At 70.7% G+C, this 57,671-nt stretch carries 47 protein-coding genes (1 of these 47 running past the window's edge); 19 read left to right on the top strand and 28 right to left on the bottom strand.

Features of this window, described 5'->3' with window-relative positions:
- From ABT147_RS38250 to ABT147_RS38205, 10 genes are all read right to left on the bottom strand, one after another.
- Positions 1–454, bottom strand: the 5' portion of a protein-coding gene (locus ABT147_RS38250) for a PQQ-dependent sugar dehydrogenase (protein WP_502983236.1). The gene continues 1,991 nt to the left of window position 1, outside the view; 454 of the gene's 2,445 nt are visible here — the first part of the coding sequence; its start codon is at positions 452–454; the stop codon falls past the left edge of the window.
- A gap of 156 nt (positions 455–610) precedes the next feature.
- A complete protein-coding gene (locus tag ABT147_RS38245; RefSeq protein ID WP_351415145.1) occupies positions 611–1,615 on the bottom strand; it encodes a sugar phosphate isomerase/epimerase family protein in 1,005 nt (334 codons plus the stop codon).
- Positions 1,616–1,628: 13 nt separating this feature from the next.
- Entirely contained in the window at positions 1,629–2,915 is a 1,287-nt protein-coding gene (locus ABT147_RS38240) for a Gfo/Idh/MocA family protein (RefSeq protein WP_351415142.1), read from the bottom strand.
- A gap of 131 nt (positions 2,916–3,046) precedes the next feature.
- Complete coding sequence (locus ABT147_RS38235; protein ID WP_351415140.1) at positions 3,047–4,084, bottom strand: substrate-binding domain-containing protein; 1,038 nt, start codon at positions 4,082–4,084, stop codon at positions 3,047–3,049.
- A 56-nt stretch (positions 4,085–4,140) separates the two neighbouring features.
- On the bottom strand, positions 4,141–5,157 hold the full coding sequence (locus ABT147_RS38230) for an ABC transporter permease (RefSeq protein ID WP_351415138.1): 1,017 nt from the start codon (positions 5,155–5,157) through the stop codon (positions 4,141–4,143).
- On the bottom strand, positions 5,154–6,800 hold the full coding sequence (locus ABT147_RS38225) for a sugar ABC transporter ATP-binding protein (protein ID WP_351415136.1): 1,647 nt from the start codon (positions 6,798–6,800) through the stop codon (positions 5,154–5,156). The genes ABT147_RS38230 and ABT147_RS38225 overlap by 4 nt, the downstream gene beginning before the upstream one ends.
- Before the next feature lie 202 nt (positions 6,801–7,002).
- Positions 7,003–8,184 carry an ROK family transcriptional regulator gene (locus ABT147_RS38220; protein ID WP_351415134.1) on the bottom strand — a complete coding sequence of 394 codons (1,182 nt, stop codon included), beginning with the start codon at positions 8,182–8,184 and terminating at the stop codon, positions 7,003–7,005.
- 183 nt (positions 8,185–8,367) lie between these two features.
- Positions 8,368–9,042 carry a GntR family transcriptional regulator gene (locus ABT147_RS38215; RefSeq protein WP_351415132.1) on the bottom strand — a complete coding sequence of 225 codons (675 nt, stop codon included), beginning with the start codon at positions 9,040–9,042 and terminating at the stop codon, positions 8,368–8,370.
- Positions 9,043–9,213: 171 nt separating this feature from the next.
- On the bottom strand, positions 9,214–10,152 hold the full coding sequence (locus tag ABT147_RS38210) for a beta-ketoacyl-ACP synthase III (protein ID WP_351415130.1): 939 nt from the start codon (positions 10,150–10,152) through the stop codon (positions 9,214–9,216).
- A 211-nt stretch (positions 10,153–10,363) separates the two neighbouring features.
- Positions 10,364–11,365 carry a glycosyltransferase family 2 protein gene (locus tag ABT147_RS38205; protein ID WP_351415128.1) on the bottom strand — a complete coding sequence of 334 codons (1,002 nt, stop codon included), beginning with the start codon at positions 11,363–11,365 and terminating at the stop codon, positions 10,364–10,366.
- 94 nt (positions 11,366–11,459) lie between these two features.
- Here ABT147_RS38205 and ABT147_RS38200 point away from each other — a divergent pair, with 94 nt between their 5' ends.
- Together ABT147_RS38200 and ABT147_RS38195 are read left to right on the top strand one after the other, a co-directional pair.
- A complete protein-coding gene (locus tag ABT147_RS38200) occupies positions 11,460–11,930 on the top strand; it encodes a GtrA family protein (protein WP_351415125.1) in 471 nt (156 codons plus the stop codon).
- Between the two features lie 37 nt (positions 11,931–11,967).
- On the top strand, positions 11,968–13,419 hold the full coding sequence (locus ABT147_RS38195; RefSeq protein WP_351415123.1) for a hypothetical protein: 1,452 nt from the start codon (positions 11,968–11,970) through the stop codon (positions 13,417–13,419).
- Positions 13,420–13,611: 192 nt separating this feature from the next.
- On the opposite strand, the gene ABT147_RS47460 is transcribed toward ABT147_RS38195, so the two are convergent.
- Both ABT147_RS47460 and ABT147_RS38190 read right to left on the bottom strand, forming a co-directional pair.
- Entirely contained in the window at positions 13,612–13,749 is a 138-nt protein-coding gene (locus tag ABT147_RS47460; RefSeq protein ID WP_502983235.1) for an MFS transporter small subunit, read from the bottom strand.
- Positions 13,715–15,049, bottom strand: a complete 1,335-nt coding sequence (locus tag ABT147_RS38190) for an OFA family MFS transporter (protein ID WP_351415121.1) — start codon at positions 15,047–15,049, stop codon at positions 13,715–13,717. The genes ABT147_RS47460 and ABT147_RS38190 overlap by 35 nt, the downstream gene beginning before the upstream one ends.
- A gap of 275 nt (positions 15,050–15,324) precedes the next feature.
- Here ABT147_RS38190 and ABT147_RS38185 point away from each other — a divergent pair, with 275 nt between their 5' ends.
- The 7 genes from ABT147_RS38185 (at position 15,325) to ABT147_RS38155 (ending at position 25,467) form a co-directional block, all read left to right on the top strand.
- Entirely contained in the window at positions 15,325–16,296 is a 972-nt protein-coding gene (locus ABT147_RS38185; RefSeq protein WP_351415119.1) for a 2-dehydropantoate 2-reductase, read from the top strand.
- A complete protein-coding gene (locus ABT147_RS38180; protein WP_502983234.1) occupies positions 16,293–18,230 on the top strand; it encodes a molybdopterin oxidoreductase family protein in 1,938 nt (645 codons plus the stop codon). Before ABT147_RS38185 ends, ABT147_RS38180 begins: the two co-directional genes overlap by 4 nt.
- Before the next feature lie 8 nt (positions 18,231–18,238).
- Positions 18,239–20,062: an NADH-ubiquinone oxidoreductase-F iron-sulfur binding region domain-containing protein gene (locus tag ABT147_RS38175; protein ID WP_351415117.1), complete on the top strand. Its 1,824-nt coding sequence runs from the start codon at positions 18,239–18,241 to the stop codon at positions 20,060–20,062.
- Between the two features lie 46 nt (positions 20,063–20,108).
- Positions 20,109–20,969, top strand: coding sequence for a 2Fe-2S iron-sulfur cluster-binding protein (locus ABT147_RS38170; RefSeq protein ID WP_351415114.1), 861 nt, complete (start codon positions 20,109–20,111; stop codon positions 20,967–20,969).
- 8 nt (positions 20,970–20,977) lie between these two features.
- Complete coding sequence (gene fdhD / locus ABT147_RS38165) at positions 20,978–21,853, top strand: formate dehydrogenase accessory sulfurtransferase FdhD (RefSeq protein ID WP_351415112.1); 876 nt, start codon at positions 20,978–20,980, stop codon at positions 21,851–21,853.
- 457 nt (positions 21,854–22,310) lie between these two features.
- The gene (locus ABT147_RS38160; protein WP_351415109.1) at positions 22,311–24,218 is read left to right on the top strand and encodes an exo-alpha-sialidase; all 1,908 of its coding nucleotides are present in this window, start codon (positions 22,311–22,313) and stop codon (positions 24,216–24,218) included.
- Between the two features lie 10 nt (positions 24,219–24,228).
- Positions 24,229–25,467: a DUF5005 domain-containing protein gene (locus tag ABT147_RS38155; RefSeq protein ID WP_351415107.1), complete on the top strand. Its 1,239-nt coding sequence runs from the start codon at positions 24,229–24,231 to the stop codon at positions 25,465–25,467.
- Here the strand turns inward: ABT147_RS38155 and ABT147_RS38150 are convergent.
- Complete coding sequence (locus ABT147_RS38150) at positions 25,406–26,449, bottom strand: bile acid:sodium symporter family protein (protein WP_351415104.1); 1,044 nt, start codon at positions 26,447–26,449, stop codon at positions 25,406–25,408. The genes ABT147_RS38155 and ABT147_RS38150 overlap by 62 nt on opposite strands.
- A gap of 141 nt (positions 26,450–26,590) precedes the next feature.
- Between ABT147_RS38150 and ABT147_RS38145 the strand changes: the two genes are divergently transcribed.
- Together ABT147_RS38145 and ABT147_RS38140 are read left to right on the top strand one after the other, a co-directional pair.
- On the top strand, positions 26,591–27,466 hold the full coding sequence (locus ABT147_RS38145; protein WP_351415102.1) for a LysR substrate-binding domain-containing protein: 876 nt from the start codon (positions 26,591–26,593) through the stop codon (positions 27,464–27,466).
- 304 nt (positions 27,467–27,770) lie between these two features.
- Positions 27,771–29,597: an AMP-dependent synthetase/ligase gene (locus ABT147_RS38140; protein ID WP_351415099.1), complete on the top strand. Its 1,827-nt coding sequence runs from the start codon at positions 27,771–27,773 to the stop codon at positions 29,595–29,597.
- A 31-nt stretch (positions 29,598–29,628) separates the two neighbouring features.
- On the opposite strand, the gene ABT147_RS38135 is transcribed toward ABT147_RS38140, so the two are convergent.
- Positions 29,629–30,411: a Tat pathway signal sequence domain protein gene (locus ABT147_RS38135; RefSeq protein ID WP_351415097.1), complete on the bottom strand. Its 783-nt coding sequence runs from the start codon at positions 30,409–30,411 to the stop codon at positions 29,629–29,631.
- A gap of 243 nt (positions 30,412–30,654) precedes the next feature.
- Between ABT147_RS38135 and ABT147_RS38130 the strand changes: the two genes are divergently transcribed.
- The gene (locus tag ABT147_RS38130) at positions 30,655–31,491 is read left to right on the top strand and encodes an aldo/keto reductase (protein WP_351415095.1); all 837 of its coding nucleotides are present in this window, start codon (positions 30,655–30,657) and stop codon (positions 31,489–31,491) included.
- 124 nt (positions 31,492–31,615) lie between these two features.
- Here the strand turns inward: ABT147_RS38130 and ABT147_RS38125 are convergent, their stop codons facing one another.
- The 4 genes from ABT147_RS38125 to ABT147_RS38110 form a co-directional block, all read right to left on the bottom strand.
- Entirely contained in the window at positions 31,616–32,317 is a 702-nt protein-coding gene (locus ABT147_RS38125) for an SDR family oxidoreductase (protein WP_351415093.1), read from the bottom strand.
- Positions 32,318–32,456: 139 nt separating this feature from the next.
- The gene (locus ABT147_RS38120) at positions 32,457–33,401 is read right to left on the bottom strand and encodes a class I SAM-dependent methyltransferase (protein WP_351415091.1); all 945 of its coding nucleotides are present in this window, start codon (positions 33,399–33,401) and stop codon (positions 32,457–32,459) included.
- 115 nt (positions 33,402–33,516) lie between these two features.
- Positions 33,517–34,116: a dihydrofolate reductase family protein gene (locus tag ABT147_RS38115; protein WP_351415088.1), complete on the bottom strand. Its 600-nt coding sequence runs from the start codon at positions 34,114–34,116 to the stop codon at positions 33,517–33,519.
- Between the two features lie 176 nt (positions 34,117–34,292).
- Positions 34,293–35,999 (bottom strand): glycoside hydrolase family 6 protein, encoded by a 1,707-nt coding sequence (locus ABT147_RS38110; RefSeq protein ID WP_351415085.1) that lies wholly within the window; start codon positions 35,997–35,999, stop codon positions 34,293–34,295.
- A 378-nt stretch (positions 36,000–36,377) separates the two neighbouring features.
- On the opposite strand from ABT147_RS38110, the gene ABT147_RS38105 reads away from it, so the two are divergent.
- The 3 genes from ABT147_RS38105 to ABT147_RS38095 all read left to right on the top strand — a co-directional run bounded on the left by ABT147_RS38105 (position 36,378) and on the right by ABT147_RS38095 (position 43,234).
- Positions 36,378–39,293: a glycoside hydrolase family 48 protein gene (locus tag ABT147_RS38105; RefSeq protein WP_351415083.1), complete on the top strand. Its 2,916-nt coding sequence runs from the start codon at positions 36,378–36,380 to the stop codon at positions 39,291–39,293.
- A gap of 168 nt (positions 39,294–39,461) precedes the next feature.
- Positions 39,462–42,131 carry a cellulose binding domain-containing protein gene (locus ABT147_RS38100; RefSeq protein ID WP_351415081.1) on the top strand — a complete coding sequence of 890 codons (2,670 nt, stop codon included), beginning with the start codon at positions 39,462–39,464 and terminating at the stop codon, positions 42,129–42,131.
- Between the two features lie 185 nt (positions 42,132–42,316).
- The gene (locus tag ABT147_RS38095) at positions 42,317–43,234 is read left to right on the top strand and encodes an endonuclease/exonuclease/phosphatase family protein (RefSeq protein ID WP_351415078.1); all 918 of its coding nucleotides are present in this window, start codon (positions 42,317–42,319) and stop codon (positions 43,232–43,234) included.
- A 73-nt stretch (positions 43,235–43,307) separates the two neighbouring features.
- On the opposite strand, the gene ABT147_RS38090 is transcribed toward ABT147_RS38095, so the two are convergent.
- Both ABT147_RS38090 and ABT147_RS38085 read right to left on the bottom strand, forming a co-directional pair.
- The gene (locus tag ABT147_RS38090) at positions 43,308–45,173 is read right to left on the bottom strand and encodes a rhamnogalacturonan lyase (RefSeq protein ID WP_351415076.1); all 1,866 of its coding nucleotides are present in this window, start codon (positions 45,171–45,173) and stop codon (positions 43,308–43,310) included.
- A 41-nt stretch (positions 45,174–45,214) separates the two neighbouring features.
- Positions 45,215–46,225, bottom strand: a complete 1,011-nt coding sequence (locus ABT147_RS38085; RefSeq protein ID WP_351415073.1) for a helix-turn-helix transcriptional regulator — start codon at positions 46,223–46,225, stop codon at positions 45,215–45,217.
- A gap of 39 nt (positions 46,226–46,264) precedes the next feature.
- Here ABT147_RS38085 and ABT147_RS38080 point away from each other — a divergent pair, with 39 nt between their 5' ends.
- Both ABT147_RS38080 and ABT147_RS38075 read left to right on the top strand, forming a co-directional pair.
- Positions 46,265–46,756, top strand: a complete 492-nt coding sequence (locus ABT147_RS38080) for a hypothetical protein (protein WP_351415071.1) — start codon at positions 46,265–46,267, stop codon at positions 46,754–46,756.
- Positions 46,753–47,244 carry a hypothetical protein gene (locus tag ABT147_RS38075; RefSeq protein ID WP_351415068.1) on the top strand — a complete coding sequence of 164 codons (492 nt, stop codon included), beginning with the start codon at positions 46,753–46,755 and terminating at the stop codon, positions 47,242–47,244. The genes ABT147_RS38080 and ABT147_RS38075 overlap by 4 nt, the downstream gene beginning before the upstream one ends.
- On the opposite strand, the gene ABT147_RS38070 is transcribed toward ABT147_RS38075, so the two are convergent.
- From ABT147_RS38070 to ABT147_RS38060, 3 genes are all read right to left on the bottom strand, one after another.
- Positions 47,198–47,956, bottom strand: a complete 759-nt coding sequence (locus ABT147_RS38070; RefSeq protein ID WP_351415066.1) for a class I SAM-dependent methyltransferase — start codon at positions 47,954–47,956, stop codon at positions 47,198–47,200. The genes ABT147_RS38075 and ABT147_RS38070 overlap by 47 nt on opposite strands.
- Before the next feature lie 5 nt (positions 47,957–47,961).
- Complete coding sequence (locus ABT147_RS38065) at positions 47,962–48,267, bottom strand: 4a-hydroxytetrahydrobiopterin dehydratase (RefSeq protein ID WP_351415064.1); 306 nt, start codon at positions 48,265–48,267, stop codon at positions 47,962–47,964.
- Between the two features lie 125 nt (positions 48,268–48,392).
- Entirely contained in the window at positions 48,393–49,460 is a 1,068-nt protein-coding gene (locus ABT147_RS38060) for an ADP-ribosylglycohydrolase family protein (protein WP_351415062.1), read from the bottom strand.
- Positions 49,461–49,496: 36 nt separating this feature from the next.
- Between ABT147_RS38060 and ABT147_RS38055 the strand changes: the two genes are divergently transcribed.
- The gene (locus ABT147_RS38055; RefSeq protein ID WP_351415060.1) at positions 49,497–50,342 is read left to right on the top strand and encodes a helix-turn-helix domain-containing protein; all 846 of its coding nucleotides are present in this window, start codon (positions 49,497–49,499) and stop codon (positions 50,340–50,342) included.
- A 7-nt stretch (positions 50,343–50,349) separates the two neighbouring features.
- Here the strand turns inward: ABT147_RS38055 and ABT147_RS38050 are convergent, their stop codons facing one another.
- The gene (locus ABT147_RS38050; RefSeq protein WP_351415164.1) at positions 50,350–50,766 is read right to left on the bottom strand and encodes a hypothetical protein; all 417 of its coding nucleotides are present in this window, start codon (positions 50,764–50,766) and stop codon (positions 50,350–50,352) included.
- 302 nt (positions 50,767–51,068) lie between these two features.
- Here ABT147_RS38050 and ABT147_RS38045 point away from each other — a divergent pair, with 302 nt between their 5' ends.
- Positions 51,069–51,932, top strand: a complete 864-nt coding sequence (locus tag ABT147_RS38045; RefSeq protein WP_351415058.1) for a Sco1979 family transcriptional regulator — start codon at positions 51,069–51,071, stop codon at positions 51,930–51,932.
- 156 nt (positions 51,933–52,088) lie between these two features.
- Here ABT147_RS38045 and dnaK read toward each other — a convergent pair whose 3' ends face one another.
- The 4 genes from dnaK to ABT147_RS38025 form a co-directional block, all read right to left on the bottom strand.
- Positions 52,089–53,948, bottom strand: coding sequence for a molecular chaperone DnaK (dnaK, locus tag ABT147_RS38040; RefSeq protein WP_351415055.1), 1,860 nt, complete (start codon positions 53,946–53,948; stop codon positions 52,089–52,091).
- 93 nt (positions 53,949–54,041) lie between these two features.
- Entirely contained in the window at positions 54,042–54,470 is a 429-nt protein-coding gene (locus ABT147_RS38035; protein WP_351415053.1) for an OsmC family protein, read from the bottom strand.
- A 90-nt stretch (positions 54,471–54,560) separates the two neighbouring features.
- Entirely contained in the window at positions 54,561–56,399 is a 1,839-nt protein-coding gene (locus ABT147_RS38030) for a vWA domain-containing protein (protein ID WP_351415051.1), read from the bottom strand.
- Positions 56,396–57,457 (bottom strand): ATP-binding protein, encoded by a 1,062-nt coding sequence (locus ABT147_RS38025; RefSeq protein ID WP_351415049.1) that lies wholly within the window; start codon positions 57,455–57,457, stop codon positions 56,396–56,398. Before ABT147_RS38025 ends, ABT147_RS38030 begins: the two co-directional genes overlap by 4 nt.
- Positions 57,458–57,671 lie beyond the last annotated feature (214 nt).

Below are 57,671 nucleotides of genomic sequence, written 5' to 3'. Positions count from 1 at the left end.
GGGAGAGCCGGTTGACGCCGTCGAAGGGCGCGAAGTCGGCGGCCGTTCCGGTCTCGGGGGCGTCACCGGCCGGGGTGTTCAGCGGGGGCGCGTAGTACAGGTAGATGAAGCGGTTGCCGGCGAAGCCCGGGTCGACGCCGATGCCCTGGAGGCCCTCCTCGTCGTGGCTGTACACGTCGAGCTTGCCCGCGAGCCTGGTGTTGCCCGCCGCGTCGGTGAGGCGCAGTTCGCCGTCGCGCGAGGTGTGCAGGACCGAGCGGTCCGGGAGGACGGCGAGCGACATCGGCTCGCCGACCTCCGGCTCGCCCTTGGCGAGGGTGACCTGCTGGAAGTCCTCGGCGGCAGCGGCGGCGGCCTTCGGTTCGGCATCGGCCGCGCCGGCAGCGGGCGCGGTGAGGGAGAGCGACGCGCCCGCGAGCAGCAGGCCGCTCAGCAGCGCGATCGGTCCACGCACTCTGCGGCGTCTGAAGGGGCTGGTGGGGTGTCTGTTGTCGTCGTACGGGTGCACGAAATGCCTCCAGAGAGGGGCTGGTCGTACGGGGGTGTACGGGTGTGTGCGGTACGCCGGGGTGCGCCGTCACCCCGGAAGACACAAGGGGGCCGTAGGGCCCTAGTCGTTGCCGCCGAACGCCGCGTCGAACGAGGCCGACGGCGGGTCGAAGTCGTACGCCTTGAGGCGGTTCAGGGCCTCGGGGGCGCCCTGGAGCCGGTCCATGCCGGCGTCCTCCCACTCGACGGAGACGGGGCCCCGGTAGTCGATCGAGCGGAGCATCCGGAAGACGTCCTCCCAGGGGACGTCGCCGTGGCCGGCCGACACGAAGTCCCAGCCGCGCCGGGGGTCGCCCCAGGGCAGATGCGAGCCCAGGCGCCCGTTGCGGCCGTCGAGCCGCTTGCGGGCCTCTTTGCAGTCGACGTGGTAGATCCGGTCGCGGAAGTCCCACAGGAAGCCGACCGGGTCGAGGTCCTGCCACACGAAGTGCGAGGGGTCGAAGTTCAGCCCGAAGGCCGGACGGCGGTCGACCGCCTCCAGGGCCCGCTGGGTCGTCCAGTAGTCGTAGGCGATCTCGCTCGGGTGGACCTCGTGGGCGAACCGCACGCCCTGGGCGTCGAACACGTCGAGGATCGGGTTCCAGCGCCTCGCGAAGTCGTCGTAGCCGCGCTCGATCATCGACTCGGGGGCGGGCGGGAACATGGCGACCAGGTGCCAGATGGCGGAGCCGGTGAAACCGATGACGGTGTCCACGCCGAAGGCGGCGGCGGCCCGCGCGGTGTCGGCCATCTCGGCGGCGGCCCGCTGCCGTACGCCCTCGGGCTCGCCGTCGCCCCAGATCCGGGCGGGCAGGATGCCCCGGTGGCGTTCGTCGATGATGGCGTCGCACACGGCCTGGCCCACCAGGTGGTTGGAGACGGCCCAGCACTTGAGGCCGTACTTCTCCAGGAGTTGGTGGCGGGAGTCGAGGTACGACGAGTCGGCGAGCGCCTTGTCGACCTCGAAGTGGTCGCCCCAGCAGGCGAGTTCGAGGCCGTCGTAGCCGAAGTCGCGGGCGAGGCGGCAGACCTCTTCGAGGGGCAGGTCGGCCCACTGGCCGGTGAAGAGCGTGAAGTCGCGCGGCATGTCCGGGGCCTCCTCAGACCGATGCGGGCGTGTGGGTGGGGGTGTAGACGGAGTTCTTCTCGGCGCTCTCCTCGACCGCCGCGAGCACCCGCTGCACCTGGAGTCCTTCGGCGAAGGAGGGTTCGGGCCGCCGGCCTGATGCGATGGCGTGGACCAGGTCGCGTGCCTGGTGGACGAAGGTGTGCTCGTAGCCGAGGCCGTGGCCCGGCGGCCACCAGGCGTCCAGGTAGGGGTGGTCGGGCTCGGTGACGAGGATGCGCCGGAAGCCGGCGTGCGCGGCGGGTTCGGTGTGGTCGTGGTAGGCGAGTTCGTTGAGCCGTTCCAGGTCGAAGGCCAACGAGCCGCGCTCGCCGTTGAGTTCGATGCGCAGGGCGTTCTTGCGGCCGGTGGCGAAGCGGGTGGCCTCGAAGGAGGCGACGGCGCCGGAGGCGAGGCGGCCGGTGAACAGGGCCGTGTCGTCGACGGTGACCGCGCCGCGCCCGGCGGTGCCACCGGAGGACGCGAGACCGCTGGACACCCCGGCGGGCAGGGGCCGTTCCCGTACGAAGGTCTCCATCAGCGCGGACACCCCGATCACCGGTTCGCCCGCCAGATACTGCGCGAGGTCGACGATGTGGGCGCCCAGGTCGCCGAGCGCGCCCGAGCCGGCGGACTCCTTGCGCAGCCGCCAGGTGAGGGGGAACTCCGGGTCCACGAGCCAGTCCTGAAGGTACGTCACCCGTACGTGCCGCAGGGCGCCCAGCCTGCCCTCGGCGACCATGCGGCGGGCGAGCGCGGTGGCGGGCACGCGGCGGTAATTGAAGCCGACCATCGCCAACTTGCCGCGTGCGTACGCCTCTTCGGCGGCCTCTGTCATCGCCTCGGCCTCGGCGACCGTGTTGGCGAGGGGCTTCTCACAGAGCACGTGCTTGCCTGCGGCGAGGGCGGCGAGGGCGATCTCGGCGTGGCTGTCGCCGGGGGTGCAGATGTCGACGAGGTCGATGTCGTCCCGGGCGATCAGTTCCCGCCAGTCGGTCTCCGTCTCCGCCCACCCGTGCCGGTCCGCCATGGCCCGCACCGCGTCCCGGTCCCGTCCGCACACGGCGGCGAGCACCGGGCTGAGCGGCAGATCGAAGGCCCGGCCCGCCGTACGCCACCCCTGCGAGTGCGCGGCCCCCATGAAGGCGTAGCCGACCATCCCGACCCGCAACGGCGGCTTGCCGAGCCCACCGGCGAGCCCGGCGGGCCACGTCCCGGAGTGCGGCCCCGCGGATCCTGACTCCTCCGCCTCGGCCTGGTCGGGCTGCTGCGGCTGTCCCATGCGTGTGTCCTCCTCGTGGTCGCGCGGTGGGGGGTGGGGCCCGACCGGGTGGTCCGGAGCGCCGCTCCGCGTCGCCCCGGATGCCGGTCTCCGGCCGGGCCCGTCCGGTCAGGCCCGTCCGGTGGGACCCGTCACTTGAAGCCGGTCGGCATGTACTGGTCGACGTTGCTCTTGTCGACGACCGCCGAGTAGAGCGTGAGCGAGGCCGGGATCTCGAACTCGGCGAGGCCGCCGACGCCCTTGCCCTGGCCGAGGGCGCGGGCGAGGTCGATCGCGGAGGCGGCCATGGTCGGCGGGTAGAGGACGGTCGCCTTCAGCACCCCGTCGTCCTTCTTGATGGCCTGGAACGCGGAGAGCGCACCCGCCCCGCCGACCATCAGGAAGTCGTCGCGCCCGGCCTGCTCGATGGCGCGCAGGGCGCCGACACCCTGGTCGTCGTCGTGGTTCCACAGGGCGTCGAAGTTCGACTGGGCCTGGAGGAGCTGGGCCATCTTGGCCTGGCCCGACTCGACCGTGAAGTCGGCGGCCTGCCGGGCCACCTTCTTGATGTTGGGGTAGTTCTTCAGCGCGTCGTCGAAGCCCTGCGTGCGCTGCTTGGTCAGCTCCAGGTTGTCGAGCCCGGCGAGCTCGATGACCCGGGCGTCGCCCTTGTCCTTGAGCTGTTCGCCGATGTAGTGCCCGGCGTTGAGGCCCATGCCGTAGTTGTCGCCGCCGATCCAGCAGCGGTACGCCTGCGGGGAGTTGAAGATCCGGTCGAGGTTGACCACGGGGATGCCGGCCCGCATCGCCTTCAGACCGACCTGGGTGAGCGCCTTGCCGTCGGCGGGCAGCACCACCAGGACGTCGACCTTCTTGTTGATGAGGGTCTCGATCTGGCCGATCTGCTGGGCGGTGTCGTTGGAGCCCTCGGTGATCTCCAGCGTGACGTCCTCGTAGCGCTCGGCGCGGCTCTTGGCGTTCTGGTTGATCGCGTTGAGCCAGCCGTGGTCGGCCTGCGGTCCGGCGAATCCGATGGTGACCGCCTTGCCGGGCTTGTCGTCGGCGGCCGGCTGCTCGTTCGAGGCCGGATCGTCCTTGGTCTCGTTGCTGGTGCAACCGACGAGGAGGGCGCCGGCCGAGACGGCGGCGGTCCCGAAGAGCAGTCCTCTTCGGCTGGTGAACTCTGGCATGGCGGTGGACCTTTCCCGTGAATCCCGTGAATTCCGTGAACCGGCTCTTCGGTGTCTCAGGTCGTGCTTGCCGTGCGTCGCTGGACCAGGACCGCGGCGACGATGATCGCGCCCTTGGCGATCTGCTGGACATCGGTCTGCAGGTTGTTGAGCGCGAAGATGTTGGTGATCGTGGTGAAGATCAGGACGCCGAGGACGGAGCCGGTGATGGTGCCCCGGCCGCCGGTGAGCAGGGTGCCGCCGATGATCGCGGCGGCGATGGCGTCGAGTTCGTAGAGGTTGCCGTTGGTGTTCTGGCCCGAGCCGGAGAGCACGATCAGCAGGAACGCGGCGATGCCGCAGCACAGCCCGGAGAGCAGATAGAGGTACAGCCGCTGGCGGCGGACGTCGATACCCGCGAGCCGGGCCGCCTCCGCGTTGCCGCCGACGGCGACCGTGCGCCGGCCGAAGGTCGTGCGGTTCAGCAGCAGCCAGCCGATGATCGTCACGACCGCGAAGACCAGGACGAGCGGCGGGATGCCGAGGACATACGCGTCACGCTCGCCGAGGTTCAGAATGGCGTCGACGCTCACGATCTGGGTGCTGCCGTCGGTGATCTGGAGAGCGAGGCCCCGGGCCGAGGCGAGCATGGCGAGGGTGGCGATGAAGGGGACCATCCCGCCGTAGGCGATGAGCAGCCCGTTCACCAGGCCGCAGCCGACGCCGACGATCACCGCCGTGAAGAGGATGCCGGCGAAGCCGTACTCCTGGGTGGCGACGGTCGTCGCCCATACGGAGGCCAGGGCGACGATCGCGCCGACCGACAGGTCGATGCCTCCGGAGGTGATGACGAAGGTCATGCCGACGGTGACGACACCGATCACCGAGGCCTGGGTGAGGACGAGTTGGAGGTTGCGGGTGTCGAGGAATTCGTCGGGTCGGGTGGCGCCGCCGATGACGATCAGCGCGGCGAGGACGCCGAGGAGCGACAGGGTGCGGACATCCGCGCGGAACACGAGGGCACGCCAGGCCGGCGGCTCGCTCACGGGTGTCACTTTGTCGGCGCCCCGGGGCGGGGACACGGGCTGGGTCATGACGCCGGGCTCCCTTCACCGGTCACGGGGCTCGCTTCACCGGTCACGGGGCTCCCCGCGTCTGTCACAGGCCTCCCCGCACCGGTCACGGGTCTCCCCGCTCCGGCCACCGGGCTTCCGTCACTGGCCACCGGGCTTCCTTCCATCACGAGGTCGAGGACACGGTGTTCGTCGAGTTCGCGGGCGGGTGCGGTGTGCACGACGCGGCCCTCGCGCAGCACGAGCACCCGGTCGGCGAGGCCGAGGACTTCGGGCACCTCGCTGGAGACCAGCAGCACGGCGAGCCCTTCGTCGGCGAGCCGGCGGACCACCGCGTACAGCTCGGCGCGGGCCCCCACGTCGACGCCCCGGGTCGGTTCGTCGAGCAGCAGGACCCGGCAGCCGCGCAGCAGCCAGCGGGCGAGGACCGCCTTCTGCTGGTTGCCTCCGGAGAGGGTGCGGACGGGGACGTCCGGGTTGTCGGGGCGCAGGGACAGCTCACGGGTCGCGGCCCGGGCGGCGCGGTGTTCGGCGCCCCGGTCGATCCAGCCGACGCGCGCGAAGCGGGACATCGACGACACGGAGACGTTCCTGGTGACGGACTCCAGCATCAGCAGCGCCTGCGCCTTGCGCTCCTCGGGGGCGAGCCCGACCCCGGCCCGTACGGCGGCCCGTACACTCCCGGGTCTCAACTGCCGCCCGTCGACGCTCACTTGACCGGAGGACGGCTTTCGGGCGCCGTAGATCGTCTCCAGGATCTCCGACCGTCCCGAGCCGACGAGTCCGGCGAGGCCCACGATCTCGCCGGGCCGCACGTCGAGGTCGAGGGCCTCGAACTCCCCGGCGCGCGCCAGTCCCCGTACCTCCAGCACGGGCGCGGTCCCCGTCGGCGGCACGGGCGGCCGGTCCGGGAAGACGTACTCGACGTTCCGTCCGGTCATCAGCGCCACGACCTCGCGCGTCGGGGTCGACTTCGCGGGCAGCCCGCCCGCGACGGCCCGCCCGTCCTTCAGCACGGTCACCCGGTCGCCGATCCGCCGGATCTCCTCCAGTCGGTGCGAGATGTAGACGACGGCGACTCCGGCCGCGGTCAGATCCCCCACGATCCTGAACAGGTTGTCGACCTCGTCCGGGTCGAGCGCGGCCGACGGCTCGTCCATCACGATCAGCCGTACGTCGTGGGAGAGCGCCCGCGCCATGGACACGATCTGCTGCTGGGCGGCCGACAACTCCCCGACGAGCCGCGCCGGATCGACCTCGGGATGCCCGAGTCGCTTGAGAAGAGCGGCAGTTGATGCCCTGGCCGCCTTTCCCCGTACGACGAAGCCGGCGGCCGTGGGTTCATGGCCGAGGTGGACGTTCTCGGCCACCGACAGGCCCTCCACCAGGTCGAGTTCCTGGTAGATGGTGGCGACGCCGAGGCGCATGGCGGCGATCGGGGACTTCAGGGTGACGGGTTCGCCCCGCCAGGTGATCGTGCCGTCGTCGGGCTGGTGGGCGCCGGCCAGGACCTTGATCAGGGTGGACTTCCCGGCGCCGTTCTGGCCGAGCAGACAGTGGACCTCTCCGGCCTGGACGTCGAGGTCGACGCCGTCGAGGGCCCGGACTCCGGGGAACGACTTGGTGATGCCGGACATGGTGAGCAGCGGTGGTTCTGGTGCCATGAGTTCCCCTTGGCGGGCGTGCGGGCCGGTTTCAGGGCGAATCCGTCTGCTGGGCAGACGCGTTCGGGCAGGGCAGGGCAGAGCAGGGTGCGGTGCCGGTGATGGGGGCCGGTGATCGGTGTCGGTGGTGTCGCTGGCGCGGACTTGCGCGGGCTTGGCGGACTTACGCGGGCTCAGGCGGACTTACGCGGGCTACGCGGGTTTACGCGGGTGAGAACAGATGGTCGCTGATGAGGCGGGCCGCGCCGATGACTCCGGCGGCGGGCCCCAACTCCCCCAGCACGATGGGCAGATTGCCGGTCGCGAGGGGCAGTGACTGGCGGTAGACCTGGGTGCGGATGGCGGCGAGCAGGGTGTGGCCGAGGCCGGTCACCCCGCCGCCTATCACCACCAGGCCGGGGTTGAAGAAGCTGACGAGTCCGGCGATGACCTGGCCGGTGCGGTTGCCGCCCTCGCGTATCAGGTCCAGCGCGGTGGCGTCGCCGGCGGCGGCAGCGGCGGCCACGTCGACGGCGGTCAGGGTGCCGTGGGTCTCCAGGCGGGTGGCGAGTTCCGCCGAGAGTCCCTGCTGGGCCGCGTCCTTGGCGTCGCGGGCGAGCGCGGCGCCGCTGAAGTGGGCCTCCAGACAGCCCCGGTTGCCGCAGGCGCAGGGGCGGCCGTCCGGTACGGCGAGGATGTGCCCGATGTCGCCGGCGCTGCCCGTCGTACCGCGGTGGACCTCACCGCCGACGACGATGCCGCAGCCTATGCCGGTGCCGATCTTGACGCAGAGGAAGTCGCCCACGGAACGGGCCACGCCCGCGTGCTGCTCCCCCATCGCCATCAGGTTCACGTCGTTGTCGACCATGACGGGGCAGCCGAGTTCCTGGCTGAGCGCCTCGCGCACCGGGAACCCGTCCCAGCCCGGCATGATCGGCGGGGCGACGGGGACGCCCTCGGGGAAGCGGACCGGTCCGGGGACGCCGATACCGGCGCCGTCGAACCCCTCCGCGAGCCCGGAGGCCTTCAACTTGGCTGCCATGGCGAGCACTTGCTCGAAGACGGCGACGGGGCCGTCCCGTACGTCCATGGGCTGGTTGATGTGGCCGAGGATCTCCAACTCCGCGTTGGTGACGGCCACATCGATCGAGGTGGCGCCGATGTCGACACCGAGGAACCGCAGTTGTGGAGCCAGCCGGATGTTGTGCGACCGGCGTCCCCCGCGTGAGGCGGCGAGTCCGTCGGCCACGACCAGGCCGGTCTCCAGGAGCCGGTCCACCTCCACGGCCAGCTTCGACCGCGAGAGGTCCACCCGGTCCCCCAGCTGTGCGCGGGAGTTGGGACCGCCGTCGCGCAACAGCCGCAGCAGCCGCGCCTGATGCGCGTTCGCGGGTCGAGCCGTCATACGTCTCACAAGCCCCTCCCCGCCTCATCGGCACCGCCGTGCATGGCTTTCGAGGGGAACGTAGCAGTGGATGCCCGAGCCGGGAAGAAGTCGCGCAGGGATTACCGCCGACTTTCTCCACTCAGAGGACAAAGACGGGCCGGGAGTACAGCGGCGGGACGGCCCGCGTTCGTGTGCGCCCGCCTACTTCTCGCGCTCGTGATACGTCTTGCGCGTGTGCTCCGTGTGCGCGCGCATGACCTCCGTCGCGCGCTGTTCGTCCCGTGCCGAGATGGCCGTGATGAGGTCGCGGTGTTCGATCCAGGACTGGTGGCCGCGCTGGCGGGCGACGGGGGTGTAGTACCAGCGGACGCGGCGGTCGACCTGGGCGGCGAGTTCGGCGAGGACCGTGTTGCCGGCCAGTTCCATGACCTTGGCGTGGAAGCGGGCGTTCAGCGCGACGGCCGCGTCGACGTCGTCGGCCTCGACGGCCCGCTCGCCCTCCGCGCAGAGTTCCTCCAGGGCCGTGATGCCCGCCGTACCGGCGTTCGCCGCGGCGAGGCGGGCGGCTTCGGCCTCCAACAGGGTGCGGACCGTGAGGAGTTGGTCGGCCTCCGCCTCCGTCGGCTCGTGGACGAACGCGCCCTGGGCGGGCCGGAGGTCGACCCAGCCCTCGGTGTTGAGGCGTTGCAGGGCCTCGCGGACGGGCTGCCGGGACACCCCGAGGTGCCCGGCGAGTTCGCTCTCGACGAGGTGCTGGCCGGGGCGCAGCGCGCGCGTGGTGATGAGTTCGAGCAGGGCCTCGTAGACGCGGTCGCGCAGCGGGCCGGGGCGTTCGAGCCTGGGCACGGCCCCTTGCGGAAGTCCGGTCGACAACATCGGGTCCCCCTCCAGAGCACCACTGGGTGTACTGCACACGGAAAGTCGACGGCCCGTACTGGAAAGTCCACGTCAACAGCCAGTATGGATTGTCTTTCGTCTACAGTCTACGACCCGCTATGACCAGGGAAACGGCGGGTATGCCTCGTCACATCACCACGAACGCCCTGCTCACGGACAGCGGACGACCTGACCGGCGTACGACAGGTTGCCGCCGAAGCCGAAGAGGAGCACGGGGTCGCCGCTGGAGATCTCGCCGCGTTCGACGAGCTTGGAGAAGGCGAGGGGGATGCTGGCGGCCGAGGTGTTGCCGGACTCGACGACATCGCGCGCGACCACGGCGTTGACCGCGCCGATCTTCGCGGCGAGGGGCTCGATGATGCGCAGGTTGGCCTGGTGGAGGACGACGGCGGCGAGGTCGGCGGGCGTGAGCCCGGCCTTCTCGCAGGCGGCGCGGGCGATGGGCGGCAGCTTGGTGGTGGCCCAGCGGTAGACGCTCTGCCCCTCCTGCGCGAAGCGCGGCGGCGTCCCCTCGATGCGTACGGCGTTCCCCATCTCGGGTACCGATCCCCACAGCACCGGCCCGATGCCGGGCTCCTCGGCGGCCTCGACGACGGCCGCGCCCGCCCCGTCCCCGACGAGGACACAGGTGGTGCGGTCGGTCCAGTCGGTGACCTCGGACATCTTGTCGGCGCCGATGACGAGCGCCCGGGTGGCGGCGCCCGCGCGGACGGCGTGGTCGGCGGTGGCCAGGGCGTGGGTGAACCCGGCGCAGACGACGTTGATGTCCATGGCGGCCGGGTTCGGGACGGAGAGCCGGTGGGCGACCCGGGCGGCCATGTTCGGGGAGCGGTCGATGGCGGTGGAGGTGGCGACCACGACCAGGTCGATGTCCTCCGGGCCGAGGCCGGCCGAGGCGAGCGCCTTGGCGGCGGCGTGCCCGGCCAGCTCGTCGACGGGTTCGTCGGGTCCGGCGATGTGCCGGGTGCGAATGCCCACGCGGCTCGTGATCCACTCGTCACTCGTGTCGACCAGGCCCGCCAGGTCCTCGTTGGTGAGTACCTTGGCGGGCTGGTAATGGCCGACGGCGGCGATCCGCGAGCCGTTCATGGGTGGTTCCCCTCGTTGCCTGTGGTCAGCGGGATCCACCAGTCTGATCAGTGACTCACGGGTACGGGGACGGGTGAGGCGACAGTAAAGCGCGACCCGAGTTGTGGGCTTCTGTCAGAGCGTCTCCGCGAACGTGTCAGCCCGACATGGGGACGCCCGGCCGCCGCCTGCGTCCGTCACGCGGCCGTACGCGGGTCTCCGCCGGCGGGGGTCAGGGACTGCCGGAGACGTTCCGGACGGGCACGGGATCGGTGCCGGCCCGGGGCCTGGTGTGGTGCGACGAGCGGGAAGCCGGCGCCGCGTAGGCGAGGTGCACGAGCCGGGACTGTTCCTGACGCATGTGCATGAGGGACTCGAGGATGTACCCGACGAGCAGGACGAGCACCGCGATCGTCATGATCGCGGCGGCGAGGATCGCCGTGGGGATGCGCGGCACGGTGCCCGTGCGGATGAAGTCGGCGATGACGGGGATGCCGAGGACGACCGAGACGAGGGCCAACAGTGCCGCGACCACGGTGTGGACGAGCGAGGGCCGCTCGCGCCGCGCGAGATCGAGGATGACCCGCAGGATGCGCCAGCCGTCCCGGAAGGTGCGCAGTTTGCTCTCGCTCCCGGCGGGCCTGACCCGGTAGTCCACCGGCACCTCCGCCGTGGGGAGCCGGAGGTGGAGTGCGTGGATGGTCATCTCGGTTTCGGTCTCGAACTGGCGGGCCAGTGCCGGGAAGGATTTGACGAAACGCCGCGAGAAGACACGGTAGCCGCTCAGCATGTCGGTCACGTCGTTGCCGAACAGGGACCGCACCGCACCCGTGAGCAGCTTGTTGCCGGTCGCGTGTCCCGCCCGGTAGGCGGCACTGACCGTCTCGCGGCGGGCGCCGACCACCTGGTCGTACGGCCCCTCGAAGAGCAGGTTGACCAGGTCGCGCGCCCGGGACGCGTCGTAGGTGTCGTCACCGTCGATGATGAGCAGGGCGTCGGCCTCGACATCGGCGAAGGCACGCCGGATGACGTTGCCCTTTCCCTTGCGCGGTTCTTCCCGGACGATCGCGCCCGCCTCGCGGGCGACCTCCACCGTGCGGTCGGTCGAGGCGTTGTCGTACACGTAGATGTCCGCCTCGGGGAGTGCCGCCCGCAGGTCGAGCACCACCTTGCCGACAGCCGCCTCCTCGTTGTGACACGGCACGACACACGCGATCGTCGGTTGCACGGCCACTCCTTACCCGAACCGGCGTGGAATTACGATAGGAAATAATGCGATATGGGCGCGTCCGGGCGGTGAGGGCGCGCCGTGTCGTTACTCTCTCCGTGTGCCGGTCCTCGCTTCTGTGACGCTGCGTGCGCGTGACGCCGTCAGGGGCGTCTGGCGCGAGGCCGCCGCGTTCGGGGTGGTCGGGGCGCTGGCCTTCGTCGTGGACAACGGCGGCTACAACCTGCTGGTCTTCGGTCTTCCCGGCGGCGCGGAGGGTGGTGTGATGCGAGCCGCCCCCGTGTGGGCGTCCGTCCTCGCGACGGGCGCCGCGGCGCTCTTCAGCTGGGTGGGGAACCGCTACTGGACCTACCGCCACCGGCATCGCGAGAAGGTGACTCAGGAGCTGACCCTGTTCCTGTTCGTGAACGTTGCCGGTGTCGCCATCACGGCGGGGACGGTCTTCACCTCACGGCATCTGCTCGGGCTGGAATCGGTGTTCAGCGACAACGCCGCCCGCGTCTTCGGCTGGGTCCTCGCCACCCTGTTCCGCTTCTTCGCCTACCGGCGCTACGTCTTCGTCGCGCCCTGATCCGTACGGTTCGGTCGACGCTGTTAGCATCCGCCGCATGGGACAAAAGGTACGGATTCAGGGCGAAACGCTCTGGGTCTGGTGGCTGGCCGCTCTTGCCGTGGCGTGTTGTCTGGTCACGACCATCGTCTTCGCCCCCGGGTACATGAGTCCCGACAGCATCGACCAGCTCCGGCAGGCCATGGGCAGGACGCCATTGACCGACTGGCATCCGCCCGTGCTGAGCCTTGTGTGGCGTGCGCTCATCGCCGTCACCGGCACGCCCTCGTCCATGGCCGTCCTTCAGTCCGTCATCTTCTGGGGCGCGCTGTGGGTGGTTGCCTGGTGCGTCTGGGAACTGACCGCGAGCCGCGCCGGTTCGCTCGCCGTCCTCTGCCTCGGCCTGACTCCCCCCGTCCTGACGTTCGTCGGCGTGGTCTGGAAGGATGTCCACGTGGCCGGCGCGCTGCTCGCCGCCTGCGCGGTGGCGTTGGTCGGGCTACGGCTTCGAGACAGCCGCCTTCCCCCCGCGATGCGCTGGGGTCTGCTGTGGCTGGGCGTGCTCTTCCTCGCCTACGCCATGCTCGTGCGCAAGAACGCCTTCCTGGCCGCGATTCCGATGTTCGTCCTGCTCGTCCTCGCGCTGTGGCGCTCCCCCGGGCGCCGTACCTGGGCCAAGTGCGCAGCGGCACTCGTGGCCGGGATCGTACTGCCCGCGGCCGCGATCTCCTGGTTCGTACGGCCCGTACAGACGGATCAGGGCGCGCAGATCATGCTCGACGACCTGATCCACGTCCTGACCGTGGAGGAACTGCGGTCGGCGAACGTCCCGCCGGAACTTCGAGACCGCCTCGTGGCCGCCGCCGAGGAATGCGACCGCATCGGTGCCCTGTCGGACGCCTACTGGGCCTGCTACGAACGCCCGGCGGACGGATTGACCGGGGATTCGGACCACATGACGTCCCTGTGGCTGCGCGAGATGCGCGGACACGTTTCCGGCTATCTCCAGTACCGGCTGCGGCTCTTCGCGGCCCTGCTCTTCGAGACCGGCTACCCGTACCAGCCGGGGGTCTTCGGCAACGACCTCGGAATCGAAGTGGCACGCCCCCGGCTGGAAGACACCCTCGACTCGTACATCAACGGCACGGCCACGGATCTGCGGCCGCTCTTCCGGGGGTGGTTCTGGCTCGCTGTCGCGCTCGTGCTCGTCGTCCGTCCGGGCAGGGGGACGTTCTCCCTGCCGATCCGGGCGCTGGGCATCAGTTCGATGACCTATGTCCTCGGCTACCTGCCCATCATGCCGGCGACGAACTACCGCTACATCTACTGGTCGGCGCTCGCCTGCACGCTCGGTCTCCTCCTGCTCTGGCTGGACCGTGGCACCACCGATCCGACCGATCCGACCACGTCCGGCTCCGACGTCACGCGAACCGGCTCAGCCGTCACACTCCACCCTGCCGTGACGGCGCGTCAGCCGACGGACCCCGAGAACCAGTCCGCGACACAATGAAACCCCCGCACCGTCAGCGAACCACGGCGCGATACGGCCAGTCGAGCGGAGAGTCCCGTGCCCGGGGCACCCTGATACTCCGGGCTCACGATCACGGCCTTCGTGCTGGTTCCTTCACCCCTGTGGGGGCGCGAGGGATCAGACGAAGGCCGCTCTCACGTCCGCTGAACTACGAGAACGCCGTCCGAGCGCTCACCCGGTGAACAATTGCGTGGCCTTCCGTACGAGTTCGTACAGTCCGTAGACGAGCGGCACCCCCACCCACACCCAGGCGAAGACGATCAGCGGTCGCCGGTCAGGCGGATTCGGAACGCTGTCGCTGGACGACATCGGCGGCCTCCCTCGGGGCGGGGATGTGGAAGCGGGGGTGGACGGGCCGGACCAGCTCGTTGGCGACGAAACCGATCACCAGCAGCCCGATCATGATGAAGAAGGACATGCCGTAGAGGTCGGGGCCGGACTTGCCCGCCTCCTCCTGACGGTCCGCGATCCAGTTGACGATCAGCGGTCCGAGGACACCGGCCGTGGACCAGGCGGTGAGCAGCCGGCCGTGGATGGCGCCGACCTGATAGGTGCCGAAGAGGTCCTTCAGATACGCGGGGATCGTGGCGAAGCCGCCGCCGTAGAAGGACAGGATGACCAGGGCACAGATGATGAACAGCGGCTTGGCGGAGTCGCCGAACAGCGCGATCAGCAGGTACATCAGCGCGCCCACGCCCAGATAGACGCGGTAGATGTTCTTGCGCCCGATCAGGTCGGACGTCGACGACCAGACGATACGGCCGGTCATGTTGGCCGCGGAGAGCAGGGCGACGAACCCGGCGGCGGCGGTGACGGTCACCGGGGTGGAGGAGTCGGCGAAGAAGTCCGTGATCATGGGGGCGGCCTTCTCCAGGATGCCGATGCCCGCCGAGACGTTCATACAGAGGATGACCCACAGGCACCAGAACTGCGGGGTGCGGATGGCGTTGCGGGCCGAGACCTGCGGGCCCGCGAGGACGCTCGGTCCGCTCTCGACCGGCTTCTCCGTCCGCGGCACCCGGACCAGCAGTACGCCGAGCAGCATGAACACGGCGTACGACAGGCCGTGCACCAGGAAGGCGACGGCGATGCCGGAGGAGTCGGAGCCGAAGGACTCCAGCATCTGCGCGGACCACGGCGAGGCGATGAGCGCGCCGCCGCCGAAGCCCATGATCGCGATACCGGTGGCCATGCCCGGTCTGTCGGGGAACCACTTGATCAGGGTCGAGACGGGGGAGATGTAGCCGATGCCGAGGCCGATGCCGCCGACGAAGCCGTAACCGAAGACGATCAGCCAGTACTGCTCGGTGGCGGCGCCCAGCGAGGCGAGCAGGAATCCGGAGGAGAAGCAGATCAGCGCCACGGTCATCGCCCAGCGCGGCCCGTTGCGCTCGACGAGGGTGCCGCCGAACGCGGCGGACAGGCCCAGCATGACGATGCCGAGCTGGAAGGGCAGGGCGCTCTGGGTGCCACTGAGGCCGAGCGCGGATTCGAGCGGGGGCTTGAAGACGCTCCAGGCGTAGGCCTGCCCGATGGAGAGATGGACGGAGAGCGCGGCCGGGGGTACGAGCCAACGGCTCCAGCCCGGGGGTGCGACGGGGGGACTCATGATCCCGGACGGTAGGGAGTGGCAGGAGGGTTGAAAAGGCGGCGCGGCGACCGTGTGCGGTGAGCGGTATCCACCGCGCGCCGAACGGTCGTTCCCCGGCCACCGTCACCTCGGTTCATGTCCGAGTAATGACTTGCCCGGCCGTTGCGTGAACCCTTGTCGACCCAACCTCCATACTGTAGACAATATTTCGTCGACACAGTTCGCCGGAGTTCATCGAGCCCGGCAGTGCGCCATCTCCGCGGTATCCCTCGACCGAACGGAGCTCCCTCACCATGAAAGTCGCAGTTCTCGGCGCCGGTGCGATCGGCGCCTATGTCGGCGCCGCGCTCCACCGCGCCGGCGCGGACACGCATCTCGTCGCCCGTGGACCGCATCTCGCGGCCATGAGGCGGGACGGGGTGCGGGTGCTCAGCGCGCGCGGGGACTTCACCGCCCGCGTCCACTCGACCGACGACCCGGCCGAGATCGGCCCGGTCGACTTCGTCTTCCTCGGCCTCAAGGCCCACTCGTACGCGGCGTGCGGGCCGCTGATCGAGCCCTTGCTGCACGGCACCACGGCGGTGGTCGCCGCCCAGAACGGCATTCCCTGGTGGTACTTCCACCGGCACGGCGGCCCGCACGACGGCCACCGTGTCGAGAGCGTGGACCCGGACGGCGCGGTCAGTGCGGTGCTCGCGCCCGAACGGGCCGTCGGCTGCGTGGTCTACGCGGCCACCGAACTCGAAGGACCGGGTGTCGTACGGCACTTGGAAGGCACCCGGTTCTCCATCGGCGAGCCGGACCGTACGGTCTCGGCGCGCTGCCGGGCCTTCAGCGAGGCCATGGTCGCCGGTGGCCTGAAGTGTCCGGTGGAGCCCGACCTCCGGGGCGATATCTGGATCAAGCTGCTCGGCAACATCTCCTTCAACCCGATCAGCGCCCTGGCCCGGGCGACCATGCGGCAGATGTGTCTGCACGGCGGCACCCGCAAGGTCATCGAGACGATGATGGCCGAGACGCTGGCCGTCGCCGAGGCCCTGGGCTGCGAGGTCGGGGTCTCCATCGAACGGCGGATGGCCGGCGCCGAACGCGTCGGCGACCACCGCACCTCCACGCTCCAGGACCTGGAGCGCGGCAGACCGCTGGAGCTCGACGTCCTCCTGGCCGCCGTCGTCGAGCTGGCGGACATCACGGGTGTCGAGGTGCCCACACTCCGCACCGTCCACGCCATCTCGGACCTGCTCGCGCTGAGGAGTGCCGCATGACGAACATGATGAACAGGAAGAAACGGCAACCGAAGACCTACACCCGGCTCACGCATCCCCTCGTCCGCGACTCCCGTGACGAGCCCTTCCGGCAGGCGAGTTGGGAGGAGGCGCTGGACCGGGCCGCCCGGGGCATCGCGCGCAACCGCGGCGCGTTCGGCATGTTCTCGTGCGCCCGCGCCACGAACGAGATGAACTACGTGGCGCAGAAGTTCGCCCGTGTGGTCATGGGCACCAACAACGTCGACTCCTGCAACCGGACCTGCCACGCGCCCAGCGTCGCCGGCCTCTCCGCCGCCTTCGGCTCCGGCGGCGGCACCTCGTCCTACGAGGAGATCGAGCACACCGACGTCATCGTGATGTGGGGCTCCAACGCCCGCTTCGCACACCCGATCTTCTTCCAGCACGTACTGAAGGGCATCCACAACGGCGCCCGGATGTACGCGGTCGATCCGCGCCGGACCTCCACCGCCGAGTGGGCGGAGAGCTGGATGGGCCTGAACGTCGGCACGGACATCCCGATGGCCCACGCGATCGGCCGCGAGATCATCCACGCGGGCCTCGCCAACGAGGCGTTCATCGAGCGGGCGACGACCGGCTTCGACGAGTACCGGGCGCTCGTCGAGCCCTGGACTCTGTCGCTCGCCGAGAAGGTGACGGGCGTACCGGCCGCCGCGATACGGCAGTTGGCGCACGCGTACGCCCGGGCCGAGCGCGCCCAGCTGTGCTGGACGCTCGGCATCACCGAGCACCACAACGGCACCGACAACGTCCGCGCGCTGATCAACCTGTCGCTGCTGACCGGGCACGTGGGCCGCTACGCCTCCGGGCTGCAGCCCCTGCGCGGCCAGAACAACGTGCAGGGCGGCGGCGACATGGGCGCCATCCCCAACCGGCTGCCCGGCTTCCAGGACATCCTCGACCCCGGCACCCGGCTGAAGTTCGAGTCGGCGTGGGACACCGTCATCCAGCCGCACTACGGGCTGAACCTGACGGAGATGTTCGAGGCCATGGAGGAGGGCTCGCTGAAGGCCGTGTACTGCGTCGGGGAGAACCCGGCGCAGTCGGAGGCCGACAGCGAGCAGGCCGTACGGCGGATGCGGGAGCTGGACTTCCTCGTCGTCCAGGACATCTTCCTGACGAAGACCGCCGAGCTGGCGGACGTCGTACTGCCCGCGACCGCCGGGTGGGCGGAGACCGACGGCACGACCACCAACAGCGAGCGCCGGGTTCAGCGGGTGCGCAAGGCGGTCACCCCGCCCGGGGAGGCCCGCGAGGACATCGACATCCTCTGCGACCTGGCCTCCCGGCTCGGGCACGAGTGGAAGTACGCCGACACCGAGGCCGTCTGGAACGAGCTGCGGTCGCTGTCGCCGGACCACTACGGGATGACCTACGAGCGGCTGGAGCGGGAGCAGGGCATCCAGTGGCCCTGCCCGGACACGGACAGGCTCGAACCGACCTATCTGCACGGCCGGTTGTGGGATCCCGACCCGGCGAAACGGGGCAGGCTCGCGCCCTTCGGGATCGTCCGGCACGATCCGCCGGTGGATCTGACGGACGAGCGGTTCCCGATCCGGCTGACCACCGGGCGACGGCTCGACTCGTACAACACCGGTGTGCAGAGCGGTGGTTACGCCTCGCCGCTGCGGCGCGGGGAGTACATCGAGCTGTGCCCGGAGGACGCGGAGCGGTACGGGGTCGTGGTGGGCGAGGAGGTCCAGGTGTCCTCGCGGCGCGGATCGGTGGTGGCACCGGTGTGGATCGATCTCGCGCTGCGGCCGGGCCTCGCCTTCATGACCATGCACTTTCCCGACGAGGTGGACACCAACCAGCTGACGATCGAGGCCAATTGCCCGATCGCGGGCACGGCGGAGTTCAAGGCGTCGGCGATCCGGATCGAGAAGCTGCCCGTCACGGCCGTGAGGAGCTGAGACAGGACATGGATCTGCACTTCGGTGACAGCAAACCCACCGACGAGGAGAAGGCGGCGGTCGACGCGCTGCTGGGGCCGCCGGAGTCCTCCTGGGAGGGCGCGGACCGTTCCGACGCGGACCTTCGCTGGGCGCGGGGCGGCCGGGAGGCCCGGGAGCGCCGTGACCTGCTGTTGCCGGGGCTGCACGCGATCAACGACCGGATCGGCTGGATCAGCGAGGGCGCGCTGGACTACCTCTGCCGGCGGCTGACCGTGCCGCCGGCGGAGGCGTACGGCGTCGCCACGTTCTACGCGATGTTCTCCGTCAAGCCGCGTCCCGCGACCGTGCTGCACGTGTGCACGGACCTGGCGTGCGCGGCTTCCGGGGCGGCGGAGCTGTGCGCCGGCGTCGAGGCCCGCCTCGGCCCGGGCAGCGGGGTCCACGTGGAGCGGAGCCCGTGTCTGGGGCTGTGCGAGCGGGCACCGGCCGCCCTCGCGATCAAGTCCGGGGACCCCGTACGGACGGCGGTGTCGGCGCCGGCGACCGTCGAGGCTGCCGTCCTCGCGGCGAGCGCGCCCGACTCGGCGGACGAGGAGCCGCCGACCGCGACGGCGGTCCCCCAGGCGGGAGACCCGGGTCTCACCCTCCTCTCCCGTATCGGCGTCGCCGACCCCGCCTCCCTCGACGACTACCGCGCCCACGGCGGCTACACGGCCCTGCGCCGGGCCTTCGAGCTGGGCCCCGCCGGAGTCATCCGGGAGGTCACCGACTCGGGCCTGGTCGGACGGGGCGGCGCCGCCTTCCCCACCGGCCGGAAGTGGCAGGCCACGGCGTCCCAGCCCGACCACCCCCACTACCTCGTCTGCAACGCGGACGAATCCGAGCCGGGCACCTTCAAGGACCGCGTGATCATGGAGGGGGACCCGTTCGCCCTGGTCGAGGCGATGACCATCGCCGCGTACGCGACCGGCGCGCACAAGGGCTACCTGTATCTGCGGGGCGAGTACCCCCGGGCACTGCACCGGCTGGAGCACGCCCTCGCCCAGGCCCGCGCCCGGGGCCTGCTCGGCGACGACGTCCTCGGCCAGGGGTACGCCTTCGACATCGAGATCCGCCGGGGCGCGGGCGCCTACATCTGCGGTGAGGAGACGGCCCTCTTCAACTCCATCGAGGGCTATCGGGGCGAGCCGCGCTCGAAGCCGCCGTTCCCGGTGGAGAAGGGCCTGTTCGGCAAGCCGACGGTGGAGAACAACGTCGAGACGCTCGTCAACGTCCTGCCGGTCCTCACCATGGGCGCCCCGGCGTACGCGGCCGTCGGCACCGCCCGCTCCACCGGGCCGAAGCTGTTCTGCGTGTCGGGCAGCGTGGACCGGCCCGGCATCTACGAGCTGCCCTTCGGGGCGACGCTCGGCGATCTGCTGACGCTCGCCGGGGTCCGCGACCGGCTGCGGGCCGTCCTCCTCGGCGGCGCGGCCGGTGGCTTCGTACGGCCCGACGAGCTGGACATCCCGCTCACCTTCGAGGGGACCCGGGAGGCGGGCACCACGCTCGGCTCGGGGGTGGTGATGGCCTTCGACGACACGGTCCCGCTGCCCCGGCTGCTGCTGCGGATCGCGGAGTTCTTCCGGGACGAGTCCTGCGGCCAGTGCGTGCCCTGCCGGGTCGGGACCGTACGGCAGGAGGAGGCGCTGCACCGGATCGTCGAGCGGACCGGAGCGGCCGCGGCCGGGGACATCGCCCTGCTCAGGGAGGTCGGCCGCGCGATGCGGGACGCCTCGATCTGCGGTCTCGGGCAGACCGCGTGGAACGCCGTGGAATCCGCCATCGACCGTCTGGGGGCGTACGAATGACCGCGCAGCGTCGTGAGCGTCGCGACCGTCGAACGGGAGCCGCCGTATGACCGTGATCCCGCTGGGAGTGCCACGTCGCCTCCTGGAGTTCACCATCGACGGGGAGCCCGTCCGCGCCCCCGAGGGCTCGACGATCCTCGACGCCTGCCGGGCCGCCGGCAAGGACGTCCCCACCCTCTGCCAGGGCGACACCCTCGCCCCGAAGAACGCCTGCCGGGTCTGTGTCGTCGAGGTCGAGGGGGCCAGGACCCTCGTCCCGGCCTGCTCCCGCAAGGCCGAGCCCGGGATGGAGGTGAGGACCGACACCGAGCGCGCCCGGCACAGCCGCAAGATCGTCCTCGAACTCCTCGCCTCCTCGGTCGACCTCTCCACGACCCCGCGGGTGGCCGAGTGGATCAAGGAGTACGAGGCGAAACCGGACCGCTTCGGCCCCGACGCGGCCCGGCTGAACGAGGAACCCAAGGTCGACAACGAGCTGTACGTACGGGACTACGACAAGTGCATCCTGTGTTACAAGTGCGTGGACGCCTGCGGGAACCAGTGGCAGAACTCGTTCGCGATCTCGGTCGCCGGGCGGGGCTTCGACGCGCGGATCGCCGTCGAGCACGACGCGCCGCTGACCGACTCCGCCTGTGTGTACTGCGGGAACTGCATCGAGGTCTGCCCGACGGGCGCGCTGTCCTTCAAGTCGGAGTTCGACATGCGGGCGGCGGGCACCTGGGACGAGTCGGCGCAGACGGCGACGACCACGGTGTGCGCGTACTGCGGTGTGGGCTGCAACCTCACACTCCATGTGCAGGACAATGACATCGTGAAGGTCACCTCGCCGCACGACAACCCGGTGACCCACGGCAACCTCTGCATCAAGGGCCGCTTCGGCTACCAGCACGTACAGAACCGGGACTGAGACACGACATGGGACGAGTCACGGAACGACGCAAGGTGATCCGCATCCGGGACGGCGCGGTCTCCACGCGGCCGGACACGCTCGTCGCCGAGGAACCGATGGAGATCCGGCTGAACGGCAAGCCGCTCGCGATCACCATGCGCACGCCGGGCGACGACTTCGCGCTGGCGGCCGGGTTCCTGGTCAGCGAGGGGGTGCTCGCCGAGCGGTCGGATCTGCAGAACATCGTCTACTGCGCGGGCGCGACGGCGGAGGGGTCGAACACGTACAACGTGGTGGACGTGCGGACCGCGCCGGGGGTGGAGATCCCGGACATCACCCTCGAACGCAACGTCTACACGACCTCATCCTGCGGGCTGTGCGGCAAGGCGTCCCTGGACGCCGTCCGTACGACCGCCCGCTGGGCCGTCGACGACACGCACGGCGGCGACGCTCCCCCGGTCCGGCTCGACCCCGCGTTCCTCGCGAGCCTCCCCGACCGGCTCCGCGCGGCCCAGCGGGTCTTCGACCGGACCGGGGGTCTGCACGCGGCGGCCCTGTTCGGCGAGGACGGCGAGCTGCTGGACGTACGGGAGGACGTGGGCCGGCACAACGCGGTGGACAAGCTGGTGGGGCGGGCCCTGCAGAACGGGTCGCTGCCGTTGTCCCGGGCGGTGCTGCTGGTGTCGGGGCGGGCCTCGTTCGAACTGGCGCAGAAGGCGGTGATGGCGGGGATCCCGGTGCTGGCGGCGGTGTCGGCGCCGTCGTCCCTGGCGGTCGACCTGGCGGCGGAGACCGGGCTGACGCTGGTGGGGTTCCTTCGGGGGGCCTCCATGAACGTGTACGCGGGTGAACACCGGATCGCTCTGCGGGCCGCTGCGGCGGTCGATCAGGGGCAGGGCTGAGCCGGCGCCCCGCGTCCACGACGGCGGGGCCCCATCGGCGGGGAGCGCCCCCTGCGCCGCGGGGCTCCGCCGGTTGACCGCCGGGTACGTGCCGTTGGTCCAGCGGTGCGTTGCCGGGTGCGGGTGCGTCGTGGCTGGTCGCGCAGTTCCCTGCGCCCCTGAAAAGGCGGGGCTGCGCCCCTGCATTTCAACGGCCCGCAGGGGCCGTTGCCTTTAGGGGCGCGGGGAACTGCGCGAGAAGCCCCACCGGAGCCGCAGCCGCCGACGAACCGAACCCCCCGACCCGTCCCGCGCCCCCAATCTGACCGATCGTCACCTCGTCGTACGACACGCCCAGTCACGACCGGCGCACGGTTCTTGTGAGCCCCATGAACCCCCAAGTAGCGTCTGTGGCCGCACGTGGGACATAGGACGTCCTATGTCCCATCGCCTAGACGGATGAAGGGCTGGCCGCACCGTGCCGTCGAGTCTTCACGCACGTCTCAGATCCCCCCTCACCTCCCCCCTCGTCGCGATGGTCACCACCACCGCCCTCCTCGCCCTCCCCCACCCCGCCGGGGCCGAGCCCCGACACGCGCCCGGCGTCGCCGAGTTCGAGCAGCAGATCGTGTTCAAGGCCTCGCAGGACCCCGGCTACGCCTGCTTCCGGATCCCGGCGATCGTCCGGACCACCGAGGGCACCCTGCTGGCCTTCGCCGAGGGCCGGGTGCTGAACTGCGGGGACGCGGCCGACATAGACCTCGTGGTCAAGCGGTCCACGGACGGCGGCCGCACCTGGGGCCCGCTGCGGGTGGTCAACGAGGGCGGGGGCGACACCCACGGCAACCCCGCGCCGGTCGTCGACCGCGAGACCGGCCGGATCGTGCTGGCGGAGACGTACAACACGGGCCGCCTGGACAGCGCCAGCTGCGACGTCCCCTGTGACCGGACCCCGCACCTGCAGTACAGCGACGACGACGGGCTGACCTGGTCCGAGCCGCGCAGCCTCGTCGACCAGATCCGTCCGGCCGGCTGGAACTCGTGGTACGCCACCGGACCCGTGCACGGCATCCAGCTCGACCGGGGCCGGCACGCGGGCCGGCTCGTCCTCGGGGTCAACGCCGAGAGCTGGGCGGACGGCCGGGTCACCGCCAACCACGCGGCACTCGTGACCAGCGACGACGGCGGGGCGAACTGGAAAGTCGGCGCCACGGACACCTGGCCGATCGCGGCCGACGGCACGTTCCGTCAGAAGCCCTCGGAGCTGACCCTCACCGAGCGCGCGGACGGCACGGTGCTCGTCAGCGGGCGCGAGCAGGACGGCACCGGCCTGGGCCATCGCAGCCAGACGGTCAGCCGGGACGGCGGCACCACCTTCGCCGAACCGTTCCGGGCGCTCCCGGACCTGTACACACCGCAGGTGCAGGGTTCCGTCCTGCGCCTGGGCGGCCGGACGCTGCTGTCCGCTCCGGCCGACCCCGACCGCCGCCGGACGATGGCGGTGCGCTCCTCGTACGACGGCGGACGCACCTGGGAGAGCGTCGACCGGGGCACGGTCGTCACCACGGACTGGTCGGGCTACTCGGACCTGGTCCGGATCGACGCCGGCGAGGGCGGCAACGACGTCGTCGGGCTGCTGTACGAGGGCGGCGCGGTCGACGCCCGGGACGAGATCCGCTTCGCCCGGTTCACGGAGGACTGGCTCCAGCCGCGCCGGGGCGCCGACCCGACGACTCTCGACAGGGCGCCCGGCGGCAGACGGGCGGCCGTGCTCGGTGGCGCCCTGCCGACGGACGGCAGATTCGGCGGCGCGATCGAGTTCGACGGCGCCGACGACGCCGTACGGCTGCCGTACCGGCCTCAACTCCCGCTCGGCACCAAGGACTTCACCGCATCGCTCTGGTTCCGCTACGAGGCGACCACCGGGGAGCAGCCGATGCTGTGGATGGGCGGGGTCGGGACGACGCAGCCGCAGGTGTGGCTGCGCGGGGAACCGGCGGCCGGGCGGCTGACCGGGCTGATCACCGTGCGGGACGGGGCCTCGGCGCCCCGGACCACGTCGGTGCGGTCCACGGGCGCGTACAACGACGGGCAGTGGCATCAGCTCGTGCTGCGGCGCGGCGGCGGACAGCTCACGCTCTTCGTGGACGGCACCGCGTTCAGCACCGCCGACATCCCCGGATCGGTCAGCCGCAACTCGCCGTTCGGGGTGCACATCGGTCAACGGGTCGACAGCCGGGTCCACTTCATGGGGGCGATCGACGAAGTACGGGTCCGGGACCGGGCGTTGACGGACGCGGAGGTGGCCGGACTCGCCACGCAGGACGCCGAGACGACGGGCACGATCCTGTGGCTGCCCATGGACCGGGTGGACGGAGGCAACTAACGTCCCTTCCGTGCCCGACGACGCGGGAGCACGACAGCGGACGGGGGCCGGACCGGTACTGATCCTCGCACTGGTCCTGGCCCTCGCCGCCGTGCTGCTCACCGCCCTCCCGGACGACGACCGGGAGGGCGGCGGCGCGTGCACGGCCCGTACGGTCCGGGACTGGGACCCGGACGCCTCCCTGACCGGCGAGTTCACCCGGTACGGCGACGACGCGACCCGCACGGACGACTGGACCGGCGGCGACGGCACCCACTCGGTGCGGCTCCCGGACGGGCGGGTCCTGTGGCTGTTCTCGGACACCTACCTCGGCCAGGTGCACCCCCCGCCCAATCCGGCCGGCGAGTCCGTGGCCTGGCGGGACGTCGCGACGCCCCTGGTGCGCAACTCGGCCGTGGTGATGTCCCCCTCGGGCCGCCTCGAAGCCACGCTCCCGGCGCCGGTCTTCCCCGACCCGGCCCCGCAGCAGTGGCGCTGGCCGGTGGCCGCCCGGGTCGAGCCCCGCTCCCCTGGCTCCGCCGAGAAGGTCGTCCGGGTGCTCCTGTGGACCCGTACGACGGGACAGTCGCCGTGGATCTACGGGGTGCCCACCTCGACCGAGGTCGCCACACTGTCGCTGCCCGAACTGCGGCTGGAGGGGATCACGACGGTGCTGGACCAGGGGTCGGTCGCCGATCCGGCCCGGCGGGTGCTGTTCGGGACGACGGCCGTGGACGCGGGCGAGTGGACCTACGTCTTCGGCGGCACCGACGCCCAGGCCGCCTCCCGGCCGACCTCGCACGCGTACGTCGCCCGGGTGCCGCGCGGCCGGCTCGGGGAGCCGGGGGCGTGGGAGTACTGGGACGGCTCGCGGTGGGCGGTGCGGGGGCGGCCGGCGGCGGTGCTCGGGAACGGGGCGGACAAGGGGGTGGGCAGCGCGTTCACGGTCGTGAGGGACGGGCGTACGTATGTGCTGTTCACCATGGCCGCCGGGACGGCCGGGCTGACGACCGTGACCGCGTACTGGGCCTGCTCCCCCACCGGGCCCTGGCACGGGCCCACCAAGGGGTTCGGTCCCCCGCTCCCGAACGCCGGCGTCGCGGCGTACAACCCGCAGGCGCACGAGGCGGTCGGCGGCGACGGGCGGCTGGTGCTCAGCTACGACGTCAACTGGCTGGACGCCGACGCGGCGGCGGCGCAGCTGAACATCACACGGAACGTGTCCCTGTACCGACCGCGGTTCGTATCGCTTCGTCTGACTGCTCCGTGACCGCCGACTCCTCCACCGGGTCCTTGGCGCGGCGTTTGGCGATGACCGCGCAGACCATCAGCTGCATCTGGTGGAACAGCATCAGCGGCAGCACGGCGAGGGAGGCCTCGGGGCCGAAGAGGACGCTCGCCATGGGCAGTCCGGAGGCGAGGGACTTCTTGGAGCCGGCGAACTGGATGGCGATCCGGTCCGCCCGGCCGAAGCGGAGGGCCTTGGCGCCGTACCAGGTGAGCAGCAGCATCACCGCGAGCAGGACGGCCTCGACGACGAGGAGTCCGCCGAGCCGCAGCGGGCTGACCTGGCTCCAGATCCCGCGCACCATGCCCTCGCTGAACGCTACATAGACGACCAGGAGGATCGAGCCGCGGTCGACCAGGCCGAGGATCCGCTTGTGCCGGGTGACGAAGCCGCCGATCCAGCGGCGGGCGAGCTGCCCGGCGACGAACGGCACCAGCAACTGGAGCGCGATCTTCAGCAGCGAGTCGGCGGAGAACCCGCCGGCGCTGCCGCCGAGCAGGACCGCCGCGAGCAGCGGGGTGATCACGATGCCCGCGAGGGAGGAGAAGGAGCCCGCGCAGATCGCGGCGGGCACATTGCCCCGGGCCATCGAGGTGAAGGCGATCGACGACTGGATGGTCGACGGGACGAGGGTGAGGAAGAGCACCCCGGTGTAGAGGGAGTGGTTCAGGAACACCGGTTCGAGGCCGCGGGCCGCCAGGCCCAGCAGCGGGAAGACGACGAAGGTGCAGGCCAGGACGGTGACATGGAGCCGCCAGTGCTTGAGGCCGTCGAGGGCCTCGCGGGTGGAGAGCCGGGCGCCGTAGAGGAAGAAGAGGAAGGCGATCGCGGCCGTGGACGCGCCCGACGCGACCTCGGCGGCCGTACCTCGTGCCGGAAGGAGCGCCGCGACGCCCACGGTCCCGAGCAACAGCAGGATGTACGGGTCGACCGGCAGCCGGCTCGGCCACTTCAGGCGTTTCACGGTGCTCCACGTGCTTTCGATGAGGGTGCGTACGGAGCCCGGAAGGCCCCGCTCCATCGTCCTCCTCGGACCCTTGATCGGGAATCCGTCATACCGCTCTGACTGTCATCGCGTTCCCCGATAACCGCTAGGGTGGTGGTCGTGTACGACCCCTCCCACTTGCGGACCTTCCTGGCCGTGTCCCAGACGCTGAGCTTCACCCAGGCAGCCCGGCGGCTGGGGCTGCGTCAGTCCACGGTCAGCCAGCATGTGCGCCGTCTGGAGGACGCGGCCGGGCGGCAGCTGTTCTCGCGGGACACGCACTCCGTGGAGCTGACGGAGGACGGCGAGGCGATGCTCGGCTTCGCCCGGCGACTGCTGGAGGTGCACGAGCAGGCGACTGCGTTCTTCACCGGGACCCGGCTGCGCGGGCGGCTGCGCTTCGGCGCGTCGGAGGACTTCGTGCTCACCCGGCTCCCGGAGATCCTGGAGGCCTTCCGGCACGACCACCCCGAGGTGGACCTGGAGCTGACCGTCGAGCTGTCGGGCACGCTGCACGAGCAGCTCGGGGCGGGCAAGCTCGATCTGGTGCTGGCGAAACGGCGCCCGGAGGACCCGCGCGGCGAACCCGTCTGGACGGACACCCTGGTGTGGATCGGCGCGGAACGGCTCCGCCTCGACCCCGACCGCCCCGTCCCGCTGATCGTCTATCCACCACCGGGCATCACCCGCGCCCTGGCCCTGGAGTCCCTGGAGCGCGCGGGCCGCTCCTGGCGCATCGCCTGCACCAGCGGCAGCCTCAACGGGCTGATCGCCGCCGCCCGCGCGGGACTCGGCGTGATGGCGCATTCCCGTCGCCTGGTGCCCCCCGGTCTGGTCCGCGTCCCGGAGCGGGCCGGGCTGCCGGAGCTGGGCGAGGTCGACTTCGTCCTCGTCCACGGCCGCCGCCCCGGGGCCGCGTCGAGCGCGGCGGACGCGCTCGCGGCGGCCATCCTCTCCGGCGGCGACCGTCTCCACGGGCGCGCCCGAGGGGTGTGACGGCGGACCGCCGGCCCCCTCGACGGCACCTGGCGCGGCAGACATGAGCGGTGTTCGCGTTCCCCCAGGCCAGACCGTGTTCACGAGGGCGCGCACCGTAATCGGAGCGTGCGGGTTCGGTGGAGATTGAACTTCCGGAACTCACGGCGGCGTCAGAAATTACGTCGGAGACCTCCCCATCTGCGTATGTTTTTCGGCGCCCACTCGCACCACCCCTCCCAATGCGCCCCCTCCACAACCCTCCCGCCCGTTCTCGCGGTGAGGTAGCTTTCACGCGCTGTGCGGAGCGCCACGAGGAGCGGGTTTGCGCGAGTTCACCAACCCCCCGTTGGCGTCGGCGCCGCCGGTGGGCGGCTTGGCCGACGTCGTCTTCGAGCACGCCCAGGAGGACCCGGCCCACATCGCGCTCGGCCGCAAGGACGAGCGGGGCGAGTGGCGCGATGTGACCTCCGCGGAGTTCCGCGACGAGGTCCTCGCACTGGCGAAGGGGCTGCTGGCGCAGGGCATCCGGTTCGGCGACCGGGTCGCCATCATGTGCCGTACGCGCTACGAGTGGACCCTCTTCGACTACGCCCTGTGGACCGTCGGCGCCCAGGTCGTCCCCGTCTACCCGACCTCCTCCGCCGAGCAGGTCTTCTGGATGCTGTACGACTCCCAGTGCACGGCCGCCATGGTCGAGCACGAGGACCACGCGATGACCATCGCCACCGTCATCGACCGGCTGCCCCAGCTGCGCCGGCTCTGGCAGCTGGACGTGGGCGCGGTGCAGGAGCTGTACGAGTCGGGCGCGCACCTCGACGACGAGGTGGTGCACCGGCACCGGCTCGCGGTCACGCCCGAGTCGATCGCGACGATCATCTACACCTCCGGTACGACGGGCCGCCCCAAGGGCTGTGTCATCTCGCACGCCAACTTCATGATCGAGGCGGACACGGTCATCGAGCGCTGGGCTCCGCTGTTCAAGTCCCGCAAGGGCGACGAGGCGGCGACGCTGCTGTTCCTGCCGCTCGCCCATGTCTTCGGGCGGATGGTGCAGGTCGCGGGCATCCGCAGGAGGGTCAAGTTCGGTCATCAGCCGCAGCTCAACGCGGCCGTCCTGCTGCCCGACCTCGCCGCTTTCAAGCCGACGTTCTTCCTCGCCGTGCCGTACATCTTCGAGAAGGTCTTCAACGCGAGCCGCCGCAAGGCCGAACGCGAGGGGAAGTCCGGCCCGTTCGAGAAGGCCGTCGAGGTGGCCGTGAAGTACGCGGACGCGATGGAGGCGCGGGCCTGGGACATCGGGCCCGGCCCGTCGGCGGGGCTGCGGATGCAGCACCAGTTCTTCGACAAGGTCGTCTACGGCAAGATCCGGGAGGCCATGGGCGGCCGGATCAAGTACGCGATGTCCGGCGGCTCCGCGATGGACCGGCGGCTCGGCCTGTTCTTCGCGGGCGCGGGCGTCCATATCTTCGAGGGCTACGGGCTGACGGAGTGTACGGCGGCCGCGACCGCCAACCCGCCGGAGCGCACCCGGTACGGCACGGTCGGCCAGGCCATCCCGGGCATGACCGTGCACATCGCGGACGACGGCGAGATCTGGCTGCGCGGCCCCAATGTCTTCCAGGGCTATCTGAACAACCCCAAGGCCACCGACGAGACCCTGCACGACGGCTGGCTGGCCACCGGTGACCTGGGCTCCCTCGACGAGGACGGCTATCTCACCATCACCGGGCGCAAGAAGGAGATCCTGGTGACCTCGGGCGGCAAGAGCGTCTCGCCCGCGATCCTGGAGGAGCGGGTCCGCGACCATCCGCTGGTCGCCCAGTGCATCGTCGTCGGCAACGACCGTCCGTACATCGCCGCCCTGGTCACCCTGGACTCGGAGGCGGTCGAGCACTGGCTCCAGATGCACGGCAAGGCGCGGCTGTCACCGGCGGAGCTGGTGCGCGATCCGGAGCTGGAGACCGAGGTACGGCGGGCGGTGGTCGCCGCCAACACCCTGGTCTCGCAGGCCGAGTCGATCCGTACGTTCCGGATCCTCGCGCACCAGTTCACCGAGGAGCACGGGCTGTTGACGCCTTCGCTGAAGCTGAAGCGGAAGGCGATCGAGAAGGCGTACGAGACCGAGGTGGAGGCGCTGTACCGGGCGTGAGCCCTCCGGTGCGACTGAACTCCCCTCCCGGTCAGACCAGTTGGTACCCCTTCATGTTCCGCAGCAGCAGATGGCAGTTCTGCAGCGAACCCGAAGTGTCGCCCAGGGAACGGTAAATGCCCCACTTGGGGCGCAGCCGGTCGGCGAGGAAGGTGTCGATGCCGGTGCGGGAGACATCGATGAGGGTGGTCGAGCCCTTCTTCAGGATCCAGCGCACCGAACCGGCCGAGCCGTTGCCGACCTTGACCTGGAAGTCGACATCGACCCAGGAGTCGTGCAGCGGCGCCAGATCGGTGCGACCGATCAGGATGTTGTCGATCGGCAGCTTCAGTTCGATGGTCTGCGCCCCGTTCACCCGGCGCAGGGACTGCACGACGAGCGGGGAGGTGCCCGCGCCGGGCTGCTTCATCTGCATGATGTGCGTGAAGCTGGTGGTGGCCTTCAGCGAGGCCGGGATGTACATCCCGTAGGTGACCCGCCAGGTCTGCCCCTCGGTCCAGCGCAGGAAGCCGCTGCTCGTGCGCAGCCCGGTGACCTCGTGGCGCTGGCGGTCGGTGGAGGTGTCCCGGTCGACGGTGTGCATGTCGAACCGCCAGGTGTCGCCGGTGGCGCGGATGTGCGGCGAGGCGGAGGTGTGCGAGTCGGCGCGGTCGTCCTCCAGGGTCTCGAAGGCGCGCAGCCCGTCGGCGCTCGCCGACGGGGACCACTTCAACTGCCAGGAGGCGGCGTGCGCGGCGGGGGCCGGCAGCCCGACGGCGGCCGCTGCGGCGCCGCCGAGCGCGGCGCCGAGGAGGTTCCTTCGTGTGGGGGTCATGAGCCATCCATTCACGTATGTGACTATGATTCACCGACGTGCGTTACGGCAGGGACAGACTCCTCGCGTGACCCTGTCCGGTCAATGGTCCAGACCGATACTCTGGGACCGCCGGATCCATTTCCGGCCAATCTGCGATCCGGGCTGTGATTCGGGTCGCGGGCGGCCCGCTCAGGAATGCATGACGGGCCGTGATCGTTGACGATGGGAAGCACCAACCGACGACTTAAGGATCGAGAGCTCGTGAGCAGCAAGGTCCCCCCGATCATCCTGAACAACGGCGTCGAGATGCCCCAGCTGGGCTTCGGCGTGTGGCAGGTGCCGGACGACGAGGCCGAGCAGGCGGTCACCACCGCGCTGGAGGCCGGCTACCGCAGCATCGACACGGCCGCGATCTACGGCAACGAAGAGGGCACCGGCAAGGCCATCGCCAAGGCCGGCGTCGCCCGCAAGGACCTCTTCGTCACCACCAAGCTCTGGAACTCCGACCAGGGCTACGACTCCACCCTGCGCGCCTTCGACGAGTCCCTGGACAAGCTCGGCCTGGAGTACGTGGACCTGTATCTGATCCACTGGCCGCTGCCGGCCCGGGGCACGTTCGTCGACACGTTCAAGGCGTTCGAGAAGCTCTACGCGGACGGCCGCGCCAAGGCCATCGGTGTCTCCAACTTCCTTCCGGAGCACCTGGAGACGCTGATCGAGGCCACGGACGTCATCCCGGCGGTCAACCAGATCGAGCTGCACCCGCACCTCCAGCAGCTCGCGGCCCGTGAGTACCACGCGGAGCAGGGCATCGCCACCGAGGCCTGGTCGCCGCTCGGCCAGGGCAAGGGGCTCCTGGAGGTCCCGGCGGTCATCGCGATCGCGCAGAAGCACGGCCGCACCCCGGCCCAGGTCGTGCTGCGCTGGCACCTCCAGCTGGGCAATGTGGTCATCCCCAAGTCCGTGACCCCGTCCCGGATCAAGGAGAACATCGAGGTCTTCGACTTCTCCCTGGACACCGAGGACATCGCCGCGATCAGCGCGCTGAACGAGGACCGGCGCATCGGCCCGGACCCGGCGACGTTCAACCAGGCCTGAGGCCCGGCCCACGGCCGGCGCCCCCACGCCGGGAGCGCGAGCACACCGAGAAGACGGAGACCGCCCGACGGATGACGTTCCGTCGGGCGGTCTCATGCGTTCGGTGGCCGACCCCCGGCCGGGCTCAGACCGGCTGACCGATCGGCCGTACGACCACGGTGTTGATGTCGACCCCGGCCGGCTGGCGGATCGCCCAGACCACGGAGTCGGCGATCTGGTCGGCGGTGAGGAGATGGCCGGGCGGCAGGCTGCCGTAGGCGTCCCAGAACGGGGTCTCCACCCGGCCGGGCGCGATCAGGGTCACGCCGACGCCCCACTCGGTGACCTGCCGCCGGGTGTTCTCGGCGAGCCCGGTGACGGCCCACTTCGTCGCCCCGTAGATGTTGCCGGGGCCGTGGACGAAGCCGGCGACGCTGCCGACCAGCATGATCCGCCCCCGGGTCTCCTTGAGGGCGTCGATGGCGGCCCGGATGAGCAGGGCCGGGCCCAGCACATTGGTCAGCACCATGTCCGTCCACCCGGCCGGGTCCCCCTCGGCGACGGTGTCGTGCGTGGCGAACCCGGCGTTGGCGAGGACGGTGTCGATCCGCCCGAACTCCTTCAGCGTGGCGTCCACCGCCGCCTGTACGTCCGGGTACTCGGCCGCGTCGCCCGGCAGGGTCAACAGCCCCTCCGGATCGCCGAGTTCGGCGGCGAACGCACGCAACCGCTCGGCCCTGCGCCCGGTCACGGCCACCCGGTGGCCGAGGTCGAGCAGCTGCCGGGCGACGGCGGCTCCGATACCACTGGCGCCGCCGGTGATGAGCGCGACTGGAGCGTCGGTCATGGTTCTCCCCCTCTGTTTCCGGCCGGCCGACTGGACTCCGGCCGACGCCCGGAGTCCATCACTTGAAGCGCTCTCGAAGTCAAGTGCGGCCTAGGCGTGGCGACTTCGGCGGTCAGACCTCAGCCGGCGCCCCGGAATGTCACCGCCTCGCCACATGCACGGTGTGGGCCGCGAGGACGAAGAGGTCCGTGCGGTGGTGCAGGCCCGCCTTGTCGTCGGGGTCGAGGAGCCGGTCGACGGTCGCGAGGTCGGAGGCGTCGAGGAAGTCCGCGAGCATGCCCCGGCCGCGCTGGAACTGGCTCACGGCGTAGGCACGGGCCGCCTCCGGGACCGGGGCCGGGAGGTCCAGCAGAAAGGTGCGGGAGGTGGCGTCGCGCAGGCCCACGGCGGTGAGCAGCCCCGGCCAGTCCTCGACCTCCGGGACGCTGCCGGGCTGCGCGGCCCGCATCTCGCTGAACCACCGGTCCTCCGCCGCGTCCAGCCGGGACTGGAGCCCGGGGCGCCCGATGCCGATGTCCCGCGGCAGGAAGCGGCTGGGCAGTCCGCCCTCGACGAGGGCCAGCACACCGTCGGGGGCGAGGCGTTCGGCGAAGGCGGCGAGCGCGGCGCGCTGGTCGCCGAGGTGGTGCAGGCTGCGGCTGGCCCACATCAGGTCGGCGGGGTACTCCAAGTCGCCCAGACCGTCCGGCAGTTCGGCCTCCAGAGTGCCGAACCGGTCGGCGAGTCCCTGGCGTTCGGCACGGGCGCGGGCCCGCTCCAACAGGGGCCCGGAGCCGTCCAGGGCGACGACCCGGGCGCCGGGGAAGGTGTCGGCGAGCTGACAGCTCACGATCCCCGGGCCGCTGCCGACGTCGACGACCAGTCCCGGCTCGGGCTGCCAGGTGGCGACCCAGGCGGCGGCCCGCCGGTTCAGCGGCGCGAACAACTCCGCCTGCGCCTCCAGATAATCGGCCACCTCGGCCCAGTCGAGGTCGCTGTGGTCGTGACGACCGTGACCGTGGCCGTGACCACGCTCGTGACCGTGACCATGCTCGTGGCCGCCGCCCTGTCCGTGCCGGCACTGGCCGTGGTGTTGCTGTCCCATGACGGTGAGCCTCTCTTCCGGGTGCCGTCAGCTTGCTCCGACGCACCGGAGAACGGCCACCCTTCTTGCTGTATCGGCAAATCCATCGTGCCGATTCAGCCCTCTCTCCCGCCCCTCAGTCCTTCTCGGCCGCCCGGCGGTAGACGCATACGTTCACGCCCGTACCGCTGGTGGTCGTGGAGATCAGCTCCAGGGTGTGCTTGGCGCCGTCGCCGGGGAAGATGGTCTTCCCTCCGCCGAGGACGACCGGCATGACGATCAGGATCAGCTCGTCGGCGAGGCCCTCCTGGAGGAGGGTGCGGGCGAGGGTCGGGCTGCCCATGACGAGCAGGTCGCCACCGTCGGTCTCGCGGAGCTTGCGGAGGTGCGCGATCGCCTCCTCCCCCGGGATACGCGTGGAGTTCTCCCAGGTCAGCTCGGCGTCGGTGAGCGTCGCGGACACGACGTACTTGCGGATGGAGTTCATCCGGTCGGCGAAGGGGTCGCCCGCCCGGTCGGGCCAGGCCCCGGCCATCGCCTTCCAGGTGCGGCGGCCGTACAGCAGCGCGTCGGCCTTCTCCAGCGCGGCGTCCCAGGCGCCGCCCACGACCTCCGGGTCGAAGAACGGGTGCGTCCAGCCGCCGTGGGCGAACCCGCCGTCGGTGTCCTCGTCGGGACCGCCGGGCGCCTGCACGACACCGTCCAGGCTCATGAACTCGCAGATCACGATGCGCATGGGGTTCTCTTTCCTCTTGCCGTCACGGGCTTACGGCGATGAAGACCGCCGCGTCGCCCGGAACTCATCGCACCCGCCCACCTCCGCCATCGTGACGTGGCCCACACGGACATGCCACCGGTCCGCCAGGGATCGGGGAAACGAAGACCCTGACGGACCGGCCTGACCGAGCGTGCTCAGAGCGCGGGGTACGCGTTCTGCATCAGCTGCTGGAACTGGGCGGAGAACCAGTGCCCGGAGATCGGCGCGTTCGCCAGGGCGCCGGACATGTTGTTGTTGTTACGCGGGTTGCCCGTATACGTCGGGTCGCACATGCGGTCGAAGCCCTTGCCCTCGTTGTTCGGGATGGCGGAGCTGGACCCGTCGGACTCACCCGGCGGCTTCATCCACACATAGGCGTCGATCCCGGCTTCGGGGGCGGCCTTCGGACGCTCGCCGAGGCCGGCCCCGGACTGGTTGCACCAGTTGCCCGTGTTGAGGCGACGGTCGTAGCGGCCCCCGTCGACGTAGGTGTCCACGCTGGTCGTGGCGCCGGGACCGGTGGGCCGGGCGCTGCCGCCCCAGCCGTTCCTGGAGGTGTCGATCAGCATGCCGATGTTCGAGTTGAAGCCGACCGAGACGAGCTGGTTGCGGAAGGCCTGGGCGAAGGACAGCTCGTCGACATAGCGGTTCCAGTCGACCCACTTCGACTCGCGGACCGACTTGCCGGCCACGGAGTCGTTGATGGAGAAGTTGTTCTCCTTGAGGGCGCTGTAGTTCGCCGTGTTGGTGATGAAGCCGTGGACGTCGTTGACCGTGGCGCCCTCGGCGGTCGCCGCCTCCTTGAAGGTGGTGGCGGAGGCGCCGAAGTTGTCGTCCCAGCCGATCCAGCCGTGGTGGCCGGCGTCCACGTAGTTGTAGACGTTGCCCACGTCACCGAGCTTGTTGAGCGCGTAGCCGACGCCCTTGACGTAGTTGCCGTTGGCCTTCATGACATCGCACTGGGGGGTGGCCGTCGGGCGGCTGCCGGTGTTGGTGACGAGGTTCGGCAGCGAGTCGATCTCGACGGTCGTGACGATCCGCAGGCCGGCGTACTTCGCGTCGGCGAGGATGGCCGCGATCGGGTCGATGTACTCGGTCTTGTAGCGGCCGATCTCCGTCGGGCCCAGCTCGCCGTTGGAGGCGAGGGCCGCGCAGTCACGGCCGGGCAGGTTGTAGATCACCAGCTGGATGGCCAGTTCGCCGGAGCCCTTCTGGCGCAGCGCCTCGTCGAGGTGGTCGCGCAGGCCCATGCCGCTGCCCACGCCCTCGATGGCGGCGATCCGGTCCAGCCAGACACCCGTGGGCTGGTTGGAGATCCGGCTGCCGCCGGGCTCGGCGGCGGCCTTCGCGGACCACTCCGGGTTCACGTACACCTTGGCGCCGGCGTACGGGTTGTCCACCTTCGTGCCGGGTCCGGGCGGGTTGGTGGGGCCACCGCCGCCGTCGTCGACGTTGCAGGTCACACCGTCGAGGGTGAAGGTCGTCGGGAGGGCGTTGGTGCCGCTGTAGGAGGCCTGGAAGCCGAAGCTGACCGAAGCACCCGTCGCCAGCGTGCCGTTGTACGTCTCGTTGGCGGCGGTGACCGTGCTGCCGCTCTGGGTGATCCGGGAGTTCCAGCCGTTGGTGACCGTCTGGTTGCCCGCGTACGACCACTTCACGGCCCACGAGGACTTCGCGGCGCTGTTGTTGGTGATCGTGACGGCGGTGGTGAAGCCGGTGGACCACTGGTTCTGCACCTTGTAGTCGACCGTGCAGGGGATCGCCTGGGCGCCGACGTCGTCCGGTACGGCGGCCATGGCGGTCCCCGCGGCACCGGCGACCAGCGCCAACGCCGCGAGGAGTGCTGTTCTGGTACGGCTCATGAGTGCGGGTTCCTCTTCCGTAGTGGGGTGTACGAGGAGGAGTCGTCGCGCTGTCGCCGAGGCGAGTAAAAGACCTGAACGCCGGGGGTGTTCTCTGAGCGTCCCTCGCAGCTCGGACACGTCTGGGAAGAACGCGTCGACTGGTGGAACCGCTCCCACTGGTGCTGGTGAAGGTAGCGCCAAGTGACGGTAAAAGACAGAGGTGTTGCGTTATTGCGCTTCATGAATCTTTTCCCCCTGATCGAATCTTTTCGACTCTTCAAACGCCTTGACCGCTTGCGCCCCCCTCCTCAATATGGGAGCGCTCCCACTGGTTCAAGGCTTGTTGCTGCTGCTCCGCCCCCACCTTCGTAAGAGCCGCACGGAAGGAACCAGAGCATGCACCCCAGAAGGAGACGTCGTGCCACGCGACGCCTGTGGACCGCCGTGGTGGCGGCCCTCGTCCTCCCCTTGACGATGCTCGGCACGGGGTCGACTCCCGCCAGCGCGGCGGCGGTCGCCTGTAACGTCGACTACAAGACCAACGACTGGGGCTCGGGATTCACCGCCGAGCTCACGATCAGCAACCGGGGCACGGAGCCCATCAGCGGCTGGACCCTGACGTACGCCTACGCGGGCAACCAGACGCTCACGGGCGGCTGGAGCGGCACCTGGTCGCAGTCCGGCAAGGCGGTGACGGCACGCAACGCGTCCTGGAACGGCACGATCGCCGTCGGGGCCGCGGTGACCACCGGCGCCCAGTTCACGTACAGCGGCACGAACACCGCGCCGACCGCCTTCGCGATCAACGGCACCGCGTGCGTGGGCGCGCACCAGCCGCCGATCACGGTGCTGACCAGCCCGGCGCCGGGCGCGGTGTTCTCGCAGGGCACCGCGGTGCCGATGGCGGCCACCGCCGCGGCGGCGGACAACGCGACGGTCACGAAGGTCGAGTTCTACGACGACACCACGCTGCTGGGCACGGACACGACGTCGCCGTACACGTTCTCGGCCACCGGTCTGTCCGTGGGCAGCCATTCGCTGGTGGCCAAGGGGTACGACAGTCTGGGCGCGTCCGCGAGTTCCACGCCGGTCGGCATCACGGTCGCCTCGGGTCCCGCCGTGGTGGTCTCGCCGACCCAACTGGGCGTCCGCCAGGGCCAGTCGGGCACCTATGACGTGAAACTGTCGACACAGCCGTCCGGCAATGTGACGGTGACGACCGCGCGGGCGTCCGGCAGCACCGGGCTCTCCGTGACGGGCGGCGGGTCGCTGACCTTCACGTCGTCGGACTGGAACACCGCGCAGAAGGTGACCATCGGCGCGAACGCCTCCGGCACGGGTTCGGCGGTCTTCGAGTCGACGGCCACTGGGCACGCCAAGGCAGCGGTGACCGTGACCCAGCTGGCCGCGTCGAGCACGTACGACGAACGGTTCCTGGAGCTCTACGGCAAGATCACCAACCCGGCGAACGGCTACTTCTCCCCCGAGGGCATCCCGTACCACTCGGTGGAGACGCTGATCGTCGAGGCGCCGGACCACGGCCATGAGACCACCTCGGAGGCGTACAGCTACCTCCTGTGGCTGCAGGCCATGTACGGCAAGGTGACGGGCGACTGGTCCAAGTTCAACGGGGCCTGGGACATCATGGAGAAGTTCATGATCCCGACCAAGCCCGACCAGCCCACCAACTCCTTCTACAACGCCTCCAAGCCGGCGACGTACGCCCCGGAGCACGACACCCCGGGCGAGTACCCGGCGCAGCTCGACACCGGTGTCTCGGTCGGCCCGGACCCGATCGCCGCCGAGCTGAAGAGCGCGTACGGCACGGACGACGTCTACGGCATGCACTGGCTGCAGGACGTCGACAACGTCTACGGCTACGGCAACTCGCCCGGCAAGTGCGAGGCGGGGCCGGCCGACACCGGACCGTCGTACATCAACACCTTCCAGCGCGGGCCGCAGGAGTCGGTGTGGGAGACCATCCCGCAGCCCACCTGCGACCAGTTCAAGTACGGCGGCACGAACGGGTATCTGGACCTGTTCACCCGTGACGCGTCGTACGCCAAGCAGTGGAAGTTCACCAACGCCCCGGACGCCGACGCGCGCGCCGTGCAGGCCGCGTACTGGGCGGACATCTGGGCCAAGCAGCAGGGCAAGGGCGCCGATGTCTCCGCGACCATCGGCAAGGCCGCGAAGATGGGCGACTATCTGCGCTACGCGATGTACGACAAGTACTTCAAGAAGATCGGGAACTGTGTGGGGCCGACCACCTGCCCCGCGGGCACCGGCAAGGACTCCTCCCACTACCTGCTCAACTGGTACTACGCGTGGGGCGGTGCCACCGACACCAATGCCGGCTGGGCCTGGCGCATCGGCTCCAGCCACACGCACGGCGGCTACCAGAACCCGCTGGCCGCCCACGCCCTCGCCAACTACGCCCCGCTCAAGCCCAAGTCGACGACCGGGCAGGCGGACTGGGCCAAGTCCCTCGACCGGCAGATCGAGTTCTACCGCTGGCTGCAGTCCAACGAGGGCGGCATCGCGGGCGGCGCCACCAACAGCTGGGCGGGGCGGTACGCCACGCCTCCGGCCGGGACGCCGACCTTCTACGGCATGTTCTACGACGAGAAGCCGGTGTACCACGACCCGCCGTCCAACCAGTGGTTCGGCTTCCAGGCGTGGTCGATGGAACGGGTCGCGGAGTACTACCAGCAGACGGGGAACGCGGCGGCGAAGACGGTCCTCGACAAGTGGGTCGACTGGGCGCTCTCCAAGACGACGATCAATCCGGACGGTACCTACCGGATTCCGTCGACGCTTCAGTGGTCGGGTGCGCCGGACACATGGAGTGCGTCAAGTCCCGGTGCCAATGCGGGACTTCATGTCACCGTCGCCGACTACACGGACGACGTGGGGGTGGCCGCCGCGTACGCCAAGACGCTGACGTACTACGCCGACCGCTCCGGTGACGCCGACGCGGCCCGGGTTGCCAAGGCTCTGCTCGACGGGATGTGGGACCACCACCAGGACGGGCTCGGGGTCGCCGTTCCCGAGACGCGGGCCGACTACAACCGGTTCGACGACCGGGTGTATGTGCCGAGTGGGTGGACCGGGAAGATGCCGAACGGGGACACGATCAACTCGTCGTCCACGTTCGATTCGATCCGGTCGTTCTACGAGAACGATCCTGCCTGGTCGAAGATCGAGGCGTACTTGGCCGGTGGCGCCGCGCCGTCGTTCACGTATCACCGGTTCTGGGCTCAGGCGGACATCGCCTTGGCCATGGGTTCGTACGCGGAGTTGTTGGAGTAGCTCCGGGTCACAGGTCGTATGTCGGCTGCGGGTCGTCCGTGGCTGGTCGCGCCCACGCGGCGGCAGCCGCACATTGCACACGGCCCCGCGCCCCTCAAGACGGGCGCGGGGGCTGTGCGCGTATCGCTTCGCACCTTTCCCCCCACTCTTGAAGGAGAGGCCCCCACTGTGCGAAGAACCCGCATCCTCACCACCGTTCTGGCTCTCGCGGCCGGCCTTCTCGCCGGATCCCCACCCGCGTTGGCCACTGGCAAGGCCGACAAGGCGGTGTCCATCGCCGCCGACACCTATACGTGGAAGAACGCCCGGATCGACGGGGGCGGATTCGTTCCCGGGATCGTGTTCAACCGGAAGGAACGGAACCTCGCCTACGCCCGTACGGACATCGGTGGGGCCTATCGCTGGGTGGAGTCCTCGAAGACCTGGACGCCCCTGCTCGACTCGGTCGGGTGGGACAACTGGGGGCACACGGGGATCGTGAGTCTGGCCTCCGACTCGGTCGATCCGAACAAGGTGTACGTGGCGGCCGGGACGTACACGAACAGCTGGGACCCGGGGAACGGGGCGGTCCTGCGGTCGTCCGACCGGGGGGCCAGCTGGCAGAAGGCGAACCTGCCGTTCAAGCTGGGCGGGAACATGCCGGGCCGGGGCATGGGTGAGCGCCTCGCCGTGGACCCGAACCGGAACAGCGTGCTGTATCTGGGCGCGCCGAGCGGCAAGGGCCTGTGGCGGTCGACGGACTCGGGGGTCACCTGGTCGCAGGTGACGAACTTCCCGAACGTCGGCAACTACGTGGCCGATCCGACCGACACGAGCGGGTACTCCAGCGACAACCAGGGCATCGTCTGGGTCACCTTCGACGAGTCGACGGGCACCGCCGGGAACGCCACACGGACGATCTACGTCGGGGTCGCCGACAAGGACAACGCGGTGTACCGGTCGACCGACGCGGGCGCGACCTGGTCGCGGGTGGCCGGGCAGCCGACCGGACATCTGGCCCACAAGGGCGTCCTCGACACGGCGAACGGCCATCTGTATCTCTCCTACAGCGACAAGGGCGGGCCGTACGACGGCGGCAAGGGCCAGCTGTGGCGGTACGCGACCGCGACCGGTACATGGACGAACATCAGTCCGGTGGCGGAGGCCGACACGTACTACGGGTTCAGCGGGCTGACGGTCGACCGGCAGGACCCGGGCACGGTCATGGCGACGGCGTACAGCTCCTGGTGGCCGGACACACAGATCTTCCGGTCGACGGACAGCGGCGCGAGCTGGACGAAGGCGTGGGACTACACGTCGTATCCGAACCGCTCGAACCGCTACACGATGGATGTGTCGTCGTCCCCGTGGCTGACCTGGGGCGCGAACCCCTCGCCTCCGGAGCAGACGCCCAAACTCGGCTGGATGACCGAGGCGTTGGAGATCGACCCGTTCAACTCCAACCGGATGATGTACGGGACGGGCGCGACGATCTACGGCACGGAGAACCTGGGGAACTGGGACAGCGGCGGCCAGTTCGCCATCAGACCGATGGTGCGGGGCCTGGAGGAGACGGCCGTCAACGACCTGGCCTCACCCCCGTCCGGTGCCCCGCTGCTCAGCGCGCTCGGTGACATCGGCGGCTTCCGGCACACGGATCTGACGAAGGTCCCGTCGATGATGTTCACCCAGCCGAACTTCACGACGACGACCAGCCTGGACTACGCGGAGTCCAACCCCAACACGGTGGTACGCGTGGGCAATCTGGACTCCGGTCCGCACATCGCGTTCTCCACGGACAACGGCGCCAACTGGTTCGCCGGCACCGACCCGTCGGGGGTGAGCGGCGGCGGTACGGTCGCGGCGGCCTCGGACGGCAGCCGGTTCGTGTGGAGTCCGGCGGGCACGGGCGTGCGGTACGCGACGGGCTTCGGCAACGCGTGGTCGGAGTCGAGCGGCATCCCGGCCGACGCGATCGTGGAGTCCGACCGGGTGGACCCTAGGACCTTCTACGGCTTCAAGTCCGGCAAGTTCTACGTCAGTTCGGACGGCGGGGCGACCTTCACCGCGTCGAACGCGACCGGGCTGCCGAGCGGGGACAGCGTGCGCTTCAAGGCGCTGCCCGGGGTGAAGGGCGATGTGTGGCTGGCGGGCGGAGCGACGGACGGGGCGTACGGTCTGTGGCACTCGACGGACAGTGGCGCCACCTGGACCAAGCTCTCGGGCGTCGAGCAGGCCGACACCATCGGCTTCGGCAAGGCGGCGACGGGAGCCTCGTACCAGACCCTCTACACCAGCGCCGAGATCGGCGGCGTACGCGGCATCTTTCGCTCGACCGACAAGGGCGCGACCTGGACCCGGATCAACGACGACGCCCACCAGTGGGGTTGGACGGGTGCGGCGATCACGGGCGACCCGAGGGTGTACGGGCGGGTCTACGTCGCGACGAATGGACGGGGAGTCATCTACGGCGACTCCTCCGACTCCGGTGGCGGCGGGGGCGGCGGTACGGATCCGGATCCCGAGCCCGGGCCGACGGGGGCCTGCGCGGTGACGTACAAGGTCACCAACGAGTGGTCGGGCGGCTTCCAGGCGGACGTACGGCTCGCCAACACGGGCACGAGCGCCTGGACGGGCTGGTCCCTCGGCTGGACCTTCCCGAACGGCCAGAGCATCTCGCAGGTCTGGAACGCCGCCCACACGCAGTCGGGGTCGGCGGTCACGGCCAGGAACATCAGCTGGAACGGCGGTGTGGCGGCCGGTTCGTCGGTGAGTTTCGGCTTCACCGGCAGCTGGTCGGGGACGAACGGAAAGCCGACCGTGTTCAAACTCGGTGACCAGTCCTGCACGGTGACCTGACACCCGAGCAGGACCAGGTGAGGGCGCGCGCCTGGGTCGGGCGCGCGCCCTCTTCGAACCCTGTGCACCCCGCCCTGTCGCACCCCGTACACCTCGCTCTATCGACATGTTCATGACGGGCACAGAGGGGCATCCCAGAGTGTGTACGCACGGCTCGCCCGGAGACCTTCACAGAAGGAGCCCCTGTGCCGAACCACAGCCGCGTCACGCGCCGACTGGGCCTCAAGACCGCCCTCGCCGCGGCGGTACTGTTGCCGTTGTCCCGCACCACCGGACTGACCAGCGCACCGGCCGCCTCGGCGGCGGAAGAGGAGGCCGCCGTGCCCCCGCTCTCCACCATGTCGTTCAACCTGCGCTACGCGAGCACCGTCCAGCCCAACAGCTGGGCCGTGCGCAGACCGGTGATGCGGGCCCTGCTGCGGCAGGAGGCACCCCATGTCATCGGCACCCAGGAAGGCCTCCACCAGCAACTGCTCGACATCGAGACCGACCTCGGGCCGCACTACCGCTGGATCGGCACCGGACGCGCGGGCGGCAACCGGGACGAGTTCATGGCGGTCTTCTACGACACCCGCCGTCTCGCGGCCGTCGAGTACCGGCACTTCTGGCTCTCCGACACCCCGGAGGTGCCCGGCTCGAACACCTGGGGCGGCGGCTCCATCCGGATGGTCACCTGGGTCCGGTTCCGCGATCTGCTGGACGGCGACCGGCAGTTCTACGTCCTCAACACCCACCTCGACAACGCCAGCCAGTACGCCCGTGAGCGGGCCGCGACCCTGATCGCCCAGCGCATCACCGGGCTCGACCGGTCGCTCCCCCTGATCGTCACCGGTGACTTCAATGTCGCCGCCCACCGGAACAGGGTCTACGACACGATGCTGGGCGCCGGGCTCGTCGACACCTGGGACACGGCGGCCGAGCGCGGCGACCTCTACGCGACGTTCCACGGCTACCGCCCGCTGACCCCGGGCGGCGACCGCATCGACTGGATCCTCACCACACCGGGAGTCACGGCGCACCGGGCGTCCATCAACACCTTCGCGTCGAACGGGCAGTTCCCCAGCGACCATCTGCCCGTACAGGCGTCGCTGACGCTGGGCTGACGGCCCCACAGCGGCCGCACGGCGGACGCACGGCGGAGTCCGTGGGCGGGCCCGGCCCGCCCACGGGCCGCTACTACGGGGTGTACACCGTCGGCCGGGGCGCCGTCGGCATGTTGTTCCCGATGAAGAAGCTGGTGTGCGGCGGCTGGTTGTAGGCCGTGTTCTGCCAGGCCAGACCCGTGCGGTACATCGGGTCGTGGAGCAGGGTCGTGATCTTCGTGCTCGTCTCGACCGGCGTCGAGTAGATCCGCAGGGCCGTGTTGCCGCTGGTGCGCCAGACGACCTCCTCGCGCCAGTCGCCGAGGATGTCGCCGGAGAGCGCGGGCGTGGCCTTGGTGCCGTTGTTGGACGACACCCCGGAACCGGTCAGCAGCCGGGTCTCGGCGGAGGTGCCGTACTTGTCTATCCGGGTGCCGTCGAGGAGTTCGCGGACCGGGTCGCCGTCCCACCAGGAGAGGAAGTTGACGGAGGAGGGCTCGCGGCCCTTCGTCGCGCCGGCCTCGTCCCGGATGGAGCTGTCGGAGGCGGACCACATCTCGGGCCCGTCGTTGCCCGCGTGGATGTCACCGGCCACGCCCCGGCCGTTGTCGCAGCAGGCGGCGAGTTGCCAGCGGACCGCGCCGTTGGCGGGGTTGATGTACAGCTCGGCGGGCTGGGAGGTGGACTCGGAGACCTTGAAGTACTCCAGGCCGGCCGTGGACGCGTCGAGGTCGCCCAGGTGCTGGGCGTCGCCGTGGCCCGTCCTGGTGGTCCACAGGGCGCCGCCGTTGTCGTCCACGGCCATCGCGCCGTACACGATCTCGTCCTTGCCGTCGTTGTCCACGTCACCGACGGAGAGGCTGTGCGAGCCCTGCCCGTCGTAGCCCCGGCCGGAGTTGGTGGAGGAGCTGGTGTCGAAGGTCCAGCGGCGGGTGAAGGAGCCGTTGCGCCAGTCCCAGGCGGCGATCACGCTCCGGGTGTAGTAGCCGCGCGCCATGACGAGCGAGGGCCGGGCACCGTCCAGATACGCCGTCCCGGCGAGGAAGCGGTCCACACGGTTGCCGTACGAGTCGCCCCAGGACGACACCGTGCCGCGGGCCGGGACATAGTCCACGGTCTGCATCGCCCTGCCGGTCTGGCCGTTGAACATGGTCAGGTACTCGGGCCCGGACAGGATGTAGCCGCTGGAGTTGCGGTGGTCGGCGGACGAGCTGCCGATGACCGTGCCCACCCCGTCGACCGTGCCGTCCGCCGTCTTGGCGGCGATCTCGGCCTTCCCGTCGCCGTCGTAGTCGTACACCTGGAACTGTGTGTAGTGCGCGCCCGAGCGGATGTTGCGGCCCAGGTCGATGCGCCACAGCCGGGTGCCGTCGAGTTTGACGCCGTCGATGATCGTGTTGCCGGTGTAGCCGGACTGGGAGTTGTCCTTGGCGTTGGTCGGCTGCCACTTCAGCACGAACTCCAGGGCGCCGTCGCCGTCGAGGTCGCCGACGGAGGCGTCGTTGGCCTCGTAGGTGTACGCGACGCCGTCCGGTGTGGTGCCGCCGGCGGGCGGGCTGATCGGTACGTCCTTGTAGCCGGTGCGGAGTTGGACCGCGTGCACCGAGTCGCCCTGCTCCACACCGCCCACGATCGCGCGGACCGTGTAGTCGGCCTGGGCGGGGGCGCCGGAGTGGAAGTAGTTCGTCGAGCCGGTGATCGGGGACGGGTTGACCTTCGTACCGGCCCGGTAGACGTTGAACGACACGTCGTTCGGGTCGGTGCCGAGCCAGCGCCAGCTGACCAGATTGCCGCTGTCGACGTGCACGCTGACCACGCCGCGGTCGAGGCGCTCGACCTGGCGGGCGGTGGCGGCCTCGGCGGGCGTGCCGGTGAACGTGGTGAGTCCGGCGGCGACCAGGGCCGCTGTCACCAGCGAGCGCAGGGCTCGGCGTCTGTGGTGCCTGTGCGGGTGCAGCACGTGACGAACCTCCAGAAAGGACGGGCGGGTTCCGCTCTCTCTCAGTCGCCACCGTTCCCGGCCACGTTGCCGTATCTTTCGGCCAGTTCGGCCACGGTCCGCGCCATTCTTCCGCGCAGCCCGGCCGGTTCCAGCACCTCGATGTCCGCGCCCAGCCGCAGGAACTCGCCGTGCGCGTGCTCGACGGACTCGATGGGCACCCTGACCGTGGTCCACCCGTCGTCCCCGGTGCCTCCCGGGCCTCCCGGGCCTCCCGTGCCTCCCGCGCTCCCTTCGACCGGCACGGCCCTGGAAAGGGTCACGCCCGGCGCCAGCCGGACCAGTGCCTCGCCCCGGTGCAGCCGGGCGTGGAAGTCCCGCTGGTACGCGGTCCAGTACGCGACCAGGTCGAAGTCGTCGGGGCGGGTGAACTCCTCGTCGGTGCCGTCGGTGCCGTCGGGTTCGAGGATGTGGAGGATCTGGTCGACGCGGTAGGTGCGCGGTCCCGGGCCGGCGACGACGTACCAGCGGCCCGCCTTCAGGACCAGGCCGTACGGTTCGAGGCGGCGGCGCACATCGGTCGGCTCGGCCCAGCGGCGGTAGAGGACGTGCAGGACCCGCCCGTTCCAGACCGCGTCGGCGACGGCGGGCAGGAACGGGGTGTCGTCGGCCTCCGCGTACCAGGCGGGCGCGTCCAGATGGAAGCGGCCGGCGACCCGGTCGGCGTGGGCCCGCAGCTCGGCGGGCAGGGCCGCGCGGACCTTCAGCCGGGCGGCGGCCAGCACCGCGCCGAGGCCCAGTTCGGCGGCGGGCCCGGGGGCGCCGGCGAGGAAGAGGGCCTCGGCCTCGTCCCTCGTCAGCCCGGTGAGCCGGGTGCGGTAGCCGTCGAGGAGGCGGTAGCCCCCGGCGTGGCCCGCGTCGCCGTACAGCGGGACGCCGGCCGCGCCCAGCGCCTCCACGTCCCGGTAGACCGTGCGGACGGAGACCTCCAGCTCGACGGCGAGCTGGGCGGCGGTCATCCGGCCCCGGGTCTGGAGCAGCAGCAGGATCGACACGAGTCGGCTCGACTTCACTGACACATGGTGTCAGTGAAGCGGTCGTAGCGTCCCGCCATGCCCTTCACCGAGAAACTGCTGACCGTGCCACCGCCCGTCGAGGTGGCCGGCCGGCGCGTCAAGCGCTACCACGTCACCGCCGACCCGGCCGGTATCGCGCCCGAAGTCGCGGAGGCGGCGTACGCGATCCTCCCGAAGCTGCTGCCCGAGCCGGACGGGACGACCCCGCCCGCGACCTTCGTCGTGCTGCACCGGGGCGGTGACAGCGGGGCCTACCTCAACGTGTACAGCTGGGTGTGGGACAACGTCCTCCACTTCGCCGGCGCGGCGGCGGGACAGCCGGTGCTCGGCTGCCCGGACGACGACCCCACCCAGTTCGTCCCGACCGACCGGCCGTGGATCGGCTGCGTCTGGGAACTGCCCCCGATCCAGCACGAACGCGACGCCTGGGTACGGCACATCCTCTCCCCCGAGCCACCCGAACTCCCGGATCTCGACGCCTACTTGGCCGACTCCCTGCCCGCCGGAACCACCGGGGGACGCCGATGAGCGGCCCGCACGACTTCGACTTCTTCCACGGCGAGTGGGAGGTCCACCACCGCCGCCGTACCGACTTCCTCGACCCGGCCAGCGGCTGGGAGGAGTTCCCGGCCACCAGCCGGTGCTTCCCGTTGTTCGACGGGGCCGCGAACATCGACGAGATCGACATGCCGCACCTCGGCTCGAAGGGGCTGACGCTGCGGCTGTTCGACACCGAGGCGCGGACCTGGTCGCTGAACTGGTCCTCCAGCCGCGGCGGCAAGCTGTTCCCGCCCGTGATCGGCCGATTCGCGGGCGGCCGGGGCGAGTTCTACGGCGACGACACGCACGACGGCAAGGACGTGCGCGTGCGGTTCGTGTGGTCGGACATGTCCGCGCGCTCGGCCCGCTGGGAGCAGGCGTTCTCGCTCGACGACGGGGCGAACTGGCTGACCAACTGGGTCATGGAGTTCACCCGACCGCAGGGGCGACCGGCTTCCGGAACGCCCGCAGGGTGAACGTCGGCTCCGGGCGGTCCCGGTCCTGGTCGGGCAGGGCGGCCAGCCGGACGGCGAAGTGCTCGACGAGCGGGTCGCCGGGCGGGATGGTCATGAACCATCCGCGCCGCAGGTCGGTGAGCGCGCGCCGGGGGCTGCGCCCCTGCCCCCGGCCCGCGAAGGTCGCCCGGCCGGCCGGTTCGAGGCCGTGCTCGGCGGCGCGGCTCTCGATGTCGCCCGTGGCGTCGGTGGCCGGGCGCCTGGGGCGCGGGGCGAGGACGGCGTCGATGTCGCTGCCCACATTGTGGGCGGCGGCCTTGTCGACGGTGGTGACGTAGACGCCGCCGGGGCGGAGCACCCGGGCGCACTCGCCGACCACGGCCCGTACGTCCTCGGGGCCGCCCAGGAGATGCAGCAGCCACACACTGGTCACGGCGTCGAACTCCCCGTCGCGGAAGGGGAGTCGGCGGCCGTCGCCGATCACGACGGAGCCGGGCAGCCGGGCGGCGGCCCGGCTCGCCATCGCGTGGGTGAGGTCGACGCCCGTGACTCTCATCCCGTCCCGCGCGGCGGCGAACCGCCGGGTGACGATCCCGGTGCCGCAGGCGATGTCGAGCAGCCGGCGGGCGCCCTCGGGGACGAGGCCCAGGACGGCGCGGGCGGCGGCCTCGGCGCGGGGCTCGCCGCCGCGCAGGGCGTCGTAGTCGCCGGCCTCCTTGTCGTAGTCCAGCACCCGCCTCAGCTCGCCCCGTGGCCGGGCGCGAGCGCCTCCACCCTGTGGGCCAGCTCGAAGTCCTTCTCGGTGACGGCGCCGCCCGCGCTGTGCGTGCTGATGGTCAGCGACACCGTGTCGTAGCCGAGGGTGAGGTCGGAGTGGTGGCCCAGTTCCTCCTGCGTCTGGGCGATGTGCACGACCAGCGCGGTCGCCGCGAAGTGCGAGCCCAGCCGGTAGGAGCGGGCGATCCGGCCTCCGTCCAGCGACCAGCCGGGCAGCTCCGCCAGCCGGTCCTCGATCTCCTTCTGCGACAGGGGTTCGACGGGCATGGCGCACTCCTTCCGAAGCGTCCCCTCCGTGATGTGCGGTCCCTCTCAGCGTGCCACAGCCGGGCCGCCGAGTCCCTGGTCAGGCACCTCTCGGAGCGCGAGCGTCAGTTCCGTACGGGGGCCGGTCAGATCCGTACGCACTCCGCCGCGAAGTCGTCCGCGAGGACGGTGATCGCGGCGCGGCCCTCCGTCGCCGCCACCCAGTCCTGGGGCAGGCCGTGGTCGCCGTAGTGGGCGCCGAGCAGGTTGCCGCACACGGAGCCGGTGGAGTCGCTGTCGCCGGAGTGGTTGACGGACAGAAGGAGGGCTTCGGTGACGCTGTGGGTGGCGAGGGCGCAGTAGAGGCCCATGGCGAGGGCCTCCTCGGCGACCCAGCCGGCGCCGAGGGACTCGACCTTCTCGGCGGACGGGGCGCCCTCTGCGGCCAGGTCGAGGGCGCGGGTGAGGGCGGTGGTGGTCTCCTCGTGGCCGGGGTGGCGGGCCAGCAGCCGCAGGGCGCGGAGGACGGCGCCCTCCAGGGACTCGTCGGCCACCAGGTACGCGACGATCGCGGCGAGGGCGCCGGCGGCGTAGAAGCCGGTGGGGTGGCCGTGGGTCATCCGGGCCGACAGCGCGGCCCGCTCGAACGCGGTCTCGGCCGGGACCCGGGCCAGCCCGAAGGGGGCCGAGCGCATGACCGTGCCGCAGCCCTTGGAGTCGGGGTTGATGGGGCCGGGCAGCCCCGGCGGGAGGGCCGGTTCGGGCCGGTACGGCATTTCGAGGCCGGAGAGGCAGGCGTTGCCGGGGGCGCGGCGGGCGTACAGCCAGGGCTGGGCGGCGAGGCCGGTGACGGCGCGGGGGTCGGGGCCGGACTGCCGCTGGGTGTCGAGCCAGCGGCCATAGGCGCCCCGGACCAGCTCGGACCAGACACCGTCGACGCCCTTGAGCCGCTCGTGCTCATGGGCCTGGTGGAGTCCCTCGACGGTGAAGAGGCTCATCTGCGTGTCGTCGCTGACCCTCCCGACGATCCCGTCGCCGTCCGGTACGAGCCCGGTGACGCCGCGCTCGCCGTACGTGGCGCGGATCCGCTGGAGCGAGGAGAACTCGACCGGGTAGCCGAGCGCGTCCCCGACCGCGCCGCCCAGCAGGCACCCTCGTACCCGCGCCCGGTAGACGGCCGTCGCCTCCCAGGACGGGTTCCACGGGTTGTACACGAGCCACTCCTCGATCGCCTCGGCTACGTTCTTCGTATGACCATTGTCCCGACCGGTTCCGCCGCCCCGCCCGCCGCCCCTTCCGGCCGGGGCGTGGGCCCGCTGCTGCGGGCCTGGCGGGAGCGACGTCGGGTCAGTCAGCTGGAGTTGGCGCTGCGGGCCGATTCCTCGGCGCGGCACATCAGCTTCGTCGAGACGGGCCGCTCCCGCCCGAGCGAGGAGATGGTGCTGCGGCTCGCCGAGCGACTGGACGTACCGGTACGGGAGCGCAACGCGCTGCTCCTCGCGGCCGGTTACGCGCCGCGCTACCCGGAGACCCCGCTCGACGATCCGTCGATGGCGGCCCTGCGGGAGGGTGTGGAGCGGCTGATCCAGGGCTACGAGCCGTATCCGGCGCTGGTGATGAACGCGACGTACGACGTGATGGCCGCCAACCGGGGCATCGTCATGCTGCTGGACGGTGTCCCCGAGTCGCTGCTCGTGCCGCCGCTCAACGCGATGCGGCTGACCCTCCACCCGGAGGGCCTGGCGCCGCGCATCCGGAACCTGCGCGCCTGGCGCGGGCATCTGCTGGAGCAGATGCAACGCCAGGTCGCGCTGTGCCGCTCGGAGCCGCTGCGCGCGCTGTACGAGGAGGTGGCGGGGTATCCGCTGCCGCCGGGCACGCCGGACGAGGAGCCCGGCGGGGAACCGGGCGGGGAGGCGAGCGCCTACTTCGCGCTGCCGATGCGGATCGAGCACGAGGGGCGGGTGCTGTCCTTCATCTCCTCGGTCTCCACGTTCAACACCCCCATGGACGTGACCGTGGCCGAGCTGGCGATCGAGACGTTCCTCCCGGCCGACCCGGCGACGGTCAAGTACCTCCACTCACTGGTGTCCTGACGGTCCCTCAGTCGTCGCTCGCGCGCAGGGCGGCGTACTGCGCCGCCGCGAACCCGGCCACGGTCAGCGCCTGCAGCAGGGTCCACACCGCGCCCGCCGTGGTCGGCGTCAGCCACAGCACCAGGGCGAGCAGGCTGAGGACGGTCCAGGCGAGGTTGGCCTCGATCACGGCCCGTACGGGCAGCGCCGGCGGACGCTCGCGCGAGGCCAGCAGGGCGACGCCCGCCGCGTACACCGCGAGGAAGCCGCCGAGGGCGAGGAGCAGTCCGGAGCCGACGCCGAGGAACCGGCCGAGGGGCCCGGCCGCGGCGAGATAGGCGAGCCCGTTCGCCCCGGTCACCACGGCGTCCACGGCCAGGAAGCGGCGCAGCATGGTCCGGGGGTCGGTGGTCCGGGCGAGCACGGCGAGCGGGGTCGTGGACAGGGGCAGGGACATGGCGAATCACTCTCCGTCGAGGGGAAGCGCGGGAAACCCGGGCGCCGGGAAGTCGGCCGGACGGCCTCGGTGACCTCACCCTGCCGCGCCGGGCGTACGGCGGTCGATTACCTCCGAGGTCATGGCAACCCGTACCCTGTGCGGTTGTCGTGACGGCCGTCCGCCGGAGTCGACGCGTCGGTCCGTCCGGGCAACCGGAATCCGGGGCATCTCGTTCCGGCCGATCCTGTGAGATGTCCACCGGAACATGACAGACTGTTGGTATATCTCGGCGCGTGGGGAGGCGTGGCGTGAGTGAGCGGCGGCCCGCGCCCACCGTGGGCCAGGTGGTGCTCGGAAGACGGCTCCAGGAGCTGCGGGAGTCCGCCGGATTCAAGCGCGAGGAGGCGGCCCGCGTCCTCCGGGTCGCCCCGGCGACCGTACGGCGCATGGAGACGGCCGACGTCGCGCTCAAGATCCCGTACGTCCAGGTCCTGCTGACGACCTACGGCGTCGCCGACGACGACGCGGCCGCTTTCGTGAAGCTGGCCGAGGAGGCGAACAAGCCCGGCTGGTGGCAGCGGTACCACGATGTGCTGCCCGACTGGTTCAGCGTCTACGTCAGCCTGGAGGGCGCGGCGCATCTGATCCGGCAGTACGAGCCGCACTTCGTGCCGGGGATGCTGCAGACCGAGGAGTACGCGCGGGCCGTGATGGAGGCCGGGACCGTCGGCCGGACCGGTCCCGAGACGATCGAACGCCATGTGTCGCTGCGGATGGCCCGGCAGAAGCTCCTCACCCACGAGGAGCCGCCGCACCTGTGGGTGATCATGGACGAGACGGCCCTCGCGCGTCCGGTGAGCATCCGCTCCCGGGTGATGCGCGACCAGATCGACCGGCTGCTGGAGATCACCGAGAAGGACCATGTGATCCTCCAGGTCTGCGAGTTCGCCAGCGGGCCCCACCCGGGCACCTACGCCCCCTTCTCCCTCTTCCGCTTCGCCGAACCGGAACTGCCCGACATGGTCTACACCGAGTACCTCACGGGCGCCCTGTACCTCGACTCGCGCACCGAGGTCGCCCTCCACCTCGAAGTCCTCGACCACATGGCCGCGCACGCGGCCTCCGCCGAGGCGACGAGGGACATCCTCCAGCGGTACCGCGACAAGTACTGAGCCGCCGGAAAGCGAGGACCGCCCGCCTTGCTGAGCCGCCGGGAAGCGCGGGCCGCCCAGCTTCCTCGGACGCGCACACCCCACCCTCCGCCGCGACGGTGATCAGCCCCCGCGGCGCGTATCGGCGGTGCCGGACTCACCGTCGCCCGCGAGGGCCTACGCCGCTCCCCCCTTCGGCCCCTTCTCCTCGTCCACGATCTCCGCGTCGACCACGCCGTCCTCGTCGGCGGGGCCGGGCGGCGGCTCGTCGGCCGGTGTCGCGGAGGCCGCCGCCGCGTACATGGCCTGACCCATGCGCTGGCTGACGGTCGCCAGATGTTCGGTGGCGCTCCGGAGGGCGGCGGTGTCCTCGGGGGTCTCCAGGAGGCGTTTCAGGTCGGCGACGGCGGACTCGACCTCGGCGCGGCTGTCGGCGGGGACGCGCTCGGTGTTGTCGCGGAGGAACTTCTCGGTCTGGTACACGAGTTGCTCGGCGTGGTTGCGGGTCTCGGCGGCCTCGCGGCGCCGGCGGTCGTCGTCGGCGTACTGCTCGGCCTCCCGCATCATGCGGTCGATGTCGTCCTTGGGGAGGGCGGAGCCGCCGGTCACCGTCATCTTCTGTTCACGGCCGGTCGCCAGGTCCTTCGCCGACACATGCATGATGCCGTTGGCGTCGATGTCGAAGGCCACCTCGATCTGCGGCACCCCGCGCGGCGACGGAGGCAGCCCGGTGAGGTCGAAGACGCCGAGCTTCTTGTTGTACGCGGCGATCTCCCGCTCGCCCTGGTAGACCTGGATGCCGACCGAGGGCTGGTTGTCGGCGGCGGTGGTGAAGATCTCCGAACGCCGGGTCGGGATGGTCGTGTTGCGCTCGATGAGCTTCGTCATGATGCCGCCCTTGGTCTCGATGCCCAGGGACAGCGGGGTGACGTCGAGCAGCAGGACGTCCTTCACGTCGCCCCGGATGACGCCCGCCTGGAGCGCGGCGCCCACGGCCACCACCTCGTCCGGGTTCACGCCCTTGTGCGGGTCCTTGCCGGTGAGGTCCCTCACCAGATCGGTCACGGCGGGCATCCGCGTCGAGCCGCCGACCAGGATGACCCGGTCGATCGCGGCGAGTTTCACCCCCGCGTCCTTGACGGCCTGATGGAACGGCGTCTTGCAGCGGTCGAGCAGGTCGGCGGTCAGCTCCTGGAACTGAGCGCGCGTCAGTTTCTCCTCCAGGTGCAGCGGACCCTCGGCGGAGGCGGTGATGTACGGCAGGTTGATGGAGGTCTCGGAGGAGCTGGACAGCTCGATCTTGGCCTTCTCGGCGCCCTCGCGCAGCCGTTGCAGCGCCATCTTGTCGTTGCCGAGGTTGACGCCGTACTGCCCCTGGAACCGCTGGACGAGGTACTCGACGATCCGCTGGTCCCAGTCGTCGCCCCCGAGGCGGGTGTCGCCGTTGGTGGCCTTGACCTCGATGACCCCGTCGCCGATCTCCAGGAGGGAGACGTCGAAGGTGCCGCCGCCGAGGTCGAAGACGAGCACGGTCTGCTCCTCGCCCCGGTCCAGACCGTAGGCGAGGGCCGCGGCCGTGGGCTCGTTGATGATCCGCAGGACCTTCAGGCCCGCGATCTCCCCGGCCTCCTTGGTCGCCTGCCGCTGGGCGTCGTCGAAGTACGCCGGCACGGTGATGACGGCGTCGGTGACGTCCTCCCCGAGATACGACTCGGCGTCCCGCTTCAGCTTCTGCAGGACGCGCGCGGACAGTTCCTGCGCCCGGTAGCGGGTACCGTCCACGGCACCCTGCTCGGGAAAACGCCAACTCGCGTCGCCCATATGCCGTTTGACGGAGCGCGCGGTGCGCTCCACGTTCGTCACGGCCTGCCGCTTGGCGACCTCGCCGACCAGGACCTCGCCGTTCTTCGCGAACGCCACCACCGACGGTGTGGTCCGCTGCCCCTCCGCGTTGGCGACGACGGTGGGATCACCGCCCTCCAACACCGCCACCACCGAATTCGTCGTACCGAGATCGACCCCGACCGCACGCCCCATCGCCGTCCCCTTCCCGCAAGGTTCCGCCAGATGTCACCGACACCAGCACAAAACTTGAGTGGGTTCTTGTCAATGGGGCGTGCGGGCGGTCGGTCAGGCCAGCTTGGCGGAGAGGGTGATCGGCACGGCCTTGAGCGCCTGGCTGACGGGGCAGTTCACCTTGGCGTCCTCGGCGGCGGCCACGAAGGCCTCCTCGTCGAGGCCGGGCACGGTGCCCTCCACGGTGATGTGGATGCCCGTGATGCCCTCACCCGGCTGGAAGGTCACGTCGGCGGAGGTGAGCAGCTTGGTGGGCGGGTTCCCGGCACCGGCGAGGGCGTGGGAGAAGGCCATGGAGAAGCAGCTGGAGTGAGCGGCCGCGATCAGCTCCTCGGGGCTGGTCTTGCCGTTCGCGTCCTGGGCGCGGGAGGCCCACGTCACGGGCTGCTCGGCGATGGCACCGGAGGAGTCGAAGGTGACGACACCGTTGCCCTCGAGCAGGTTGCCTTCCCAGACGGTGTGTGCGGAGCGCGTGGTAGCCACGGTCATTCCTTTCGCATGTGGTTCCCGGTCGCCGTTTCCCGGTTCCGGGTTGCCTGCCCCCATCCGATCACACTCCGGGCGGTCCGAGCCTCATCGAACCCTGAACACCGGCCCCTGTGCGGTGAACGGCAGACGAGCGCCCTGTGGAATCAGATAGGCGTGCTCACGCCGCACCCGCAGCACGTCGCACCAGCCGTCCGTGATGACCAGGACGGGCGCGCCCGGCGGGAAGTCGCCGGCCCGGTGCAGCAGGTCGATGCCCGGCTGCAACTCCGTGCCGCCGCGCCCGTGGACACGGACGCGCCCGGCGATCTCGGTGACCGGGAGGAAGCCCGCGTCGTGCGGGGCGGCGTCGCAGAACACGACCCGGGCGGCCGGTACGTCACGCGCGTCGGCGTACGAGGCGATCGCGCCCAGCGCCTTGCCGAGCAGTGTGCGGTCCATGGAGGCGGAGGTGTCCAGGACGACGCCGAAGGTGCAGCGGGCGATCTCCTCGGGCGGGAAGTACCGTCCGGCGCGCGGGATGTCGGGGGTCGCCGCCTGCCGGCGCGAGGGGCGCGCGTACGTCCGTACGGCCTGCGGGCTGGGCACGAACTCGTCGAACCAGCGCGCGAGTCGGGCGTCCCAGGGCAGGGGCGGATGGCTGAGGGCGCGGATCTCCTCGACCAGACCGGCGGGCAGGAGGCCGCGCTCCTGCCGCTCGTGCAGGTCGAACCCCCGGGCGAGGCCCCTGCGGTAGAACTCGTCGAGGTCCACGTAGTCGCGGGGCGGGCCGAGGGGGCCGCCGAGGATGTCGCCGGTGCCCTTGCCGCGCAGGGTGGACAGCCGGCGCATACGGCGCAGGTCGCCGGCGATCCGGTCGTAGACCTCCTCCGCCGACAGCCCGGCCAGTGCGGGGTCGTACAGGAGTCCCTCGGGCATGGTGCCCACCTGCATCTCGCGCAGCCAGTCGTTGATGACGTAGTCGGCGGCGATGTTGAACAGATACGGGTCGCGGGTGCCGCGGCGGTCGCCGTGGCGCAGGGCGGCGTGCAGCATCTCGTGCGCGAGGACGAACCGCCACTCCTCGTCGTCGAACTGCCGGAGCGGGTTGATGTAGATCTCGCCGGCCTCCGCGTCGACGGCGGCGATGGAGATGCCGTGGGCGCGGGCGAGTTCGGCGTCGGCGACGATCCGGATGCCGGCCGCGATACCGCCGAGCAGCGGGTAGGAGGAGATGAACCAGCTCAGCGCCTTCTCCCAGGGCCGTTTACGGGTCGGCTCGTCGTCGAGGGACTCGCGGCGGCCGCCGGCCATGTCCATCGCGGCGGACATGGTGCTGGTGAGGGCGTGTGCGAAGGCGAGCTGCCAGTCCGTGGGCTGCCGCTGCCACTTGGGCCAGGTCAGGAGGTACTGGTCGGGCTCGTCACCGGCCGTGCCGCAGCGCTCGTACGCCGTCGGGAGCCCGTCGCGGCGCCAGTGGGCGGCGAGCCGCTCCTCGTCACCGTCCGGATAGCGGGTGGGCAGCTCCTCGGGTGTCAGACCGACGGGGAACGTGAGCAGGAAGCGGTTGACGGCCACACAGCGGGCGGCGAGGTCGAACCGGTCGGGCTGTTCGCGCACGCCCTGCGCCGCCGGGACGTGCCCGAAGCCGAGGTGGAGGGCGGCGTGGGCGATGGCCCAGGCCCAGGCGTCGGGTGCGGCGAGCCGGTCGGGGTGCGCGTGCACCACGCCGTCGGAGTCGACGCGGACGAGGCCGGCGCGCGGTGCGAGTTCGCACTTCTCCTCGCGGCACGTACGGAAACCGACGGCGCGCAGCGCGGAGTTGCTCCGCACCGTCGCCAGCCCCGCCTCGAACGCCTCGCCCGCGAGGTCCCGTCGTGTCTTCTGGGTCTTCTGCGTCTTCTGGGTCCTTCGCTTGCCCTTCCCCTGGCCGCCGGTCGCGCTCATCGGCGTGCTTCCACCAGCCGGGGCATGTCCCGGGCCGCCTCGACGAGGAACCAGGCGGGCAGGACGGGGTTGCCGTCGGTGTCGGAGGCGATGACGGTCTGGGCGACCTCGACGGAGATCTCGGCGAGCTGCACCAGCAGGGACTTGGCGCGGTACGCGGTCTGCCGCCCGTTCGCCGACATGTGCTGCTTGCTCACGGGCAGGTCCTTGATCAGCCGGCCGCGGAAGGAGTCGGCGAGGTAGTAGAGCAGGTCGCGGTCCTCCAGACGGTTGGGCCAGCCGGCCTCGCCCTTGAGGATCGCCTCGATGCCGAACCGGCTGCGCACGATCTTGACGTAGCCGCAGAAGGCGACCGCGTGCGCGGGCGTCAGCGTGCCGTGCGCGAGGACCTTCAGGGTCTCCTCGTCGAGGTCGCGGCCGAAGGAGTGCAGCGCGTCGGAGAGCATGTGCCAGGAGCGGGGCGTGGAGAACGGCTCCTCGGTCTTCGGCGGCCTGGACCACAGATGGTCCGGGCGGTCGGTGAGGTGGTCCAGGATCCAGGGGTGGATGCCGCTGCCCGCCGCCCACACCAGCCAGTCCTTGGCCGACGCCTGGAGGTGGACGTGGGTGAGCCGGTTGACCAGGGCGGAGGCGATGGGACGGGCGAGCGCGTTGTCGGTGGCGCGGTTGCCCGCGCCGATGACGATCGACCCCTTCGGCAGTTCGTAGTTGCCGATACGGCGGTCCAGGATCAGCGAGTAGAAGGCCTTCTGCACATCGGGGGTGGCCGCGTTCAGCTCGTCCAGGAACAGACAGTACGGCTCGTCGCGGGCGATCGCCTCCGGCGGGCAGAACACCGAGCGGCCGTCCCGGATCTGGGGCACGCCCATCAGGTCCTCCGGCGCGAGCTGGGTGCCGAGGAGGCTCACGCACTCCAGGCCCAGGGACTCGGCGAAGTCCCGCACGAGGGAGGACTTGCCGATGCCGGGGGCGCCCCAGACGAAGACGGGGCGCACGGTGGCGAGGCCGAGCAGCAACTCGGGGATACGGGAGGGCGTGACGGTCACTGCTGCCTGCAAGGCGTGGGCTCCTGGGGATTTGTCCTTGGGACGGTTCGAACAGTGTGGGTGACCTGTTCGCGGGAGCGCAGCCGATTATTTGTCGGCCGGGTGCCTAGTGTCCTGCGCCAGTAGTTGATCGTTAGTTGGTGTGTGACTTCTACTGCTGGTGCGTCAGTTCCTCGTCGGGGCCCGAAACTGGTGCCGTTGCTGCTGTCCGATGACGAGCGGGCGG

The sequence above is a fragment of the Streptomyces sp. NPDC001868 genome, from assembly GCF_040297125.1.
GTDB lineage: Bacteria > Actinomycetota > Actinomycetes > Streptomycetales > Streptomycetaceae > Streptomyces.
This window is presented reverse-complemented; position numbering and strand designations above follow the sequence as displayed.

Bases quoted from the DNA above. Each gene is read 5' to 3' on its own strand.
- ABT147_RS38110 (WP_351415085.1), bottom strand. From the start codon at position 35,999: ATGAGCCGTACCAGAACAGCACTCCTCGCGGCGTTGGCGCTGGTCGCC.
- ABT147_RS38245 (WP_351415145.1), bottom strand. From the start codon at position 1,615: ATGCCGCGCGACTTCACGCTCTTCACCGGCCAGTGGGCCGACCTGCCC.
- ABT147_RS38210 (WP_351415130.1), bottom strand. From the start codon at position 10,152: ATGAACGGCTCGCGGATCGCCGCCGTCGGCCATTACCAGCCCGCCAAG.
- ABT147_RS38195 (WP_351415123.1), top strand. From the start codon at position 11,968: ATGGGACAAAAGGTACGGATTCAGGGCGAAACGCTCTGGGTCTGGTGG.
- ABT147_RS38030 (WP_351415051.1), bottom strand. From the start codon at position 56,399: ATGAGCGCGACCGGCGGCCAGGGGAAGGGCAAGCGAAGGACCCAGAAG.
- ABT147_RS38065 (WP_351415064.1), bottom strand. From the start codon at position 48,267: ATGCCCGTCGAACCCCTGTCGCAGAAGGAGATCGAGGACCGGCTGGCG.
- ABT147_RS38225 (WP_351415136.1), bottom strand. From the start codon at position 6,800: ATGGCACCAGAACCACCGCTGCTCACCATGTCCGGCATCACCAAGTCG.
- ABT147_RS38190 (WP_351415121.1), bottom strand. From the start codon at position 15,049: ATGAGTCCCCCCGTCGCACCCCCGGGCTGGAGCCGTTGGCTCGTACCC.
- dnaK (WP_351415055.1), bottom strand. From the start codon at position 53,948: ATGGGGCGTGCGGTCGGGGTCGATCTCGGTACGACGAATTCGGTGGTG.
- ABT147_RS38180 (WP_502983234.1), top strand. From the start codon at position 16,293: ATGACGAACATGATGAACAGGAAGAAACGGCAACCGAAGACCTACACC.
- ABT147_RS38105 (WP_351415083.1), top strand. From the start codon at position 36,378: ATGCACCCCAGAAGGAGACGTCGTGCCACGCGACGCCTGTGGACCGCC.
- ABT147_RS38240 (WP_351415142.1), bottom strand. From the start codon at position 2,915: ATGGGACAGCCGCAGCAGCCCGACCAGGCCGAGGCGGAGGAGTCAGGA.
- ABT147_RS38170 (WP_351415114.1), top strand. From the start codon at position 20,109: ATGACCGTGATCCCGCTGGGAGTGCCACGTCGCCTCCTGGAGTTCACC.
- ABT147_RS38230 (WP_351415138.1), bottom strand. From the start codon at position 5,157: ATGACCCAGCCCGTGTCCCCGCCCCGGGGCGCCGACAAAGTGACACCC.
- ABT147_RS38120 (WP_351415091.1), bottom strand. From the start codon at position 33,401: ATGGGACAGCAACACCACGGCCAGTGCCGGCACGGACAGGGCGGCGGC.
- ABT147_RS47460 (WP_502983235.1), bottom strand. From the start codon at position 13,749: ATGTCGTCCAGCGACAGCGTTCCGAATCCGCCTGACCGGCGACCGCTG.
- ABT147_RS38080 (WP_351415071.1), top strand. From the start codon at position 46,265: ATGCCCTTCACCGAGAAACTGCTGACCGTGCCACCGCCCGTCGAGGTG.
- ABT147_RS38215 (WP_351415132.1), bottom strand. From the start codon at position 9,042: ATGTTGTCGACCGGACTTCCGCAAGGGGCCGTGCCCAGGCTCGAACGC.
- ABT147_RS38055 (WP_351415060.1), top strand. From the start codon at position 49,497: ATGACCATTGTCCCGACCGGTTCCGCCGCCCCGCCCGCCGCCCCTTCC.
- ABT147_RS38075 (WP_351415068.1), top strand. From the start codon at position 46,753: ATGAGCGGCCCGCACGACTTCGACTTCTTCCACGGCGAGTGGGAGGTC.
- ABT147_RS38185 (WP_351415119.1), top strand. From the start codon at position 15,325: ATGAAAGTCGCAGTTCTCGGCGCCGGTGCGATCGGCGCCTATGTCGGC.
- ABT147_RS38220 (WP_351415134.1), bottom strand. From the start codon at position 8,184: ATGACGGCTCGACCCGCGAACGCGCATCAGGCGCGGCTGCTGCGGCTG.
- ABT147_RS38125 (WP_351415093.1), bottom strand. From the start codon at position 32,317: ATGACCGACGCTCCAGTCGCGCTCATCACCGGCGGCGCCAGTGGTATC.
- ABT147_RS38135 (WP_351415097.1), bottom strand. From the start codon at position 30,411: ATGACCCCCACACGAAGGAACCTCCTCGGCGCCGCGCTCGGCGGCGCC.
- fdhD (WP_351415112.1), top strand. From the start codon at position 20,978: ATGGGACGAGTCACGGAACGACGCAAGGTGATCCGCATCCGGGACGGC.
- ABT147_RS38175 (WP_351415117.1), top strand. From the start codon at position 18,239: ATGGATCTGCACTTCGGTGACAGCAAACCCACCGACGAGGAGAAGGCG.
- ABT147_RS38235 (WP_351415140.1), bottom strand. From the start codon at position 4,084: ATGCCAGAGTTCACCAGCCGAAGAGGACTGCTCTTCGGGACCGCCGCC.
- ABT147_RS38115 (WP_351415088.1), bottom strand. From the start codon at position 34,116: ATGCGCATCGTGATCTGCGAGTTCATGAGCCTGGACGGTGTCGTGCAG.